Below are 57,038 nucleotides of genomic sequence, written 5' to 3'. Positions count from 1 at the left end.
CCATCCATCTCTCTGCCTGCGGGCCCGGATGCGCACATGCTCGTCGACAGCGGAATTGCCAAACCAATGGTCGAAGATGCAGGTTTCCACAATGTGCAGCTTATCGATGTTGCAAGCGAATTGTGCCTTTCAGATCCTAAAATGCTATTTGATATTTTGATGGGGGTTCAGTGCGTGCGGCATCGCTCCTCAAGCGCCAGCCGAAAGAACGGCGTGATGCAATACGTGCGGATTTGGCAACGCGCGTTCTGGCGGAAGCAAACAAAGACATTCGAGGTTACTTTGTGCCTGCCCCTTCAGTTGTTATCACTGCTTCGTCCCAAGCCTGAGCTGCTTCGCTGTAGATCGATTTCGCAGGATGATACTTGGAGGGGTCGTCCATTGATGCCGCATGGACGTAGATGCAGTCACTCATCCGTTCACTTCTACGGATCAGCGGTGAGCCACAGTTCGGACAAAACCCGCTAAAGGTCGACAGCCCTGATCTTCCTGCCATTTCAAATGTTTTGAGCGCATCACCAATCGAAACAGATTTGGCCACAAGTGGCACCATCTCTGAATGTCCCGAGCCGGTGAGCTGCTGGCAATCTCGGCAGTGACATCGAAACATCGGAAGGTCAGAGCGAATTCCAGAATATCGCACCAGCCCACATTTGCAGCCGCCTTCGATCTTATCACTCATGTCTTCTCCTCCACCTAGAAAGGATAGAACGGCCGGTCCTTTGTGTCAGCTTGAACCTGCCGCTGCGAGGTAACGAGGACCGGCTATCGGTTAGAACGGTACAGCCACGCTTGTTCAGAATCTCTGGCGGTTCGCGCCTAGATATGCCTAGCCGATACAGCAAATGCAGAAAGCGTCCGAACGGACAAGTAAACGCCTCAGTTTTGCAGAAGATCTGATCATTGTTATTGTGGATGCGGAGTAATGCCGGTGTTCGAGGGGTGCAAAATGGCGCGGAGACTTCCAGGCGAGGGTGACAAGAAATTTTTGGTTTATGCAGGTACAGGTACGGACCTGATCTTTAATCACGGTATCGAGCTTCCGGGTTTTGCGTCGTTTCCCTTGCTGGAGAAGCCTGACACCCGGGCTGTTCTGGCCGGACAAATGCAAGCGCTCGTGCAATTGGCCGACGATATGGGTGTTGGGTGCATTCTCGACGCACCGACATGGATGGCCAATACCGACCGTGCTGCACCTTTGGGCTACGATGCTGAACGTCTTCGTGAGGTAAACAAGGATGGTGTCGCACTGATGGAGGAGGTGCGCAAGACTTCTGGTCGGGATGACGTTTTGGTTTCCGCCTGCGTTGGTCCAAGATACGATCCTTACGCTGACATCCCGTCCATGACAGTTGAACAGGCGCGTAGTTACCACGGTGCGCAACTTGCTGTTCTGAAAGAAACCAGTGTTGATCTGGTGACCGCGTACACGTTCAACCGCCTAAGCGAGGCTGCTGGCTGTGTTCTGGCTGCAAGAGATATTGGTTTACCCATCATTTTGTCATTGGTCGTCGAAACCGATGGCTGTTTGGCTGACGGCACTAAGCTTGTTGATGCCATAGATCAGATCGAAGCAGAAACTGACGGCGCGGCTCAGTTCTACATGGTCAACTGCGCACACCCGACGCACTTTGCCGACGCGCTCAACGCGCATCCAAGGCTCAAAGGTGTTGTTGCCAATGCATCAAGTTGTTCGCACGCAGAACTGGATGAGGCCGGTACCTTGGATGAAGGAGATCCCGTGCAGCTCGGCAAAGAAATTGCGGATGTCATGCGGGAAAACCCGTCGATCCGGGTGTTTGGCGGTTGCTGCGGTACGGATATGCGACACCTAAGGGAAATGGCTTTGGAGGTAGATCGCGGATAGCGCTGCTGTTTTATTTACGGCGGCGTATCACCGTATGGTTGAAGCTTGATGATAGGCTTTAACGGGAAAAACAGTGATCCGAGAAGTAATTCCGATGAAATGCTGGCGAAGCGTCATGACAGGTGCTTGACTTTGCTTTTATAGACCGTGGACCAAACGTGTTCTACCGTCTCGATCACGCAACTCAATTTGAGAAGCTCAACTGACACCTTCAGGATGGAGACTGACGATGTTTGCTGGGAGGATGACAAGCTTTCGCACTCACATGAAAGAAGCCGGAATCGACGTTGCTCTCATCACCGATGACGACAACGTTTATTATCTGACGGGCTATTATGACTACCTGCATATGGAGTTCGGGCGTCCAACCATCCTGATTGTGCACCGATCAGGCGAAAGCCTGCTGATCACGCCGACAATAGACCTGAACGCGGCACGTTCGGCGGCTCATGTTGATCGTATCGCGGCCTGGAATGACGGTATGGGCGAAGAGTGGAGATCGGAACTGCCTAAAGCGGTCAAAATGGCAAAGCGCGTCGGGATCGAGCCTGATCACATGCCGCCTGCTGTGCGGACATATCTGGAAACGTTGGTCCCGGTGGAAAACCTGGTCAGCGCCACACCGATATTGGCTGATATGCGAATGATAAAATCCGCCCAGGAACTCCAATTGGCGCGGCATGCCGGGCAGGTGGCAAGCGCTATGATGGACGCCGGGCGCGACGCCATAGCAGATGGAGTGCCGGAGTTCGAAGTTGCGCTTGCCACATCCCAGGCCGGAACACGAAAGGCCGCCGAGCTTTTAGTGGCGCATTACGATGACGCGGACATGTCGCCCAACACTCATTTTCTGCAAATAATGGCGTCGGGCGACACCATCACCAAAACCCATCATCGCGCCTCAACCCGGATCATGAAACGAGGCGAGCCGGTGTTTTTGTGCTTTTGCGGCATGACCAATTTTCACCGCTTCAAACTGGGTTTTGACCGCACCTTTTGGATTGGTGAGGTGGCGGACAAACAACAAGAGAATATCTATGAGGTTGCCGTGGCAAGTCAGGCCGCCGCACTGGCAGAGCTGCGCCCAGGTGTGACCGCCGAAAGTGTGCATACCGCCTATGCCGAGGTTATCCAGGGGGCGGGTTTTGAATACCCGTTCCGGTGTGGTCGCGCGACCGGCTATAGCTTTTTGGAGAAACCACAGCTCGTCACCGGCGACACGACAGTGTTGCAGCCAGGGATGGTTTTCGCTGTTGATGGTTCAGTGTCAGTCGATACATTTCGTGCGCAGGTTGGCGACAGTTTCATAATCACCGAAGATGGTTGGGAGGCAATAACGGAACATCCAAAGTCCTTGGATGCCGTTATCCTTTGACCTTCTGACCAACGCAGTCTTTTGAATGCATTGGCGTGGCGAGCGCCTGAAATGGCGAGCCGGGTCTTAGGATTTTGTAAGTTTTGCTCCACGAGCTCGCGATTGCGTTGCATCTTTAGGCATCCGCAACGCGATAAGGTGCGCGAAGTTGGAAGCACCTCCGGCACCTTCGATAGCGCAGATTCAGAGGTAAATAAGCCACTTTGGGACCCGGCAATTGGAATGTATAACTGGCAGTGCATTGGAGAAGAAGGCGTGGCGGAAAACTTGCGTTAACAGCCATTGTTCGATTGGGGGTAGATGGAAAATGAGTGATGATTCTGAAACCTACCAAGGAATCTGCTATTGCGGCGCATGTAGTGTTTCTACTGTCGGTGAGCCGATGGTCATGGCATATTGTCATTGCCACTCTTGCAGAAAATGGCATTCGGCGCCGGTCAATGCCTGGTGTCTCTGGTCGGCTGACAATGTCTCGTTGTCAGGACCGACGGTTCAATCGGACAAGAATGATGAAAGCCATCGAGTTTCCTGCGGCAAATGCGGGGGTGCATTGGTGAATATCAAACCCGGAAAGGAAATCGTCGCGGTCTACGCAATGTCGCTGGCCGAATCCGGTTTGAGCTTTGAGCCGACCTTTCACATGTTCTACGGAGAGCGTGTTTTCGACATGGCCGATGGCCTGCCGAAATGGCAGACGGTCCCGACATCATTCGGTGGGGATGGGGTTGCTGTGGCTGAACCGGCTAAAACCGGTTGGATTTCCTTGAACACACGAGCCGAAGGGTGAAACGCAAACTCACTTCGATCTTGGCGGCTGACATTGTCGGCTTCTCGCGGCTTGTGGAAGCCGCCGAGGAAGCGACGCTGGCCCGTCAGAAAGAACTGCGCGTGTCCGTGTTTGATCCCGGTGTTGCGCAGGCAGGTGGTAAGATCATCAAGTCAACGGGCGACGGATTTCTGGCCGAATTTTCAAGCGTTGTGGAAGCGGTACGGTTCGCGATAGCGGCGCAAGAAGCGGTTCGCGCAGACGAAGAATCCGTGCCTCAAGATCAGCAGATCAGTTACCGCATGGGCCTTCACATAGGCGATGTGGTTGTTGACGACGGTGATATCTATGGCGACGGTGTGAATCTCGCGGCTCGTTTAGAAGGCGCTGCCCCAACGGGCGGGATCTGCATCTCCGGGGCCGTCCGTGACCAGATCGTTGGCGTAATGGACGAGCTGTTCGCTGATGTCGGTGAGTTGACACTGAAAAACATCTCGCGCCCGATCCGCGCCTTTGTCTGGCCTCCCGACCAAGGTGGTGCACTGAACAGTGCCACCACACCGTCCATCGGGGTTACGTCCAAAAAACCAACGATAGCCCTCGCTGCGTTCGAAGCCCTCGGCACCAATGACGATGCTAAGATGCTGGCAGAGGCCTGCAATCACACCGTTGAGGCGGCGCTTGCCAATCTGACGGGATTGGATCTGATCGCTTTCGACGCGGACCCGGACCATATCGCTACGGCGGTGTTTCAGGCCTCTGGGAACCAGGTCCGCGCGACACTCAAGCTGCGTGAGTCGAGTACATCGGCAACCTACCTGACCCAGCGGATGAACGGTGATCTTTCCGATCCTTTCGTGGCAGAAGATCTGTTGTCAGGTGAAATCGCGACAACGATCCGATACGGAATTCTGCAGCGAATTGCTGAGCGCGCAGCGGAAACGGAGACAAACGACCCCGAGGCAATGCTGAACCTTGCGGCGCATTACATGATGGGATCGCAGCCCGAAGAATGGGAGGCGGCGGGCCGTCTGTTGGATAGGATCCTGACGGTCCAGCCCCGCAATTTCATGGCCGTTGGGATGAAGGCGAACACGTTGATTGGCGAATTGGTTTGGGGCTACCGTCCGATAAGCCCGGAGGATATCGAAGCCGCCGACGCTGGGTTGAGCAAGGCTGTATCGTTGAATGATCAAAGCGACTACCTGCACCTGATCCGGGGGATTTTTCACTACGGTATTACCGGCGATTTGGATGCGGCGGTGCGGTGTGTCGAACGTGGGTTCGAAATCAGTCCGCAGTTTGCCCAGGGACATATGGTACTGGGCTGGATTCAGAACCTGATGGGCCAACCAGAGTTAGCGCTGAACTCCATCAAAAAGGGCTCGTTTTCTCTGGCCAAGAACCGGATTTATCACCGCGTTCCACAAGCGTTGGCCCAGACTTATCTGGTTATGGGCGACTTCGAGAATGCCATCGCCAACGCCAACCGAGCGCTGCAGAATTCGCCGGGACTACCGGTCGCACAATTGTATCTTGCCAGCGCGGCTGGTCAGGCTGGTCTACCTGATCAAGGAGAACGGGCGCGGGATGCCCTATTGGCGTCCGATCCTAACTTCCGGATTAGCGGCGTGCGCAGGTTCCATTTTCAGGACCCCACACGTTGGGACGCAATCCTGGATGGGCTTCGTTTGGTGGGGCTGCCCGAATAGCTGCTCAACCGAGTAAGTGCTATGTGCTTTTTTTGCTGGATGCGATGATCGATTTCCAACTGCACGTGAAGTGCACATGATCCGGAAGGTTTAGGCCTATGGATGATCGAAACGGAGGCGAAAGTTATCGTAGGTATCGTTGGCCTGATGCCGGTGTCCGGCCCGCTTGTCGACACTCCGGGGATGGCGGGTGGAATTGAACCAACTATTGCAGTCGATCCAAGCTTCTGGGGACAAGGACTGGCGCGATTGGCTTTGTCCGCTGTGATTGAGCATGCTCGTGAAACTCTGGGTCTTTTCAAACTGGTTGCCGCAGTTGATGCGCCAAACGAAGCGTCTCACCATTTGCTGCGATCCTGTGGCTTCCAGGAGCGTGGCAGGTCCTCCGGCGTCGCGCATGAGTTAATACTCGACGTTCTCCCGTTGAAGCTCCCGGTAATGGGCTAGGCTCGGGATGACACCTGCAAGACCTTTTGTTTTCTTCGCCCTAACTAGCGTGGTGAGCATTCCTTTTTGAGGAATTGTCTGAGCGATACGCACGCCAGATTGACCTATGAAAAAAATATGAAATCTGGCCACTACATGATGTTTGACGATGTATTTGAGGCTCTGATCCGCATTTAACTTGGAAAAGCTTGGGTGTAGGCTTGGCGCAGCATTGGACTGCGCCGGCCGAAAAGCGAAGCAGACACCGCCGAACCAGGTAATTCCCATACTCCATAATCCGGTCCAAGTCGGTAGTCGCCAAGACGGGTCATTCCTAGGTCCTGACACACCTGAGCCCCGCCAGGCGAACAGCTAATTGAGCCCAGTCCATGCAAAACAATATCGCGACGAGCCAATTGCTCTAGGTATGTTACAAAGGACGACAACAACAAAGGCACTGCACTTTCGTGACCGCGGCTAACAATTAAGGCTGGGCAATAGCCGAAGTAAGTACCCGGCAGGATAGGTTGTCGTACGCGCTCGACGGATAGATTTGATTCACGCAGCCTACATGCGCGAAATTCGGCTTCATCTTCAGGGAAAAGCAATAACAGAGCCCATTTTGCGACCATCCGACCATCCCTGATAACCATTTGCCAATGATCGCCGTAGATTTGATAGATCGGCAGGAAAACTCTCTTATCAGCGGCCAACTCATCGGGTAATCGACCCAATTCCGTGTCCGCGGTTGAGATCATGTGGCAGATAGCCTCCCGGTAAGACCCGTTATAATGCCTGTCCACCAGCGCATCGTCCAGCAATTGGTACTTTGTATCGACAAATTTTTCCTTTCGCGCCTCCCAATCCAGCCGACAAGCTAGTATCTCGTCAATGCTCCACCCCAGCCTTTCCGACAATCTGTTCTCCAAGTCGCCTCGAATGAACGACAGCGAGCGTTCATATTTGCCGATTGCATCTACACTTACATCTAACAACGCTGCCAATGCCTCTTGTGTGATGCGACCGTGGGTGCCGTTGTCGAAACGCCAGCGTCGCAGCTTTTTAGCAAACAGAGAAGTTTGAACTGGCATACAGACCCACAAATGTTAGAGGACTTCGCGATTTAGCATGCCTGTTGAAGTCTATTGTGCCAAGGGACTTACGGATGACTTACGGGTAGTCCGGATCATGTCAGTGGTTGGTTAGTGATGAGTTGAGCAGGGTCGATCCATATCTTTAAAAAATGGAACCCTGCCAATGTCTCGACGTATCTCCTCGATTCCAGGTGCAACAGAACTTCTGTTTCCCTGGTTCTGGCCAAGAAAAGATATTCGTAAACCCGAACCGCGTTTCGACGAAGGCCATCCCGATCGTCGCAGCGGTGAACCTGGTCCTGCAGACAGGCCCGTCCGATGGTTTTCGTTCAACCGTTCAAATCGGTACTGAACCAGTCGCGATCTCAAACTCAATTGCACAATCTATGAGTTCGACGAGTCCTTGGCTTTGCGCCGGCGACGAATGTCTTGTATGGATGTCTCCTGCATAGCAGTGATAGACAACTGCATTATAGCGCATTGCGACGCCGGTGGAGCAGGAGCCATCAACCCCATCCTGAATGACGGGCCGCAACGCGGCATCGCGATGAAGGAACCAAGGGCCGGAAAGGGCCGGAGCCTTTTTGCATCAGGCATCCGTCATATGCCGGACCAGTGAGGTCAGCTGTCTGTCGCCGTAGCCATCGTCCCAAGCCGTTTTGGTGCGGTCATGCATCAACTGGATGAAATCAGCGGGTGCATTAAGTGAGAGATAGGTCTTCAACGCATCCTCTTGCGCCATCGCGTAAACCTTCAGGGAGGCTTCCGCACTGTCGTAATCCTCAAACGGAACAGTTCTGGCAAAGAGATCATGGTAGTCATTGACCAGTTTGATCGTGGTAGGGAGTTGGTCGGCATAAACCTGCATCGGGATGCCCGCTTTTTGGCAAACAAGTGCACCATAGATCATTCCGAACATGAACCCCTATCGAACCGTGAAGAGGCCGGCAAAGAGCGCGGCAAGTGCCGTTGGTTTCTCTCCAACATTGGCGGACTTTCTACCCAATTCTCTGATGATACTGCCATAGCGGTCCCAGGTTCCGGCACTGCCCACCGTAAGGATTGTGGTTTCGTCACCACCAATGCCGGAAGGGTAGGCATTGATCATGCCCAGCATGTAGCCAGCCCCCTATCCCTCAAGGATGGCGACCAGTTTATCGGCATCCAAGGTATCGCCCGTGCTCATGTCACAGATGGTCTTACCCTTTAGCGAGACGCTCAGCCCGTTGACCAGTTCAACAGTTTCCCTGTGGCTCTTGATACAGATGATGACAAAATCAGACGCCGCAATAGCATCATTCGGTGAAGAGCAGATCGTGGCTCCAGCCCCAGCAAAAACCTCTGCCTTTTCCGATGTGCGGTTCCAAACGCTGACTTCGTGGCCTGCCTTGAGCAAGCAATGCGCCAGTGCTGAGCCCATATTGCCCAGTCCCAAAACAGCAATTTTCATGATGTTTGCCTCCGGTGGTCGCCGATGAATTACTGCACCAGCATGCGCCGGCTTCGGGGGTTCACATAGTTGTAAATTTACCTATATTGTTAGATGATCTTACTTATGGATTGGCGCACGCTTCCCTCTTTGACATCTCTCAGAGCCTTCGCCGCCGCTGCCGAGTTTCGAAATCTGACCCGGGCGGCAGAGGCACTGAACGTGACGCATTCCGCAGTCAGCCAACAGATCCGAGTGCTCGAACAGCGTATCGGCACCCGGCTTATCACCCGTACCCGGCACGGTATTTCTCTGACATCGCAAGGCGATTTCCTGTCGGCTGGCCTGCTTGAAGCCTTCGCGCAAATGGCCTCCGTGACTGAGAGCGTGTCGAATGCAGAATCGGTTCGGCCGTTGGTAGTCAGCGCAACTCCGATGTTTTCAAGCGCGTTCCTCATGCCGCGTCTGTCGACGTTTATTGACGAATTTCCCAATATCGAATTGAGGATCGATTCAACGATCCAGGCTGTCGACCTCAAGCCGGGCGGAATCGATATGGCCATCCGATACGGAACGGGTCACTGGCAAGGGCTTGTCTCGCAGATGCTGCTGCCAGGCTGTCTGACGGTCGTCGCGTCCCGCGAACTAGTCGGAAACCGGGTGCTCACGAATCCTACAGAATTGCTTGATTTCACGCTTCTTCAGGAACAAGCGTCAGTCGAGTTTGACCTGTGGTTAGAAAAGGTCGGAGTTCCGACCGACGCCGACCGGAGAGTTGTCCGCGTACCGGGCAATATGCTGCTGGATGGCATCCGTCGCGGTGATGGTATCGGGGCGACGGTACCGGCTTTTGTTTCTGACGAGTTGAAGTCGGGACAACTCGTGGCGCTGTTCGACGATCCGATACCTCAGATCGGCTACTACCTTGTCACTTTGCCGGGCCCGGTTCGACCAGCGGCAAATCTGTTCATGCAGTGGCTCTCGAAATCAATTACCGAATACGAGAAAAGCCTTTTCCGATGGACGCCCTCTCACTTGCTGTAGGCAGAAAAGAGCACCGACTAGAGTCAAATTAGGTCTGACTTGCCGTATATGACTGTGCGTACAGTGCGCGAATTGGCGCCGGATATGGTCATGTTCCCGCAACTTGGCGTTCATAATCCACACCATCATACCAACCGAGCGATTTGGTGACGTTCAGGTTGTCGTCTAAGTCCCATTCTTCCCAGCCCGAGAAACGAACATGGTTACCAGTCTCTTTATGATGGCCTTCGAAAGTCCACGCATAGACCATGTGGTGATCGGCGACGAGAACCGTGTCGAGGTTAAGAACGAGGTCAGGGAAGTCAGCCATAAATCCCGCCGCCATGTCGCCAATCTCCGTCCGGCTCTCCATTGGGTCGCCACCGTTCATTATCATGATTGTATGTTCAGCATATCTTCCTGCGACATCGTCAGGTGCCCGGTTTGTCCAAGCAGCGCAATGATCTTGAGCTATGCGACGGGCGGTTTGTACATCAGGTGTCATCTATATCTACATGTCCTAAAAATCGCGAAAATACATGGTTGCAGAAACGTTAGTCGGGTCTCTGAAAGCAATCAAGTTTGCTTAACAGCGCTTCTCAACGATGGCAGGTTTGTTCGTCTCACGGCCATCCGCTCATTGAAATTACTGCGTTTTGAACGAACGGCAGTTCTCGGAAGGTCGATGGGTGGACTCTGAGAGAAATCTAATGCCGGCTGTGGGCCGTCCACACCTAAGCAAGGTGGGGCCATCGAAAATATGACGCGATCGCTCCGACGTCAGCAAGGAAGCCATAATGACAGGTGCTGCGAGAGGCATGAATGGCGGAAACACGTGCATAGTAACACTTGCAAAGTTCAGACGTATTCCCGATTGTGGACATCTGCGTCGATTGCGGCAAGCGGAATGCCGGATGCTCTGAGTTAAAGTAGTCTGTAGTACTGTCACAGCCTGCCTTGCGCAGCCTTTGTCGCGACAGTCATTCCAATTCAGCCATTCAAATCTTGGTTTCCGGGACCCCTAGTCTGCGTAAGTCATCCAGCCATCGGTTGAGGTAATCGTCACTCTCGAACGGCGCATTCCTTGCCTCTTCGATGCTGTAGCTAGGGTTGTCTTCCAAAAATTGGTCGATCATCGTTTTCGCTTCCTCTTCTCGCCCCAACCGCAAGAGTATCGGCGCAAGTGTGCGCCTTAGGCGATCGGGGACCTCGTTCATCTTTTCGATCGAAGCAAGTGCGCCTGCGTAATCCTCCGCAAAATACTGTGCCCATCCCAGATTCCACAGATACCAATCGGGATGATGCGGGTTGATGCGAATGGCCGAAAGCATCCGTTCAACGGCTTCATCGGCGCGTCCGCTATAGACCAGCGGGTCAGTTGAGTTCACGAGGGTTCCTGCAGAGTTCGGATTTAGAGAGATAGCCTTGTCATACAGCGTCAACGCCCGGTCGAGATCGCCGCTATACATCGTCACATAAGCCAGAACGGCGTAGCCGGCGAAATCGAGTGGTTCCAGATCAATTGCCTTTCTGGCCATTTCAAAGGCAAGATCGAGCGATTCTTCGCGTGAAAGGTCTTCGCTCCAGCCAAAGCGGTAACCAAAGGAATGAGCCCAGGCAAGTTCGGCATATGCGCCCGCGAAGTTTGGATCTAGCGCAATTGCTTGCTCACTCAGTCGCTGGGCTTGAATATTGTCCATCTTGCTGAATCTAAGCGAGTGTTTTTCAGCGCGTCTGGAGAGTTCATAGGCCCCGAGGCTGTCAGTGGGCTGGTGCTTTAACCGGTCATACTCCGCGAGATCGATACTGGTACTCAAAGTCGAAGCGACGGTACGGGTAATCTCATCTTGAACGTCAAATATGTCTTGCAGATCGCGGTCATATTGATCGGCCCAGAGATGCTTGCCTGTAGTGGCATCGACTAGTTGTGCGTTTGCGCGCAAGCGTTCCCCTGCGATCTGAACACTGCCTTCGACGATGTATCTCACGCCAAGTTCCTGCGCGATCTGCTGCACCTCTGCGGGCTTGTCCTTGTATGAAAAGGTCGAATTGCGCGCGATGACAAAAAAGTCGGAGAACCGGGACAGCGCCGTCAGGATGCTCTCACTCAGGCCATCGCTCAGGTAATCCTGGCTCGGATCGTTGTTGAGATTGTCGAAAGCCATAACCGCGATGGACGGCTTGCCAGACACAGGCAAATACTGGTCGCCGTTGACGGAAGATATCGCATCCGGGCTCCAAGGCTGCCACCATGCCATGACGCCCAAGAACAGGGCGAGCCCGACGCCGATGGCAACTACCAACCGACGTTGTGAAGGCTTTTCTGCAGTCCTCACGATGGGTGATACTAAAGTCGTGGCCTTTTCATCAAGCGCCAGCCTGAACACGTGCAGTGGGTCTGCCATGTTCTTGACCTGATGCATCCCCGTATCTTCAATGGTGAGGTCAAGTTTGTCCTTAACCTGATCGAAGACGTTGAACGACATGCAGATGCCGCACGGTTCGGCCAAGCTTTCCAGTCGAGCGGCGATGTTGACGCCGTCGCCTTGAATGTCGTCCTGATCAACCACGATGTCGCCGACATTGAGCCCTATCCGGTATCGAACCTGAGCGTCGTCCGGTAGGCCTATGTTCTCGATCCCGACATAATGCTGCATTTCGACTGCACATCGAACGGCCTCGACGGCGCTTGCGAATTCGATCAGCAACCCGTCACCCATCAACTTCACAATGCGTCCGCTACGCGCCGATACAATTGGCTCGAATAGACGTTCGCGATGCGTTTTGACGATCTCCAGAGTACCGGCTTCATTATTGCGGATGAGACGGCTGTAGCCAACAACGTCGGCGGCAAGTATCGCGGCGAGGCGGCGTTCCAATTTCCTACCTCCAAAGGTTGAAGACAGGCTAGGCAGAAAGCTACAACTAATCCAGAAACTTTATGACCGTTGATACGTGCCCCTAAAGCAACCTTTGTCAGAGCCACTGCTGGTGAGCCTCCCTCACTGAAGTGGTCCTCCGCTATGTTTAGGAAAATGGAGGAAACCGATGGCAAACAAGCGACCGAAGCCGGAAGAGATTGTCACGAAGTTACGGCAGGTTGAGGTTCTGACGGGGCAAGGTATGCCGCGTCTTGATGCGATCCGGCAGATTGGGGTGACTGAACAAACGTTCTACCGCTGGAAAAAGAAGTACGGTGGAATGGGCACGGACCAATTGAAGGAACTGAAGCGTCTGCAGAAAGAGAACGAGCGGCTGCGCAAGGCTGTTTCTGATCTGACGCTGGACAAGCTTATCTTGGCGGAAGCAGCAAAGGGAAACTTCTAAGCCCCGCTCGTCGCCGTGCCTGCATTGATCGTGTCCGGAGTGAGCTGAATATCTCAGAACGTCGTGCTTGCCGCGTTCTGAGGCAACACCGATCCACACAGCGCAAGGTACCGGTTGGTCGTGCTGATGAAGAACGATTGGTGGCCGACATGATCGAACTGACCCGACAATTTGGCCGATACGGCTATCGTTGGATCGCGGCGCTGCTGAGAGATGCTGGTTGGCATGTGAATGACAAACGGATCGAAAGGCTGTGGCGGCGAGAGGGGCTGAAAGTGCCTATGAAACAACCCAAGAAAGGGCGGCTCTGGCTCAATGACGGATCGTGCGTTCGGTTGCGGCCTGAACACGGGAAACACGTTTGGTCATATGACTTCGTGCATTGCCGCACTGATGACGGAAAGGCGTTCCGCACGCTCAACATCATCGATGAGTACAGCCGAGAATGCTTGGCGATCCGCGTCGACAGGAAGCTGAACTCGGGCAACGTCATCGATGCCTTGAGCGACCTGTTCATCCTGCGCGGCATCCCGTCGTTCATTCGGTCTGACAATGGCCCGGAGTTCGTCGCACAAGCCGTGCAGGATTGGATCAAAGCCGTCGGTGCAAAGACGGCTTACATCGAACCAGGGTCGCCTTGGGAGAACGGATATTGCGAAAGCTTCAATGCCAGGCTCCGTGACGAGTTCCTGAACGGTGAAACCTTCTATAGCCTGCGAGAAGCCTAAATCCTGATCGAAGAATGGAGGAAACACTACAACACCAAACGACCCCATAGTGCTCTGGGATATCGCCCTCCGGCTCCTGAAACCATCGTCCAGATGGACCAGAGACCGGTCATGCACTAACTTTCAAATTGGACCACTCAAGTGGGGCTGATCAGGACCAATCATGCACTAACAATCAACCCGGACCAGTCAAATCGGGCCAACCAGAGGAGTGGACAGCGTTGCCGTTCGCCGCAACACGCGAATGACGGCTATCGTTTCTTCACACTTCTCAGATCAGATTCTGTTTCATCCGGTCTTCGTCAATTCTCAATTCAGAAAGCATCCGCTTTGCCCATGAAAACGCACCGGAGGTCAGCATGAACACTTCGGGTACCACGACCCACTCGCCTACCCAAACGCCGCCAGAGCGCTCATGTTGGTGCAAGGTAAGTTCCCCGATTTGCTCCGACCGTTGCCGCCCAAGCCTTGCAACGGCTTCGGCAAATTCACTGGCCCGCTGGTTGCGCTTATGATGCATCGAGGACGACGCACCCTTGCCGTTTTCATGGCATTCGCGAACCTCACCAATATCACTGGATGAAAGCAGGTTGATATTGTGGGCTATTTTGCAGATCGTCGCACACAGCGCACCGAGGGCGGTGACAATATCGGCCACGCCGTCACGCGCGTTTTGCCAATGAGGTTCCGCAACGCCCAGACCAAGCGCCTCTGCCATTCGCGCCTTTATCTCTGCCCCCTTTTCATCATCATAAATTGACAAATCCCCTAACGGCCCGCCGATCTGAACCAGCGTCCCGCGCCTTTCAGCTTCGGTGATCACCTCGCGGCGACGTAGAAGCTCCGTGCGCCATACTTCAAACTTGGTCCGGAGCAGCATCGGGATCGCGTGTTGCCCGTTGGTGCGCCCCATCATTCGCGTGTTGAGGTGCGCCTCGATCAGACCCGTCAGGGAGGAAACGAGCTGATCGAGGTCACTCAACACGGTCGCCAGACCGAGCTTCATTTGCATCGCAAGCGCAGTATCCATGATGTCTTGTGTCGTGCTTTTGAAATGGACGAACTTGGCGAGATCCTTACCGACATGTTCGCGCAGTTGCCCGACCAGCCCTACAATGGGTCGTCCGACAAGCCCCATGTCCTCTCGCAAGCGCTCCTGATCTAGCTTTCCAATGCAAAACCCGTCCAGCGCAACGACGACTTCACTCGGCAGGAGACCCACATTACTTTGCACGCGCGCCAGGGTTTGTTCGACTTTGATCCATGCGGAGATTGTGGAAGATTCCGACCAGATACGGCGCATTTCTGTGCTGGAGAAGCTGCCTTGCATGAGCTGCCATTCAAGCATCACCCAACCCTCCCTGCGCCAGTTTACGTTCTTTCATGATGCCGCGAATGCGGAAGGCAATCGCCCCGGCACCAAGGATCAGGAAGGCAAGCGCTATGGGGCGTTCGACGAAGATCAGTGCACCGGCTTCGGACATCAGCAAGGATTGCCGGAACGTCTCTTCTGCGCCTTTTGCCAGAACGAAGGAGATCACGAAGGCCGCAATGTTGAAGTCATATTTGCGCATCAGCCAGCCGACGAAACCAGCACAGGTCATCACCGTCACATCGAACATGGAACCACGTGCCGAATAGGCCGCCACAAAGGCCGTCATGAAGATCAGCGGATAGAGCACATTGGTGGGGATTTTCAGGATCAGTCGGGCGACTTGCGTGGCACCAAAATAGCCGATCAGGCCATAAGCGAGGATGCCGAGCATCCCGCAAGCAAAGAGCTTGTAGACCAGTTCCTTGTCTGTCAGGAACAACGTCGGGCCAACCTGTATGCCGTGGATCAGGAATACGCCCAACAGGATCGCCCCAATCGTCGAGCCTGGAATACCCAATGTCAGCAGCGGAGCCATGGAAGGACCGGATACCGCGTTGTTGGCGGCTTCGGGTGCTGCAACGCCTTCCAATGCGCCCTTGCCCCATTGTTCAGGGTTTTTCGCGCGGCGCTTGCCTTCCCCATAGGAGATGAATGCGGCAATCGCAGATCCCAGACCCGGTAAAACACCAATGCCAGCCCCGATGAACCCACCCCGCACGGCATGGGGCAGGCAAGGTTTGTATTCCTCCCATGTCAGGTCATTGCCGTCAGCTGAGCTTTCGTTTTCCTTGGTCTCGCCAGTTGCTTTGCGGCGTTCTTCAAGCTGCGCAAAGACTTCGCCCAAGACAAAAACGCCAATCATCAACGGCACCAGGCCGATGCCATTGGATAAGTCGAACGAGCCGAACGTGTAGCGCTCTTCGCTGGAAATCGGATCGAGTCCTACCATTGCCACCAAAATACCCAGGAGCGCAGAGGCAAGACCTTTGACAATGGATTTTCCGATTACCGAGCCGATCACCACAAAGGCGGCAAAGTAGATGGCAAAGGTCTCTGGTGGTCCCAGTTTCAGCGCAATTGCGGCGATGAACCCCACGCCAACAACCAACAGAATGTCGCCCATGAGATCGCCGATCACGGAGGAGATCGTGGCAACCTTCATTGCTTTGCCCGCTTTACCAGCGCGGGCCAGTGGATAGCCGTCAATCTGCGTCGCGGCGCTCGCGGCAGTGCCAGGCGTATTGAACAGGATCGCCGCAATAGAGCCGCCATAGCGCCCGGATTTTCCGATCACATAAAGAAAGGCCAGCGCAAAGAGCGGCGACATATAGAAGGTGATGGGCAACAGCATTGCGATTGCAGCCGAGGCTGTCAGACCGGGCGTTGCGCCCACGATCATGCCCACGGCAGCGGCAAGGACGATGGCAAAGAGCAGCATTGGGTCGGTGATGACCGAAAGAAGGGCGGGAAAAATTTCCATGAGACTTACCCCTGTATCCAGTTGAGCAGGTCAAACACTTCGCCATAGGGCGGGAAGACACCAAGCAGCACAAAAAAGATGAGGTGGAACACCAACGGGCAGATGACCACGGAAACCGCAAGACCAATCCAGCTCCGCACACCGAACAAATAAAGCACGATGGGAGCCACTATGGCCGTGGGCATCAAGTAGCCAAACCAGCGGAATGACTGTTGGTAGATCAGCGCAATGATGAACAGCGCGATGATCTGCATAGTGGCACCGCTGTCTCCGCTTGCTGTAGTGACATCTCCGGTCTGACGGGATGCACCCAGCAACAAGAGGCCCGACAAGCCCAGAAGAGCTACGGAGGCAGCAAAGGGCACGATCCCGGCCCAAGTGTCGCCGGGCGATGCAGCGGGCACCTGCCACGCGCCCCAGATGGCCACAAGTGAAACGATGGCCAGCACAAGACCTTCGGCATAAGCGCGCATGTCATCCTCCCTGAATAATGCGTGGACAGAAAGAAGCCGGGAGATCATCGATCCCCCGGCCATGAGGACTTAGTTGGTCAAGCTATCAACCAAAGGAGTGGCGTCCTCTTTCATAGAGCTCAGCGTTGCTTTGGCGTCCGCGCCGCTCTGATAGACAGGGCCGGTCCCACGAGATGCCAGCAGCTCGGCGAACTCAGGCTTGGCCGCAATCTGTTCCAGCGCGGTTTCCATCGCTGTGACAACCTCGGCAGGCGTGCCCTTCGGAGCAAACACGATCACCGGCGAGGAGACTGCGGCAAATGGAATGCCCAACTCTCCAAAAGCAGGCACATCTTTCATGATACCATCGCGTTCTTGACTGTTGACGGCCAGAGCGCGCAGTTGATCTTCGAACCCGGCAAGCTGTTGTACGCCCAGGAAGCCGAAGTCGGCTTGTTCCCCGATCAGAGCAGCGCGGGTTGGCCCGCCACCTTTGAATGGCACATCCTGCGCTTCGATACCGTTATTGGCCAGAAAGCCCAGACCGCCAACATGGTGGAAACCACCGCGGCCTGAATGCGCCCAACGAAGTGAGCCAGGATCGGCCTTGGCCGCGTCGATCACGTCCTGAACAGACTGGAACGGGCTGTCTTTCGGGACCATCAGCGAGGTTCGCAATTGGCCGACCTGCGCAACGAACTCAAAGCTGTCCAGTGCATCAATGTCTGTGTCGCGGGTCATGGTGGACAGCAAGAATGAGCCACCAGAGGTCATCATCATCGTGTAGCCATCAGGCCGTGCGCCAACGACAGAATTGGCTCCATTCAAGCCACCCGAGCCGGGTTTGTTCACGACAACAACCGGCACATCCAAAATGCCTTCGGCTGCCGCTGAGATAGCGCGGGCATAGGCATCAGTGCCGCCGCCTGCCTTGTAGGGTACAACCAGGTTGATCGGGCGTTTGGGCCAGTCAGCCGCAAAGCTGGCTGTGGCTGATGCCACAAGAGCGATGCCTGCCAGTGCGGCAGAAATGAGTGTTCTGCGTTTCATAGAGTCCTCCCAAATTTCTCTCCTTTTCTCACCTAACAGATCACGGAGATTGCGAAAAATGCAAATATGTTTAGTTTACTTGCAAATTTTGTAAGTGACGGTGGCGAACATGAACATCAAAGCGCTTCGTGCATTCAGAGCAACGCTGTCTGAGGGATCACTCGCAGCAGCAGCAAATATACTGCACCTTTCGCAACCAGCGGTCAGCCGGTTGATTTCCGGTCTTGAGGGAGAATTGCGGCTTGATCTCTTTGATCGCAGCGGTCGGAACCTAACCCCAACGCCCGAGGGGCTGGCCTTCTATCGCGAAGCGGGCCGCATCCTCGATAACCTGGATGAGATCCCTGGCATCGCCGCTGAGATTCGTGCAGGCCGCACCCAGAACCTTCGGATCGTCGCAATGCCGCGCATCGCTCGCGCTCTGGCTTCCCCTGCTGTCGGTCAATTTGTTAGGGCAAACCCTGATACCAATGTCAGCCTCGATGTGCGCGCTCGCAGAGAAGCTGGGAAATGGCTGGCGGGTCGGGAATATGACGTAGGCATTGGTGCGCTTCCCGTCGAACACCCCGACATCCAAACCGAGCTGCTGTTGCGCGTGAAAGCACAAGCCGTCGTACCAATTCATCATCCGCTTGCCGATCTGAAGGAAGTTTCCATTGACAATCTGGCTGACGTTCCCGTTGTCCGCCTCATGCACGGATTGCTATTGCGCGATCAATTGGATGATATGTTTCGATCCGCAGGGATACTACCAAAACAGACTTGTGAAGTCGCATCTTCTTCGCTGGCATGTGCTCTCGTAGCAGATGGCGGTGGTGTCACAATAGCAGATGAACTTGTTGCGGCGGATGTAGATAAGACCCGCGTTCAGACGGTCCCAATCACACCTGAACGTTGGATGTCGTTTGGGCTTCTCTTTCCACTGCATTCAGAACCAAACGAAGCGCGCGACCAGTTCGTTGACGTTCTAAAATCTCATGTTGCAACACTCGCGGCATCGAGCCAGTCGATGGAGGTAGTTAGTTAGCAATTTAACTAGTCCCACTGAGCATTCACTTGGAAATTCGACTTTCAGAGAGCCCAGCATCCAGGAAGCTGTCATTGGTGGACAATGCAGCATCGGGCTCGAACTGAACCACTGCCGCGTTGCGACCGTAGGTCTGGTCTGGATTGGCGAACGGCAAGTGCCGCCCGCCAACATGGTTTATATGTCGATTTGCTCGGCGATGCTCAACGCATCTTCAAGTGGTGCGCTATTCTTTCTTTTTAACGCATCACTCTGGACACGGAACGATTGTTAAGAGCAAGGGCAGCTTCTTGCCCTTGCTGGGTCGGTTCCTCAAAAAGGGAACCGATGGTGTGAAGGAGGCGGGTGCTCAACCTCCGGTGGAAGGCCGACGTCCTTTCTCAGGTGAGCTGGCAACTCGGTTCTTCTGCGCAAAACAGGCCGTTCCACGCTTGATCGCCGGGCGAAGGTAGCCGTTAGCCGCAGTAAGTGGCCACGCGACCGGTTGATTGGATTGTAAAGTGATAAGCTTGGCATTGTTCTCTCCATGAAATGATGGAAAGCCGCCACATGAGAAAAACACAAAAAAGGCCGCTCACGAGGCGGCCTTCAGATTGGAAATCTGTCAGACCGCTTTAACGGGCTACTGCGCCTGCCGCGCGAAGCATTGAGGTCTGACAATTCAGCATTTCTGAACTCTCCTGTATCAGGGTGTCCGGTTGGCTAGTTACCAGAGGAGTGGTCTTAATTCAACACCCCATACATGTATTGGTCAAATTCCGCCGGATAACCAGCTCGCAAGCGTTGGGAATAAACCAACGTATTGTTCTATTTGCAACCAGTGGCGACGGCGGCGGCATTTGACATTTCTCAAACGCTGCGTTCGCAGCGAATAGCGGCTCTGCCTGGCCGCATCGCAGCATTGTGTTAGCGTTTCGGAGATCCACTTTGGGCCGTTTGTGATGGCGTGGCGGCTACTCACGTGCGGTTGCGGAAAGCCATTGACCAGAACTCCCTTGCGCTAACATAACGCAAAAGCGGCCTCAGTCGTTCCTGGTAATGTGCTAGACTGCCGTGAAACAGAATGGGCCCTGACATGATTTCGCACGAGAACACGCGCAGGCTCTTTGAAGTTGTTGGTGAAAATCCAAAAGCCCATTTGAGCCCGTACTGCTGGCGCAGTCGCATAGCGCTGGCACATAAACAACTGAGTTTTGAATCAGAGCCATGGCACATAACCGAAAAGCAACGGATCGCAAGATCCGGGGGTGTGACGGCGCCGGTTCTGGTGGATGGTAATCAGTGGGTCCGGGACAGTTGGTGCATTGCGTCTTATTTGGATGACACCTATCCGGGCCATCCACTTTTTGCCAGCCCATCCGACAAGGCAAAGTCGCTATTCGTCAATCACTGGGCAGACAACACGCTGCACCCTCTGATCTTTCGCGCTGTCATAGCGGAGCAATTTCCCCTGACGGCGAATTGCGACAAGGATTACTATCGGGAACGAACCCTGCGCAAATTCGGCCAGACCGTCAAAGAGATCGGAGCTGACCCTGAATTCTCACGTCACGCGATCAAACAAGCACTGAGCCCGCTTGAGGCAACGCTCGCCGAAATCCCGTTCCTGGGCGGCGTAATGCCAGATTATTCGGACTATATACTGTTCGGTACATTCCAGTGGACCCGGGTTGTCAGTCTGACGGCATTCTGGCCGCCAGAGAACGCTCTGCACCGCTGGTTCGAAGAGCTGCTCGACGCATTCGATGGAATGGGGCGGGCACAACCGCCGCGCAGCGCTCTTTAATGCAGTAACTCCGATCGGTGAGTGCGAATATAATCTGCCGTGCGAAACACCAACGCAGCCAGCGTAGCCGTCGGGTTGATGGCGCCGGGCGTTGGAAACAGGCTTGCGCCGGCGACAAACAGATTGTCGATTTCATGCACCTGCCCATATGAATTCGTCACCGATGCCGATGCATCGTCGCCCATGATTGTTCCGCCCATCATGTGCATAGGATTTCGCGGGCCCGCCCAGGCATCAGTAGCCCCCGCCGCATTGAAGATACGAAGACCCTCAGCCCTGGCCAGCTCTGATCTGGAGGCATTTGCCTGTGGAAGAGAGTTTTGCACATGGGCTTGCGGTAACCCATATCGATCTTTTTTTGATCCATCGAGCGTGACACGGTTTTCCGCAATACTATCTTCCTCGCACAACACTGTCATATTACCATAGTGCAAACTGGCTTGACGCAAATATGCGTCCAGAGCCTCGCCGTACAATTCGGGTTTGGCCAGAGCAGTTCCCAACAGATCGTTGGGTTTTGCAGCCTGCCCGACAAGCCAGGCGCGGCTGCCAAAGGAACCCTTTGCCGGTTGCTTGTCCTCATAGCCATCCAGGCAGAGCGTATTTGCACCGGACACACCCGAATGCGGTTCCGTTTCCTGCGAGAAAAGCCCGTGGATGGTCGTGAGGGCATGGGACGTGAAATAGCGCCCCAATGCCCCGCTGCCATTGCCCAGCCCATCGGGATGTTTGTCGCTGGACGACAACAGCAGCAGCCGTGCATTCCAGATCGTGTGACACGCCGAGATGATAATGCCTGCGGGTTGCAGGTTTTCTCGGCCCTGTTCATCAAGATACACAACCTCGGTTGCCTTAGACCCCGAAGGGTCTGTTTCAACCCGCGCTACATAGGCGTTGTGGCGAAGTTCGACCCCAGCTTTTCTGGCCCGCGGCCATTGTAGTACCAGTGGGTTGGCCAATGCCCCGATTGGGCAGCCCGCGTCGCACCAGCCGTCAAGTAAGCATCCTGACCGGCCATCATAGGGAACGGAGTTTACTGCCAATGTGTTTGTCGTGAGTTTCAGCCCTTCGGCTTCAAACCCGGGCTTGATGGCCTGTGACTGTTTGGAGATTGAAATGGCAGGCATGGGATAGGGCTCGCCGGGCGGCGCATTAGTATCTTCATCGCCAGAAACGCCAAAATAAGACTGCGCGTGGTCATACCATGGCCGCATGTCATCATATCCGATGGGCCAGTCCAGACTACGCCCGAACAAAGACCTGACTCGAAAATCGTCAGGATGCAGCCGATACCAGTTCGCATACCAATGCAGGCCCGCACCACCGGTCCCCCAACCCATGGCAAAGTTTGCGGCCCCCACCAGATCGCCTGTTTCCCGGACCTCCGGCCCTGCCCATCTGAGACGTCGAGACCAGATCTGCGAGCTGATCATATCCGAAAGCTGGCGCTCCGGCCCGGCCTCCAGAACTAGAACATTGAACCCCGCCTCACCTAGCTCGGCCGCCATCGTGCTGCCGGCGATGCCAGAGCCGATGATCACGACTTCGACCTTATCGTGTAAGATTTTGGTCATTGGTCCTCTGTGTTTCGGGTTTCTCCTGGGTTAGCAGAGTTGCTACCAAGGCCGGGGTGGCGGAATATGCGCAAGATAGGGAATATTCAAATTCGCAAATCCCGCCTGCGTGCCATAAACAACATCCACCGCGTCGCTGCGTGAAATGAAGTAAAAGAAAATCGGATCTGGATCGGTCCAGACCTGCGTTTCCGACGCAATTGCCGCCTCAATCAGTTTCATCCGCTGACCAACCGTTGACCGTGCAAAGGACAAGCCAAACCGGTGCAGGCATTCTATTTCAATGCCCAAAATCCCTTTGCGGTAAAATCCTGCCATGTCGCTGGCATCGAGGTATCTGAGAAGTAACAGGGACGCGGCCTGATCTCCTGCGAGGTTTTCGTCGACAAACCTGGCGACCCCGGCCTTGTCTGCGCCAGAAACGATGGACGCACACCATGCAGCCAGGGTCTCAGCTTCGGTTGTTGTGAGTATCTTGTAGCTGTCGTTTTCGACGGTCTTTGCCTCCGCGTTTCTGGAAAGGCTGCGCATTACGATGTTTGCCCAGAACGTCGTCGGGATCACACGAGTCAAAAAGCGTCGTCTTCCCATCATTCGATCTGTCTCCACCTATCGCAAACAGAAACTCTGATCACCGGGCTGTGCCCACCTTATCAGTTTCCGGTCAAACCGTCATATACGCCTGACTACCGACGGAATCCAAACTCGGTGTCAAAGATTGCGGGAGACATTCCTTTGAACAGATCGCCCAGCTTTTCAAGCTCAGCCTGAGGGCCATGTAACTCGACCCCGGTGATCTCGACCAGCTGTTGCGTGGACTCAAAGATATGATTGCCCAATTCCATATGACGGATCACTGCATCGGCGTTGTCATAGTCTTCGCGGGATACAACTTTTCCACCGGCACCGAAACTGTAGGCTGACGCCAAATGGCCGGGTTCTTGCCTACGCAGTTCAATGATTTTGGAACAATTTTCTCTGAATGCCGCTGCATGTGATTCTAGAATCGTCATATAGCCAACGACTGTTACAATCTGCGGGACGGACACAATAGTTTCTCCTACAATTCGAATTTGAATACACCACAAGACTAAGTGTATTCCACCCGCAGGTAAAATGGTGGTGGGTACCCGAGTTCGGACACCAAGGAACACAGATGTATTCGTCCATGAGTAAAATCGTACATGCATAACAAGAACATTCAGCACTGGTTACCACCGTACTCCCAATCTCTGGGCCTCGAACTGGTGTCCGTTTCAATGGAGGAAGTGGTGGCGAAACTGCTGGTCCGAGAAGACATGGGCAACCGAAACGGGGTGATGCATGGTGGTGCGATCATGGGGGCAGCAGACTCCATAGGAGGAGTAGCAGCAGCAGTGAACCTTGACAAAGACGCCAGTACAACAACCCTGGAGAGTAAGACGAACTTCATCCGATCGGTGCGGATTGGCGACCAGATCACTTTGACCTGTATTCCCCTGCACCGCGGTCGAAAAACAATGATTTGGCAGACCACGATTGCCCGGCCCGATAGTCGTACTGCGGCGATTGTGACCCAAACGCAACTCACTCTGGATTGGAACGGTTAAACCACCAGGTTCATAGCTGGCTGAGCTTGCAATCAGAAGCCATAATCAGGATTTGCCCGTGATCTGTGAGTTCGGCGCTTTCATAATTCGCACGTGCAGTGAAAGGCAGCAAAGCGGGCTGCGCGCGCAGCAACTATGCACCTCACTGAGTGACCGCATTGGGCCGTCCGCGTGGTCAATTATTTGCGGGGCAGGGGGGCTCTGCTGCAGCCGCACCAAGGTTCAGAAGAGCCCATTGTTGACGTTCGCAGGGTAAGTTTCCTCAGTCATGCAGGGCGATGAGAGCGCATTCACTGCGTGAACCCACACGTCACAAGTGGGGTCAGAATCGGAAGCTAGCTTTCAACATTCGCTGCAAAATCTGTATTACCGCTAGACAATCTGATTGCCCAGAACACATTCGCCAATTGGCGCAAGTATCAAGCTCCGCGCATTCGAAGGCTATGGATGAGCTTGCGATCTTCCTTTGAATAATGTTTGCAAAGGTGCTCCGTTTGGATCGCACTGATTTTGTCGCTCTGCAAAAATCCTTGCGAAACAAGCGTTAGAGTGGTCAGACTTACATAGTCACAAAGAGGAAAAGCCGTACCGAGACTGGTGAAATCAGAAGATGCCACACTTAAGCGTGGCCGCCCTCACAGGTGACATGACGGTTCCCGGCTCAAAGCTGGCAGCTGGATAATTATGGGAGGAAAGATTTTGAAAGAACTTACAAACACACTTGCTGGCTCACTGATCGCATTCGCCGCTTCCATGGGTGCTGCGCAAGCCGACAAGCTGACATTCTACTGTTCGGCGCAGGAAGACTGGTGCCAGCTGATGGCGCGCAGCTTCGAGGACGCCACCGGCATTGACGTGAACATGACTCGCAAATCCTCTGGCGAGACCTTTGCGCAAATCCGTGCGGAAAGCTCAAACCCAAAAGGAGATGTCTGGTGGGGCGGCACGGGTGACCCGCACCTTCAAGCGGCCGAAGAAGGTTTAACTATGGAATATGTCTCGCCCATGCGTGACCAGTTGCATGACTGGGCAATTTCACAGGCTGAAAGTGCTGGCAACAAGACCATCGGTATCTATTCGGGTGCGTTGGGCTATGGCTACAACTCTGACCTCCTGGCAGCCAACAACCTGCCTGAACCCGCCTGCTGGAAGGACCTGCTCAAGCCGGAATATAAAGGGCACGTTCAGATGGCGAACCCGAATTCGTCCGGAACTGCCTACACGACGCTGGCGTCGATGGTGCAGATCTTTGGCGAGGACGAGGGGTTTGAGTTCATGAAAGGCCTTCACGCCAACATAAATCAGTACACGAAATCCGGTTCAGCACCCATCAAGGCCGCGGGTCGTGGCGAGAACACGATCGGCATTGTCTTCATGCATGACGCGGTCAAGCAAGCGGTGTCAGGCTTCCCTGTAAAGGTCGTAGCCCCCTGCGAAGGCACTGGTTACGAGATCGGTTCGATGTCGATCATTGAAGGCGCTCGCAACGAAGAAGAAGCCAAGAAGTTCTACGACTGGGCGCTGAGTGCCGAAGCGCAGAACCTCGCGCTTGAAGTCAATGCCTTCCAGGTCCCATCCAACAAGGGTGCGCAAACATCTGAAAGCGCCCCGGATATGAGCCAGATCAAGCTGATCGACTATGACTTCAAAAAGTACGGCTCCTCTGATGAGCGCAAGCGTCTGCTGCAAAAGTGGGACGAAGACGTTTCGGTGCTGCCGCAGTAAGTGACTAACACTGCGAAAACCAGGACCCACCCGGTATTGATCTTCTGGATCATTGTCGGGTGGGTCGGCTACGTCCTGCTGCCATGGTACATGGTTGAGGATGGCCTTTGGTCATTTCAATGGCTCTTTAGTGGCTATCCGTTTGATGAAGATTTTGCGCCCGCTCTGTTTCTGATCGGGCAGGGTGAAAAGCTCTGGCTTGCACCCTTGCTGATCCCGCTGGCATTGCCGATTCTGGTGTTGGGGAAACCTAAATCTGATCCGATCTACGCTAAGATCCTGATACTTGCGGGTGCACTGGGCTTTGGCTGGCTGATTGCGCAAGGCTTCGGGATCGGCATTCGCGGCTTCAACTTCGACTGGCTCAAGGTCCTGTTTGGCGAGCCAAAAATTCGACAGTTCGGTATGGGGTATGGCGCGATGCTCTGTGCGTCTGCCTTCCTGTTCCTGCTCACGCAGGGCATCGCGGCGCGCGGTGCAGTCAACGGCGATGTGTTTGTCGTCAGCGCGATCGGCGGCGTCATTACAATCGTCACGGCCTTCGTGTTCTTTCCAATTGCCAACATGCTATTTTCGGCCTTTGTGACCGAAGACGGCGCCTATTCGGTATCTGTATTTGCCTCGAAATTCTTTGATGACCGTCTCTGGGGATTGGGTTGTTTTTGGGGTGCGAAATGCGGCGCCGCGTGGAACTCCCTCTTTTTGGCCATTCTCGTCGGCCTGATCACCACGGTTCTGGGACTTTGTTTTGCACTTGTGGTCACCAGGTCAGGGTTTCGGTTCAAGCGCGGGATGCGCGCGCTGACGGTTTTGCCAATCATCACGCCCCCCTTCGTAATCGGGCTGGCCTTGATCCTACTCTTCGGTTTATCCGGGTCGGTCACAGTCTTTTTCGCCGATCTTTTTGGCGTGCAACCGTCGCGGTGGCTCTATGGAATGCCGGGTGTCCTGATCGCCCAGACGTTGGCCTTCACCCCCATCGCATTTCTGGTGCTGATCGGTGTTGTCGAAGGCGTATCGCCGTCGATGGAGGAAGCCGCCCAAACGTTGCGCGCCAATAGGTGGCAAACCTTCCGAACGGTGTCGCTGCCCCTGATGAGACCCGGTCTGGCGAATGCCTTTCTGCTCGGCTTCATCGAAAGCATGGCCGACTTCGGCAACCCGCTTGTTCTAGGCGGTAATTTTGACGTTCTGTCGACCGAGATTTTCTTTGCCATCGTCGGCGCGCAATATGATCAGGGTCGGGCCGCCGTGCTGGCCATGGTGCTGCTCTTCTTCACGCTGTCTGCCTTTTACGCGCAGCGCGCCTGGCTCGGTAAGAAAAGCTACACCACCGTTTCCGGCAAGGGGGACGCCGGCGTGCATCCGCTGATGCCCAATGGGCTGGCAATACCCGTGCTCGCCATCGCGACCATCTGGGCGCTGTTTACAGCGGTTGTGTACGGCATGATCATTTACGGCAGCGTCGTTGAGCTTTGGGGCGTCAACAACACGCTCACCTTCAAACACTATGTCACCGCCTTCTCAGTGCGCATTGAAGAGGAAGGCATCCGCTGGACGGGTGCTGCATGGGACAGTTTCTGGACCACCATCAGCATTGCGGCAATAGCGGCTCCGCTGACGGCAGCTGTAGGATTGGTGACCGCCTACTTGCTCACTCGCCAAAATTTCGCCGGAAAGAACGCCTTCGAATTCGGAACGATGCTGTCCTTTGCCATTCCCGGTACCGTCATCGGGGTCAGCTACATCCTGGCTTTCAACGTTCCCCCGATCGAAATTACAGGTACTGGTGTGATCCTCGTGATCAGCTTCATTTTCCGCAACATGCCCGTTGGCGTGCGTGCGGGTATCGCATCCATGTCGCAACTGGACAGGTCGCTTGATGAATCCTCGCTGACGCTGGGTGCAAACTCGTGGCAGACGTTCCGACGCGTGATCCTGCCCCTGCTCAAGCCCGCCATCCTAGCGGCACTCGTCTACAGTTTTGTCCGCGCGATGACCGCGATCTCTGCAGTCATTTTTCTGGTATCGGCCGAATACGACATGGCAACCAGCTACATCATCGGGCGCGTCGAGAACAATGATTACGGCCTTGCCATCGCCTATTCCACCACGCTGATCTTCGTGATGCTGGCATCTGTAGGGCTTTTGCAATTCCTCGTGGGCCGCGTGCAGATCGGTCGGCGCACCCAGATCGGAGCGGAAAGAACGACATGACGGATACCAACATTGCTAGTAAAGCCGCGCCGGTTCGGTTTGAAGGAGTGTCAAAAGTATTTGGCAAAGATGTCGTGGCCGTCGACAACATCGACCTGCATGTGGAAGCAGGTAAACTGGTGACGCTCCTGGGACCATCGGGCTGCGGCAAAACAACGACGCTGCGCATGATTGCCGGTCTGGAGATGGCCAGCTCGGGCAGGATCGTGATTGGCGATCGCGACGTGACCAAGCTGCCCGCGACTGATCGCGATGTGTCTATGGTGTTTCAGTCTTATGCTCTGTTCCCACATATGAGCGTGCTGGAAAACGTGATGTACGGTTTGACATTCTCTGGTTTTGACAAGAGCGAGGCCAGATCGCGCGCGCTCAACGGGTTGGAACTGGTGGGCCTCAAAGGCTTCGACAACCGTTTGCCTAGCGAGCTATCAGGAGGCCAGCAACAACGTGTCGCAGTCGCCCGCGCGCTGGTGCTGGAACCGCAGGTGCTGCTCTTCGACGAACCCCTGTCGAACCTCGATGCCAAACTGCGCCGACAGGTGCGCGAAGACATTCGCTCCATTCAGCGGGACCTCGGACTGACGGTTGTCTATGTAACCCACGATCAGGAAGAAGCGCTTGCCGTGTCTGACGAAATCGTCGTCATGCGTAACGCCGCCATCGCCCAGATCGGCACACCACGGCAACTCTATGACGCACCAATCGACCGCTTCGTGGCTGACTTCATCGGTGAAGCGAACCTGATCGAGTGCAAAATCGTCGAAGTCGATGGCGATCAGGCGACAATCGACATCGAAGGACACCGCCACAGCTTGCCCTCTCGCGATTTGCCCGTGGGGCCGGCAACGCTGGCGGTGCGTCCGTCCCGCATCCTAATCGGATACGAAACCGGCATCCCGGCACAAGTCTCCAAGGCTACCTATGTCGGCGTGCGCATGGAATACACGCTGACCGGCGCATTCGGACAGGTGTTTGCCGTGCAGGACGACGTGGATGACCCGTTGCAACCGGGCACTGACATCAAAATGGCTTTTGCAGACCGGGGACCGGTTTTGCTGCCAAAGGGCTGACATTGCCGAAACTCGTTATCATTTCGCACCCGGAAGTGGTCGTGAACCCAGAGATCGCAATCACCAACTGGGAACTGAGTGAGGTGGGCCGCACCCGGGCCGAAGCATTTGCAAATGCGCCGATCATGGCCTCGGTCAGCGCCATCTGGTCCAGCACCGAACGCAAGGCAGAACAGACAGCTGCGATCCTGGCCAAACCGCACGGCCTTGAGGTGAAGGTAAACCCGGCGCTGGGCGAAAACGACCGCAATGCCACCGGTTTCCTGCCACCGCACCAGTTCGAAGCCGCCGCCGATGCATTCTTCGCTGCACCCGACGTGAGCTTTCGCGGCTGGGAAACCGCGACAGGTGCTCAGGCCCGGATTGTCGGGGCAGTCACGTCAATCATGGACGCGCACGATGGTGGTGATCTTGCCATCGTAACCCATGGCGCGGTTGGGACGCTGCTTTGGTGTCATCTCTCCGGAGTGCGGATTGATCGCCAGCACGACCAGCCTGGGCAGGGGCATTTCTGGAGCGCTGACTTGGACACGCTGCGCTGTGACACCGGCTGGCGGGCTATCGCCTGAAGCAAATCAGACGTGCCATGCCTTCTCGCAAATTGCTTTGAGATCATCAAAGATCTTTGGCGTACCGGCAATGACGCGGCCACCATTGCGGATCATTTCATTGGCGTCCTGTTCTTCGACGACACCACCGGCCTCTGCGATCAACAGTTGACCGGCAAGACAGTCCCACGCGTTCATATGCTCTTCGACGTACCCCAACAGCCGGCCTGCCGCGACATAGGCAAGCGACAGCGCGCCGCTTGCATTGCGATGATACATGGCCCCGCGTTCGATGATGGCTGAAATGATTGGGATCACCTTTGCCGCTTCGATGCGGTTCGAATATCCGACCGAGACGGTCCCGCTTGCCATATCGACGCCTGATGCGACCTGCATTGGCTGCCCGTTGAGCGTTGCTCCCGCCCCCCGCATGGCGACATAGGTCTCAGCCACGTTCGGCTCGTGAATGACACCGATTTGTGTTTGTCCCTCTGCAACAACCGCCAGGACGATCGTCCACGCCGGAATGCCGTTTACGAAGTTCGTGGTGCCGTCAATTGGGTCGATCACCCAGTCAAACCCGCTGGACCCTGATTTCGCATCATGCTCCTCTCCGAAGATTCCGTCATCGGGATAGGCCTCGGTTATTTTTTCTCGAACATACGTCTCGACATTCCGGTCGGCTTCGCTGACCCAATCCTGAGCACCCTTTGCGTCCACCACCAGAGTGTCTCTATTTCCAAAATATCTAATAGCCAACGCGCCTGCTTCTTCAGCCACTTTGGTGGCGAACATACTTCGATCAGAGATGCTATGCACTCGACCCTCCTGCCGTTAAATTCTGTTTCTGATTATGAACAATAGGCGGTGCCGGGCGTCAGCACCACCAAGCAACATCGAAACCCTTTCGTCGATTTCTTCAGATACATATTACGACAACGAAATGAAGCCCCAAACTAATGGTGGACAGCGGACCTATGCAATTGATGTCTCTTACGTGAAGGCCCGCTTTGAGCGCGTTGTAGCCCAAAGCTGACTAATTTCCGACGGTACAGCATAAGCCCAAAAAACCCTTGACTGACCATAAATGTAGCGACTGCTTTGTCCGCGATCTGTGAGTTCGACGAGGCCCAGAGTTCGCGGTTGCAGCGAATGACCGCAAAGCGAGCTGCGTCCGCAGCATTTGGAGTCCATGCTCAAGGTTGGCTTAGGGCCGGTCTTCATATCTGTCAGGTTTGAGGCAGACGGTATTCTGCACCGCCTCGAAGCTTAGCTTAGAAAGCTGTTACACGTTCAGGCTATGCGGGTCTCTCTTCTTTTTGTGACTACAATTGCGGCCAGTATAAAAGCGCAAGCAATGGCTTGGGGCGTTGTTATTGCCTCGCCAAAGGCAAAAAAACCTACTGCAAACATTGTGGGCAATTCTATGCTGCCAGCAATCGCAGTCTGGGAGGCGCCGATCATTGGTGAGCAGACAGTGTAAATAAGCTGAGGGACAAGCGCAGTGACTAGACCTATTCCAACAATCAATAGCCAGTCGGACGGGTTCCGGGGAAGTAACTCCGTCATTTCAGCAGTCAAAACAAGCGGTGCAAGACCGATTATGGAGCCAAGTGAAACAGACGCGATACGTGCCAGTGGCGCGATCCGAGACAGCCGATGCACCAGTACGCAAATGCCAAACCCAAATCCAAACGGAGCCGCAAGTGCGATCAGCAGCGTTGGTATATGCTCTTTGGATGCGGATGCGGGTGATCCTGCGATGATTGCTGCCATCACAATCAGACCAGAGGCCAACAAAGCGCGACGCGTGGGTGCATCAGCGAATAAAACCCAAGCGATCACAAGAGTGAACACAGGATAAGTCATATAGAGAACGCCCACGGTCGATGCGGGTAGCGTCTCTAGCGCCGTCACGTACCCGATCCATCCAAGTCCCATCACCGCACCTGCTGACAGACCCCAGACAATTACGCGCCATGCTTTTCGGTGTGAGATTAGAACTGGAAGGAGCAGAATTGCCGCAACAATATAACGATAGAATGCAACTGCATAAGGTGCGATGCCCTGCTCAGTCAGCGCGCGGCTAAAGTACGGAACCAGCCCAAAGCAAACGCATGCAAAAAGAACACCCAGCATTGCCAGGCCATAAGGAATGGCTGGCTTTTCTTGCGTCGAAGTATTTGTCATGTACCGGGGCTACCATGCGATTGCGGATGTGTCTTTAGAGGGTTTTTGAAAGGTCGAATGGGCTCTTGATCAGGGTTTGCCCACGCAGGGACTACGGTATTCTGCAATGCGGGTTGCCGTCGCTATATCGAAGACAGCCGCTGGCTGGTCAATCTGGGTCAGGGTCGAATTTAGCAAATACCAATTCATATTGCGTTAAGTCACTCAGGTATTGCCAAAGTAGTCTATCGACACTCAAGACTTCTTCTGGAGAATCTCTATCATCAGATGCTGGAGCAGGATGATCGTCTTCGCGTCACGAATGTCACCGCTTTCAATCATTTTCATCGTTTCAGAAAGGGGAACCTCCAAGACCTCAATGTCCTCTCCTTCATCAGACTTTCCACCGCCGTTGGCGACTTTATCCGATGCTGAATAGACACCTTTGAAAAAGGAAAGATACTCGGTGACGGAACCAGGGCTCATGTAGACGTCGAACAAATGCGTCAGAGTTGACGTTTGAAATCCCGTTTCTTCGAGCAGTTCAGCGCGCATCCGACCATCGGCGTCCGATCCTTCCAGGAGTCCCGCAGGTGCCTCGATCAGGGCTTCTATCCCACGATTCAGAAACACCGGCAGTCTGAATTGACGGGTCAACAGTACACAAATCGTTTCGGGATTAAACAAACGGCAAGTTGCGCCATTGCCCCGGTCGTAGGTTTCACGCGTCTGACGCTGCCATTCGCCGTTTCGGCGACGCAGTTCGAATTCGTATTTTGTCAGAATCCCCCAGTGGTCCGCTAGAATTTCACTTGAAATCAGCCGAAACATTCGTTTTCACCTTTCGATTGCGTCGGTGATGCGCATGTTCAATTCGAACTGCGATACCGTAGGTTCAGCGCCTATTGCTTGAAGAAACGCGTGGAATTCATCCGACCTGCCATCAACATTTAGCAAACGCAATTTGTCACCTGGGTGGCAGGCTGCAATCAGTGACTGGGCAATTCCCTCGCGACGGCGGTCTTTTCGGACCCCAATCTGGGCAACTGTTCGCATTTCGGGGCTTGCAACGACATAACCCGCCAAACCGCGGGTGTCTGATACAGTCCAACACTTCACATCACTGGCAACCGCCGCAATCGCATCGGAACTGTTTTGCCAGGATGGCAGCACCTCTGCCAACGCTTGCGCCTTTCCTTCGATTTCCGCCCAGGACGTCTGCTGCACATCATGTTCGGGTGATCCCGGCAAAGGCGGCAGTTCATAGCACTCCAGTCGTCGCGCAATTACCATTCCTAAGGCAGTGTAAAGATCGAGTGCTTTTTGGTTGCCTGTCAGAACTTCGGTTTGGAAGTTGGTAATGCGTTCGTTTCTTAAGCCGACCAAACAGTCTTCGGCAAGTTGACGAGCCAGCCCCTGACGCCTGAACTCGGGGCGTGTTCCACTTGAGATCAGGTAAGCATGGTTGTCGCGCACGGCCATCAACCAGATTGCTGCAATATCTCCTCCGACGAACGCAATGCGTGAGGCCTTATGGCTCAAGCCGCGTTGCCGCATCATAAGGCTAAACTCCCGGTCCGATAGTTCCATCGGCACCGCGTAGTCCGAAAATGCCCTGTTCATCGCATCGCGCAGGACATCACCTGAAACATGCTCGGCTGTTTTGATTTTCGCGTTCATCATCACCAACTTTGGCTATATTAGTATAACGGGCGCTGCGGGGGATCAGCGAAGTCCATCCCGATGTCTTTCTTCATATGACTTGACCAGTATTGAATGTCTTCTGGCTGGGGTCTCCGTCTTGGCGAGAGTAGGAAGTTAACATGGAACAAAGCCAGAAATCGTTTAAACAACGGCGGAGTGGGCATATCACTCTCCCATTTGTTGAATTGATGGTTTATGCTGATCAGCGCAGAAAAATATGAGATGAACCAATTTGCATTGGTGCGTAGGCATAAGGACTGTTTATGGTTGATCGAACCACCTTGCCTCCGCTGGCTGCGATCCGGGTCTTTGAAGAGGCCGCGCGGTGCAAAAATTTCACGCTAGCGGCAGACAAGCTTGGAATGACCCAAGCGGCCGTCAGCTATCAGATCAAGATTCTTGAGGAACGGGTTGGCGCGCCGCTGTTCATACGTGAAGCCCGCGGTGTGTCACTGTCAGAAATCGGAGATGTATTTGCTGAGAAAGCCACTGAGGCCCTCAACATCCTGAGCGATGCCTTTGCCGAAGCTAAGGGTATTTCGCAACAGACATTGGCGATCAGTGTCATCCCGACTTTCGCCACCAACTTTCTGGCGCGAAAGCTGGGCGGGTTTCAGATGGAAAACCCGAACATTGCGGTTCGAGTCGAAGTCAGCGAAAGCCTGGTTGATTTTTCAGCCAGCGGTTTTGACGTGGCTGTACGCGGCGGTCAGGGAAACTGGCGCGGGCTGGCAAGCCACCTTCTGATCCCAACTCGTTTTACCCCGATGCTCAGCCCGGACTTGGCCGCCACGATCGGGGGCGTCCACACGCCTGAGGATCTTTTGCGGCTGCATATCCTTTCGCCCGCAGACCCTTGGTGGAACCGTTGGACAGCAGCCGCAGGATTAGAGGGCACTGATCGGACCGGCGAAGTCCGGCAACATTTTGGTCCCCAGGTTTTGGAAGCCAGCGCCGCGATTGCTGGGCAGGGTGTCGCGATGCTGACCCCCGCTTTTTTCCAGGATGAGTTGAAAAGCGGGCGGTTGATACAGCCCTTCGGTCTGACATGTGAGGATGGATCAGGCTACTGGCTGGTTTTTCCCGAAAGTCATCGGCATTCGCAAAAGATCAGGACTTTCAGGAAATGGTTGGACATAGAAACGCAGGACTGGCGTACCTGATCAGGTCACCCGTCTAGTCCAAGGGCGGCAGCCTGGGTTCGAAGACGAATGATTTCACGATCGAAGTGTTCGTTTCCGCCCGGTCATGAAAAGGCAGAAGAATCTCGTCCAACTCTGCCACATCTTTCAGCAGCAGCCGGGCAACGTAACAATCGTCACCGGTAACCCGGTCGCAGGACGAAAAACGGGGCTGTTCCTCGATCATCTTCTCAACGATGTGCAATTGCCCGCTGCGTGGCTTGATCCGGACAAGAGCCTGAATTGTATAACCAAAGCGGCGTAGGTCTATCTGTGCACCAAACCCGGCAATGAACCCGTGGTGTTGTAGGTTGCGCAGCCGTTCGCCGACCGCCGGGCCAGTGAGGCCGACTGCCTTACCAATATCGGATAGGCGGGTACGGCCATCAGATTCGAGGATCTCTACAATCTGGCGGTCCGTTTGATCCAGTTCTTTCGACATGAAGGAAGACTACCCAAAAGGGCATCGATGCAAAAGAAGTTTCAGAAAACTGCCTTCGACAGGGTTGGGACAATCGAACGCCATTCCCCTTAGGATTCTGACAACGATAGACAGGAGTTTCCCATGAACATTCAAAGAACCGCGGCGTTCAGCCAAGGATCAGAGGGCGGCAACCCGGCAGGGGTTGTGCTTCTGGAGAACGCGGTCAGTGAAGACGAGATGGCGCGCGTCGCGTCCGACGTCGGGTATTCAGAGACTGCTTTTGCCGTGGCGCAAGATGATGGGGGCAAAAATTGGAGGGTGCGGTACTTCTCACCGGAATCTGAGGTGTCGTTTTGCGGCCATGCCACAATCGCCCTTGGCGCCGCATTGGGTGAACAAAACGGTGAAGGCACATATACACTCGTTCTGAACGAAGCCACAATTACTGTGGATGTCGCTGCCACTCCAGAAGGCATGTTCGCCACTCTTTCATCGCCGCCTACGAAAAGTCGTTCTATGACAGAGGGCGAGGCTGAGGATGTGCTGGCGCTTTTTGACCTGACGTCAGAGGATCTCGATCCTCGACTGCCGCCGGCGCATATTCACGGTGGTGCCAGCCACATCGTGCTGCCTCTGAAAGGCCGCGCGCGGCTTGCTGCGATGGACTATGATCTGGACGAGGGCCGCTCGGTGATGCGCAAACATGATCTGGTGACAGTGATGTTGGTGTATATCGAAGATTATCAGTCCTTTGTGGTGCGCAACGCGTTCGCCTCGGGCGGTGTGTTAGAGGATTCAGCGACTGGTGCTGCCGCCGCCGCTTTTGCCGGTTACCTGCGCGACAGCCAGTGGCCTCATGGCGGCAGCTTCACTATTCGCCAGGGCGAAGACATGGGTAGCCCGTCTTTGATCAAAGTCACATTGGACAATACGAAAGGCGCATCTGTACAGGTCTCGGGCAGGACGCGGGATATCCTATGAACAGCCTGCCCGGCATCATCCAATCTTATGTCTATGCCTACAATCGGATGGACGTGGCTGCCATGTTGGCTTGCCTTTCGGATGACGTCACATTTTGCAATGTCTCGGGTGGGGAAGTCACGGCTGTAACCTCTGGCAAACAGGCATTTGCAGAACTGGCAAGTCTCGGTGTTCAGGCATTTGCGAGCCGCCACCAAAAGGTCGTGAATGTCATATCCGTCGTAGATACCACGTTGATGGAAGTCGACTATTCTGCCGTGGTTGCCCTCGATCTGCCCAACGGATGGAAAACCGGACATAATTTGCAGTTTCGTGGTGCGTCGGCATTTCGCATCGCGGACGGATTGGTGGTCAGTATCGTCGACCAAAGCGGACACAGCGAAAAAACGGGCTGATGTCGAGCAATCTCATTTTGTTGGTCCTCACAGCAAACCCAGTCTAACCGACTGTGGCCTTAACGGCGACTTGGAAACGGAGCAAAAAATGATCACACGATTGGCCCCAAACACATTGCGTGCTGTGCCGGAGCAGTATCAGGGCATTTATGTACATGGCACTCAGATTTCGGCACCAAAGACACTGATTTGTCTGTCCGGACAGATTGGTGTTTCACCCGATGGCGAGACCCGTGAAGGGTTCGAACAACAGTGTTATCAGGCGATGAATAATGTCGAAGCTCTGCTTGCCGATGCTGGGCTGGGCACCGCAGACATTTTGCGTGTCATCTACTATGTGACCGAAGCTAAATACCTGCCGGCGCTGTCCAAAGCTCGTCAAGCTCGTTGGAACCAAGGGCAAGCCCCTGCGGTCACCACGTTGGTTGTGGCAGGTTTAGCGGCACCTGATCTTCTTGTTGAGATCGAAGTAACAGCCGCACGGTAATTGCGATGCCCGATCAGATATGGGCACTTGTTATGTTTGCTTTGGTGGCCACTGGCTCTCCTGGTGGTGCGACCACGCTCGCCACCGCATCTGGTGCGTGGTTTGGATATGGACGCAGTGTTCCACTGATCCTTGGTATGGCGCTTGCGCTTGCCGGGTTGGTGGGTGTGTCCGGGGCCGGTCTGGCCAAGACACTTCAAACAGCACCTGTTCTGGAAATGAGCGTAAAGGTCATCGGTTCCATATATCTGATTTGGCTTGCCGCGAGAATTAGTTTGGCCGGTCCTCCTTCGCCAACGCAAACTGATGAGGAAACTCCAATCAGTCTTGTGAGTGGCGTCATACTTCTCATGGTAAACCCAAAAGCCTGGGCTATGGCTTTGGGCGTTGCCTCGTCGTTTTCCAAGCTGGCCAGCAGCCCCTTGGTGTTGGGTGGCATACTGGCCCTGGTATTCGCTCTTTCGGCTTGTCTTTCCCTGACGATCTGGGCGCTGGCTGGCGGCCTCGTTGCCCGTTGGCTGAGCGCCGAATGGCACTGGCATTTGTTCAACGGCACCATGGCACTGCTGTTAACAGTTTCAATCGTACAGTTGTGGGTTTGAGGAGGCTGCCCCTTAGGCCAAGCCACAAATCATCATTGACATCAATGATGTCATTATGACATTTTTGATGACATTATGAACGACTCGACAGAACTTTATGACTTCATTCGGCTTGTGCGCCCGCTCTACAAGGTTTTGGAAAGCGCTGTTGCACGTGAATTGGGTGGCACCGGACTGACCGTTACAGAGCGGGCGGTGCTAGAGCAACTCCATGACCATGGAACACTTCCTGTGCCGCGGATTGCTGACCGACTAATCGCGCCCCGGCAGTTTGTTCAAAAGACCGCGAATGCGCTGATTGAAAAAGGTTTGGTCGAGCGCCGCCAAAACACCGCGCATCGCCGTTCAAAGCTCCTGGCGCTGTCACCAATCGGGGCCGAATTGATCGAAACTGTTTTGGCACGCGAGGCGGTCAACATCGCGCGCGTTTCAGAACGCTTGTCACCCGAAGAGATCGCGACCGCTGTGCGCGTCGCAGAAGCGATGATTGAGGGATTTGAAGAAAAGGAGACGAAAGATGATTGATGTCTTTGAGGGAGAGTGCCTTTGCGGTGCCGTTAAATACCGCGTAAATGCTGCCCCAATCATATCGGGCGCTTGCTACTGCCGTGACTGCCAGAAGACCTCTGGCGGTGCGGAAGCTCATGGAATGATGTTTTCTGCATCAGCGGTAATCGTTGTACGGGGAACACCAACGACATTCAGGCGCAAGGTCGAAAGCGGAAACGATGTGTTTCGGCAGTTTTGTCCGGATTGCGGAGTGCACGTCATATCCTGGAATAGTGCCGCGCCAGAATACAAAGCAATCAAAGTCGGAACGTTGAAGGATCCGTCGGTTTATCAAAGTCAGGGCAGTTTATGGGTTTCTTCCGCTCAATCTTGGCATCGTCCTGACCCGAAGTTGCCTCAACATGCAAAGATGCCATGCGTTGCGGAGCTGTCGACGGCTCAGTAAGAACCTGGCACCCTCTTTGTTGTTATGGCCGCGGAATGAATTCGAAGGATTCTGTAGAGCCGTGAGCCGTTAACCAGCGCCGAAGAAACGACGCATGAGTTTGAATACCCACTGATTTTGCGCTCGCAGCGAATGTCGGGAAAGCGGGCTGCGCACGCAGCATTGGCACGACAGGCTGAATGTCGGCTCTGGGCCGTTCGGTATTAAGGAGTGGTGATAGGCGGAGTCTCTTGTCGCTTAGCTGACAGCGCATTTCCGGCGATAGCGGCTAGCAGAACAGCACCACCGATCAACGTGTACAGGCTCGCGGTTTCCCCAAGAAACAGCCAGACCCATAGCGGGCCGAGTAGGACTTCGGCCAGAGACAGAAGAGCGAGCTCTGCTGCCGGGAGGCTGCGGGAGCCCAGCGTGTATAGGATCAGCCCTGCGCCAACTTGGAACACACCCATGCCCACCGCGATGCCGCCGTCATTGGGGCTCGGTACGATGGAGAGCCCAAGGCTAAGGCATATCGCCAAAGTAATGACGATCGCGAAAAGGCCCGACAGGAAAACTGCGGGCAGCATTTCCCCTGTGCGGCCCCAGCGTAAGGACACGGTGAAGACAGCAAAGCCGAGGGCCGACCCGAGCGCGGCAAGGCTGCCCTTCAGAGCCACACTGCCGGATTTGTCGGCAAACATGATTCCAACTCCTCCGATCGCCACCGCGATCGCCACCCATGTTACGATGCGAACGGGTTCCCGCAAAACGATCCATCCGAGCACTGCAGCCATGAAAGGCGCTGTCGCAAATAGAAGCATGGCATTCGCAACCGAGGTATTCTGGATCGCGTAGATCCCACCGGAATAGGCTGCAACCAGTGAAAGCCCCGCCGTCATGACCGGGGTGCCGATGCGGCGGATCTGAACAAAGGGGCTTTCGCCGGACCGCACCCTGATGAACACGTACAAGAACAGCGACATGCTAATCGACCGGTAAAGTAGTATCTGCCACACTGCGGCGTCTTCGATCAGGCGAATTCCAAGCCCGACTGTTGACCACAGAACCCCTGCCGCGAAGACGAAGAGCACGCCGTATTTGTGGGCGTCTGTGTCTAAAGATGATGGCGCTAAGGGAGTCATGTTGGGTCGATCAATGAAGTGGTTCCGTTAAGGCTAACGCTTTGGTGAGTGCTTCGACCACTTATTTGCGACATTTATGCGATTGGCCCCCTGCGGCGATGGACATCGAAGCTGCCGCGTGAATTACGAATGGCTGCAACGGTGACACTGCGCCGCCCCATCTAGTTACAGCGGCAAAGTCAGGAAAAGGGCCGACCCTTTAGGTGCGGATGGCATTCCACGAGTCAGGTATTGCGGTGCATCCGAAGTCTTCTGTGAGCCTGTAGTCAACCTTGGAGTAGAGGGATGAAACTTGTTTTGTAGTGCACCAAGTTGGCAGGCGATAATAGTGCGCCCAACGCGAAAAGCCGTAGCGCGCGTCGCGAAAAGCAGTAAGCTTTCTACATGAACAAAACCCTTGACCAAGACCCTCACGGCACGTCGCTTTTTCTTGAACGTGAATTGGAAGTCGCGATTGGGCGGCAGGTCCGAAACCTGCGGCTCAAAAAGGGCCGCAAGATCGCGCAGTTTGCCGCCGAGATGAACATAAGCGAGGGGATGGTCTCGAAGATCGAAAATGGACAGGTGTCGCCGTCGCTGTCCATGTTGCGACGGCTGGCGAGCAATCTGTCGGTGCCGCTCACGACCCTGTTTCAAGGTTATGATGAAGACAGACCCGCCATGCACGTGCGAGCGGGAGAAGGCGTTGAAGCCGATCGTGCGGGTACCCGGGCCGGTCACCAATACAATTTGTTGGGTTTGCTCAGTGCACAATCCAGTTCAGTCGTTGTCGAGCCCTACTTGATCTTGCTGACAGAAGCCTCCGACACTTTCGAGACATTTCAACATGACGGTATGGAGTTCCTCTACATGTTGGAAGGCGAAGTTACCTACCGTCACGGCAACACTGTTTATCCGTTGAAACAAGGCGACAGCCTCTTCTTTGACGCCGATGCTCCTCACGGGCCGGAGACACTGGATGCTCTGCCCGCAAAGTACTTGTCGATCATCTGTTATTCTCAGGAATGAAAAGAGGGATTTTTTTCCGGATAGGAAATAAATCTTCATTTCGATAAACCTGTTCTGGACATGGATCCCAGCTTCCCTAGTCTTTCGCGAGACATTCATGAGGATGCTATGTGTGGAATTGTAGGGCTGTTTCTGAAGGACAAGTCGTTAAAGCCGCAGCTTGGGGCCATGCTCACCGATATGCTGGTGACCATGTCAGATCGCGGCCCAGATAGTGCGGGTATTGCCGTCTATCGTGAGGGTGCCACAGGAGAGGTGAAGATTACGCTGCAATCGGCGGATCCGGATCGGTACTTTGCGGGGCTGGGTGAGGCGCTGGAAGCGCAGATCGCAGTGATCGAAACCCATGCGATCGTGACGGTTCCAAGCTATCGCGTTGAAGACACGCTCGCGACGATCGCACGGGATCATCCGCGTTTGCGCGTGATGTCGCACGGGGATGCGATTGAGATTTACAAAGAAGTCGGTCTGCCAAAGTCAGTCGCAGAGCGCTTCGATATCCAGTCCTTGTCGGGCAGCCACGGGATCGGCCACACGCGCATGGCAACTGAAAGCGCCGTCACGACTCTCGGCGCGCATCCATTCTCCACCGGGGCGGATCAGTGCCTTGTGCACAATGGGTCCTTGTCCAACCACAATCGGCTGAGACGTCAACTGGCACGCCAGAACATCACGGTGCAGACCGAGAACGACACCGAAGTGGCCGCAGCCTATCTGACATACCGGATGCAGCAGGGAGATGATCTAGGACAAGCGCTAGAGGCTGGCCTCGATGATCTCGACGGTTTCTACACATTTGTCGTCGGCACCAAAGACGGCTTTGGCGTTCTGCGGGATCCCATCGCTTGCAAGCCGGCGGTGCTGGCCGAAACTGATCAATACGTGGCGTTCGGGTCCGAGTACCGCGCCTTGGTCAACCTCCCGGACATTGCGCACGCGAAGGTCTGGGAACCCGAGCCTGCAACGGCCTACTTCTGGAAGAACTGATGCACGAACTTGACCTGGAACAGCAAAGCTTGCGCGATGTGAACGCCATCCTGCAGGCGCAGTCCGAAGGGACAAACGAAACGCAATGGACCATCGCTAATCCACGCGGGAGCCATGCCATTGCCTGCGGCCTCGACGCAGAGATTAACGTCACGGTTGAGGGTTCGACAGGCTACTACTGCGGCGGGATGAATAAGCGGGCCACAATCCACGTCGAAGGATCAGTCGGGCCAGGCTGTTGCGAAAACATGATGTCTGGCACGGTGATCGTTGACGGAGACGCCAGCCAATATGCAGGGGCGACCGGGCACGGCGGGCTACTTGTCATCAAGGGGAACGCCTCGAGCCGCTGCGGTATTTCGATGAAGGGCATCGACATCGTTGTGCACGGCAACATCGGCCACATGAGCGCATTTATGGCGCAATCCGGGCGGTTGGTTGTCTGTGGTGACGCGGGTGCAGCGTTTGGCGACAGCATCTACGAAGCGCAGCTTTTTGTGCGCGGGTCAGTTGCCTCGCTTGGGGCGGATTGCATCGAGAAAGAGATGCGACCCGAGCATATAGAGGCGCTCGCCGCGCTGTTGAAAGAAGCCGAAAGCGATGCTGAACCGAAGGATTTCAAGCGCTATGGTTCAGCGCGCAAGCTATACAATTTCGATATCGACAATGCAGGAGCCTACTGATGGATCAGACACTTAAGACCCATCCAGTGAAACCCTGGACCTTCGACGACTATACTAACTCTTACATCCGGCGTGCGGCGGCAACCGGCATCTACGACATTCGTGGCGGCGGCTCGAAGCGTCGGCTGCCGCATTTCGATGATCTGTTGTTCTTGGGTGCCTCAATGTCGCGCTATCCACTGGAGGGCTACCGCGAGGCTTGCGGTACAGGCGTGGCGCTGGGCACGCGCTTTGCCGAGCAACCCATCGAACTTGACATCCCGATCACAATTGCGGGTATGAGCTTTGGCGCATTGTCCGGCCCAGCGAAAGAGGCGTTGGGGCGCGGTGCGTCGGCGGCAGGTACGTCAACCACCACTGGCGACGGCGGCATGACACCTGAGGAGCGCGGGCACTCGACCAAGCTTGTCTACCAATACCTCCCCTCGCGCTATGGCATGAACCCCAACGATCTGCGGAAGGCGGACGCCGTGGAAATCGTCGTGGGGCAGGGAGCAAAGCCGGGCGGAGGGGGCATGTTGCTCGGGCAGAAAATTAGTGACCGCGTGGCCGAAATGCGGAATCTGCCTAAAGGTATCGACCAACGATCTGCCTGCCGACATCCGGATTGGACCGGGCCTGATGACCTCGAAATAAAGATCCTTGAACTCCGCGAAATCACCGGTTGGCGCGTGCCGATCTTCGTCAAGATCGGCGGTGCCCGCCCATACTTCGACACGACACTCGCCATCAAAGCGGGTGCCGATGTTGTCGTTCTGGACGGAATGCAGGGCGGCACTGCGGCCACGCAAGACGTGTTCATCGAACATGTCGGACAGCCGACCCTCGCCTGCATCCGCCCCGCCGTTCAGGCTCTGCAGGACCTTGATATGCATCGTAAAGTTCAACTTGTGATCTCGGGTGGTGTGCGCACTGGCGCCGATGTCGCAAAGGCGCTGGCCTTGGGCGCAGATGCGGTTTCTATCGGCTCGGCGGCCCTAATAGCTATTGGCGACAACGATCCCTCATTGGAAGAAGAGTACCAGAAAATTGGCACGACCGCCGGGGCCTATGACGATTGGCACGAAGGCAACGACCCCGCGGGCATCTCCACGCAAGACCCCGAACTCGCCGCCCGGTTGGATCCGGTCAAGGCCGGTCGCCGTCTGGCCAACTACCTAAAAGTCATGACACTCGAAGCGCAAACAATTGCACGAGCCAACGGGAAAAGTCATGTTCTGAATCTGGAGCCTGAAGACCTCTGTGCTCTGACGATCGAGGCCGCTGCAATGGCGGGCGTCCCGCTGGCAGGAACCGATTGGATACCGGGAAGACAAGGGAGCTTTTGATGACAGACCTCGCAGCATGGGCCGCCGACAAAGGCGTTAAGTTCTTTCTGTGCAACTTCACTGACTTGTTCGGAGTGCAACGGGCCAAGCTTGTCCCGACCGAGGCCATTGCAAGCGCGCAGGAAGGCGGTGCTGGCTTCGCCGGTTTTGCCGCGTGGCTGGACATGACCCCGGCGCATCCGGACATGCTGGTGATGCCTGATGCGGACAGTGTGATTCAACTCCCCTGGAAGCCTGAACTCGCCTGGGTCGCGGGTGATCCCTGGATGGATGGCAAGCCGGTGGAGCAAGCGCCACGTCTCGTCTTGAAGCGGATCAACGAGAAAGCCGAGGCCATGGGCTACATGATGAAATCCGGCGTCGAGCCCGAGTTTCATCTAATCAACGCCGACGGCTCCGGCATTTCCGATGATCGCGATCAGCAGGAGAAGCCGTGCTACGACCAATCCGCCCTAATGCGTCGTTATGATGTGATCTCCGAGATCTGTTCGACGATGATCGCCCTCGGCTGGGGCCCGTACCAAAATGACCACGAAGACGCGAATGGTCAGTTCGAGATCAACTGGGACTTCGGCCCCTGCCTGCAGACAGCCGACCAGCACGCGTTCTTCAAGTTCATGGTCAAAGAAATTGCAGAGAAGCATGGGCTGCGGGCGACGTTCATGCCCAAACCGTTCTCCAACCTGACAGGCAACGGTTGCCACGTGCACCATTCGCTTTGGACGACCGACGGCAACACTTGCGTCTTCGAGGGCGATGAAGAGATGGGGCTGTCGAAGCTGGCCTACCACTTCCTCGGCGGCCTCATGGCCCACGGCCAGGCGCTGTGCGCCATCACTAACCCTACCGTTAACAGTTACAAGCGCATCAACGCCCCAGCAACGCTATCAGGTGCGACGTGGGCGCCGCAGTCGGTGACCTACGGTGGTAACAACCGCACTCACATGGTCCGTATTCCAGATGCCGGGCGGATGGAGTTCCGCCTTGCCGACGGTGCTGCCAATCCATACCTATTGCAAGCCGCCTTGCTTGCTGCAGGCTTGGACGGCATCGAGCGCGAACTTGACCCCGGCAAGCGGCTCGACATTGACATGTACACTGAAGGCCACAAGGTGCGCGGCGCGAAGAAGCTGCCGCTCAACATGCTGGATGCCCTGCGCGATTTTCAAAAGGACAAAACGCTCAAAGGCGCAATGGGTGACCAGTTCACAGACGCGTTCTTGAACCTGCGGATGCGGGAATGGAACAAGTATTGTCACCACCTCACCCAATGGGAACGCGACACGACGCTTGATTGCTAAAGGTAAGTCCGCGATCGGCTACTACGTGCTCAACGGTTCCTCAGGTCTTATCACAAGAACTTGTCCGCAATGCGGGCTGCGAGCGCAGCATCTTGATCGGTCGGTGAACGGCAGGATTGGGCCGTCCTCGTCTGAATGCGACGCACCGGGCGATAAGATGCTACACTTATTCCGAAGCCCGCATGGTTCCCACTTGGGCGACTGATACTTAAGCCGTGAATGGTAGCGACGGCCACGAGCTGCCTTTTCCAGCCCGAAGCGGACTTCGCGAACCCGCTTCTGCGTGAAAACGGAAAATTGGAAGCCGACCCGCAGCCGATTTGTCAGCACTATGCTTCAACAAGGAAAATCCCCAATCTGATGGCAGGCTGAGGCACGGCCTGGGATCTGGACAAAATGGCACGTGCGACGGATCGCAAGGCGATATAGTGATCCGTAGATGGACAGTGTATTCACGAAGTGTTCAAACGCGTTCGCGCCTATTTGGTCACGTAGCCTTCGGGCCTACTGGATCTTTGCTACGGTCTGGCCCGTACTCTACATCGTGGTCGCTTCGATAGGTCGGTAGCAGTAGGAAGCAGGCGACTGTCTATAGCGGTGACGCTTGCTTGGAAGCAACTTGAATGGAATTTCCAGTAATCGCCACCTTGCATGCCTAGATCCGCAACCATTTTAACTTGGAGCGATCCTTCTCTAGCCAGGACACTTTCGTGCAGACACGTTCCGCCGCTGCTGCCGAATGATGCGAACTCGGTGCTGGACACAAGGCAGCTTTGCTAGGCTCGCTGAGACCGGTTCGAATTCCTCTGCGCGTGCTGCTGCAGTCCGGTCAGAGTAGATTGTGCCCTGAATTTCAGTTTGCTAACGTCGGACACGCGCTGGGGAGGGCGGGTACACCTATATGCTGGACTATTCGCACAACGCCTGGCTTGTGGCGGCCTCTTTGGCCGTGGCGCTGATGGCCGGATTTACCGGCCTATATCTGACGCATGGCGCGTCCCGGCTGGATAGCCAACGCCGCAAGCTTGTCGTTGCTCTGGCTGCGGTCATTCTGGGAGGCGGTATATGGTCGATGCATTTCGTTGCCATGTTGGGCCTGCAGCTGCCGATACTGTTTTACTACGACGCTCTGATCACGCTGATCTCTGCGCTTGTAGCGATCCTGATGGTTGGGCTGGCGTTGCTGTTGCTGCATTTCCGTCCGCGTACGCCTCAGACAATGATCGGATCAGGGGTGATCGTAGGGCTGGGCATCGTGGTGATGCACTACATTGGCATGGCCGGAATGCAGTTATGCCGCCCTGTTTACAATGTTCTGGACGTAACTCTGGCGACGTTGGCCTCGGTAATCCTGTCGGTCGCGGCTATTTGGGTTGCTTATGGCAACCGCACGCAACGAAATATTCTGCTGGGCACAGTTTGTTTTGGGCTGGCCGTTTTTACAATGCACTTTGTGGCGACCAGTCTGACCGATTTTGTGGCAAGTGACACAGCCGGCGGTGCGGGGCCTGCGCTGGACAATCAGGTTCTGGCGATGGGCGTCACCGTTTCGGTTTTCCTGATCTGCGGAGCTTTTTTACTGACCGGGATCTCGTTCATTGAACCGAAGGAAAAGTTGGTGCCCGAACGCACGCCGGAACCCGCAACCCTGCGCGCTGGTGTTCCGTTCGAGCGTGAAGGCCAGACATATTTCACGGAGCCCGCCAGCATCGCCGCCATTCGGGCCGAGGGGCACTATACCGTTCTCTATATGGGTGCTGAAAAACTTTTCTGCCCTTGGTCGATCACCGAGGCCGAGAGCCGCCTGAAACCAGACGGGTTTTTGCGTGCCCATCGCAGCTATCTAGTGAACCCCAAACACGTCTCTAGCTTTGAACGTCACAAGGACAACGGCACCTGTTTTTTTGACGGTGTCGACGCGTTGACCAAAGTGCCGGTCAGCCGCTCCCGCCTGACGGATATTCGCGAGGCTCTCGGCCTCTGATCGCAGTTCGTGCAATCTATTCGCATTTCGTGAAACAAGCAGCGCGACCTGTTCCCGATCGCTGGAAGCCTTAAGTCACACGTTCTTTCCTACCTCGTAGGATCCCCAAGGCACACCGCTTGGACCCAGGGAGGAAAAACATGATACCAGCCGGTTTTGAGTATCACCGGCCAGGCGATATCGCCTCGGCCATTGGCATTCTACAGGAACACGGAGATGAAGCGCGCGTGATCGCGGGCGGGCACAGCCTGATCCCGATGATGAAGCTGCGCATGGCCGAGATGGGCCATCTGGTTGATCTGCAGGCCATTGAGGAATTGAAAGGCATCCAGATTGGTTCGGACACCGTCTCGCTTGGTGCGATGGTTACACAGCATGAGTTGATCACCCATGATGGTCTGGCTACAGCCATTCCGCTGATCCGCGAGGCTGCTCTGCAGATTGCGGACCCTCAGGTGCGTTACATGGGGACTGTCGGCGGCAATGTCGCCAATGGTGATCCTGGCAACGACATGCCCGGGCTGATGCAATGCCTGGACGCGACATTCGAGCTTTCCGGCCCTGACGGCACCCGCAGTATGGCGGCACGAGAATTCTACGAGGCGGCGTACTTTACCGCTCGTGAGGATGAGGAAATCCTCACCCGGATTTCAATCCCCGTGCCGGGTGCAGGCGTTGGTCAGGCCTATGAAAAACAGAAACGCAAGATCGGCGACTATGCGACCGCTGCGGCTGCTGTGACGGTAGGCAACGGTCAGGCCTCGGTGGCGATGACCAATCTGGCAGACACCCCCATCTGGTCCGAGAGCGCAAGCAATGCGCTGGCCGACGGAGACGTCAGCGGCTGTGTCGCCGCGATGCTCGACGCGATCGACCCAGTGGCCGACAACCGCGGCCCCGTCGAATTCAAGAAACACGTGGCCGCCGTAATGCTGCGCCGCGCCATCGACCGTGCGCAAAGCCGCGCGGGTTGAGGGGAGGAAATCATGTCGAAAATGCACGTCAAACTCACCGTGAACGGCAAGCAGGTCGAAGGTCTGGCCGAGCCGCGCACGCTGTTGATCCACTTCCTGCGGGAAGATCTGAAAATCACCGGTCCTCATATTGGGTGCGAGACCAGCCATTGCGGGGCTTGCACGGTGGATATCGACGGTAAATCCGTCAAATCCTGCACAACTTTCGTAGCGCAAGTGAACGGTGCTGATATCACCACCGTCGAGGGGCTGACCAATGACAATGGCAGCCTTGGTGTTCTGCAAGAGATGTTCCGTGAACATCACGGGCTACAGTGCGGCTTCTGCACGCCGGGCATGATCACCCGCGCACATCGCCTGCTGCAGGAAAACCCGAACCCGACCGAGGAAGAAATCCGCTTTGGTATGGCCGGAAACCTCTGCCGCTGCACCGGGTATCAGAACATTGTTAAGGCGATCTCGGCCTCGGCTGACATGCTGAACGCTCAGAAGGAGGCCGCGGAATGAACGATCAAACCATGACCCCCGAAGAACGCGCCGCCAACCTCAAAGGGATGGGAAGCTCGCGTAAACGCGTCGAGGATGTGCGCTTTACCCAAGGCAAGGGCAATTATGTCGATGACATCAAGCTGGACGGGATGCTGTTCGGCGCGTTTGTCCGCTCGCCTTACGCACATGCCCGTGTCGTCAGTGTGAACAAGGACGCCGCGCTGGCCATTCCCGGTGTGGTTGCTGTGCTGACAGCCGCAGATCTGGCTCCGCTGGGTCTGCATTGGATGCCGACGCTGGCCGGTGACAAGCAAATGGTGCTGGCTGATGGCAAAGTTCTGTTTCAGGGCCAGGAAGTCGCTTATGTCGTCGCCGAAGATCGCTACATCGCAGCGGATGCGGCAGAGCTGGTCGAAGTTGACTATGAAGAGCTTCCCGTCCTGACCGACCCGTTTGAGGCTTTGAAGTCAGACGTCGTCCTGCGTGAAGACCTTGCGGGTCAGACAGAGGGCGCACACGGGCCGCGCAAGCATCACAACCACATATTCACCTGGGAACAGGGCGATAAGGATGCAGCCGCGGCCGTTCTGGGTGAGGCCGATGTCGTCGCCGAAGAGATGGTTTATTACCATCGGACCCATCCCTGCCCGCTGGAGACCTGTGGCTGTGTTGCCTCGATGGATAAGGTGACCGGCAAGCTGACGCTGTATGGCACCTTCCAGGCCCCCCACGCGATCCGGACTGTTGTGTCGTTGATCTCAGGTCTCGCCGAGCACAATATCCGGGTGATCAGCCCTGATATCGGTGGCGGCTTTGGTAACAAAGTTGGCGCCTATGCGGGCTATGTCTGCTCGGTTGTCGCCTCGATTGTCACCGGCCAACCGGTGAAATGGGTCGAGAACCGGATGGAAAACCTGATGTCGACCGCCTTTGCCCGCGATTACTGGATGCAGGGCAAGATCGCTGCGACCAAGGATGGCAAGATCACGGGTCTCTGGTGCCATACCACAGCAGATCATGGTGGATTTGACGCCTGTGCCGACCCGACGAAGTTCCCGGCCGGGTTCATGAACATCTGCACGGGGTCGTATGACATCCCCACCGCCTATCTGGCTGTGGATGGCGTCTACACCAACAAGGCACCGGGCGGGGTGGCCTATCGCTGTTCCTTCCGCGTGACCGAGGCTGCGTATTTCATCGAGCGGATGATCGAGGTTCTGGCAATCAAGCTGAACATGGACGCGGCCGAGCTACGCCGGATCAACTTTATCCGCAAGGATCAGTTTCCATATCAGTCCGCGCTGGGGTGGGAATATGACTCGGGTGACTATCACACCGCTTGGGACAAAGCGCTGAAGGCCGTGGACTATGACGGTCTGCGGGCGGAACAGGCGCAGCGGATCGAGGACTTTAAAGCCGGAAAGACCCGTAAACTGCTGGGCATCGGCCTGACGCATTTCACCGAAATCGTCGGGGCTGGACCGGTCAAGAACTGCGATATCCTTGGGTTGGGAATGTTCGACTCATGCGAAATCCGGATTCATCCAACCGGTTCCGCCATCGCACGGCTGGGGACGATCAGCCAAGGTCAGGGCCACGCTACGACTTTTGCCCAAATCATCGCCAGCGAGATCGGCCTGCCTGCCGATGACATCACGCTGGAAGAAGGCGACACTGATACCGCGCCTTATGGTCTTGGCACCTATGGGTCTCGGTCGACACCTGTGGCCGGCGCGGCAACGGCGATGGCCGCCCGCAAAATCCGTGCCAAGGCGCAGATGATTGCCGCCTACCTGCTTGAAGTCCACGACGACGACGTCGAATGGGACGTGGATCGGTTCTCGGTCAAAGGTGCGCCTGAGCGGTTCAAGACGATGAAAGAAATCGCCTTTGCCGCATATAATCAGGCCATTCCGGGGCTGGAACCCGGTCTGGAGGCCGTAAGCTACTATGACCCGCCGAACATGACCTACCCGTTCGGGGCCTATATCTGCGTCATGGAGATCGACGTCGATACCGGCGAATGGGAGGTCCGGCAGTTCTATGCGCTGGACGATTGCGGGACCCGGATCAACCCCATGATCATCGAAGGTCAGGTCCATGGCGGCGTGACCGAGGCTCTGGCAATCGCTATGGGTCAGGAAATCGCGTATGATGAGATGGGTAACGTCAAGACCGGTACGTTGATGGACTTCTTCTTGCCCACCGCGTGGGAGACGCCCAACTACACCACCGATCACACGGTGACGCCGTCTCCGCACCACCCGATCGGTGCAAAAGGCGTTGGCGAAAGCCCGAATGTCGGTGGTGTTCCTGCGTTCTCGAACGCGGTGCATGATGCCTTCCGTCCGTTTGGTCTTGTCCAAAGCCACATGCCGCATGACCACTGGCGTATCTGGAAGATCGCCAACGGTCTGGGAATGCACGGCTAACAGGAAAAGCTGCCGCGCTGGAATACGGCGCGGCGGCAATCCGGGAGAATTGCATGAGCTTGCAGCACATTCAGCAAGGCTTGGCCGAGGTGGGCTACGTTGCCGATGACCGATTGGCGATGGCGCTTCATTTGGCGCAGTTGCTTGGGCGTCCGCTGCTGTTGGAAGGGCCAGCAGGGGTCGGAAAAACCGAGGTCGCAAAGGCGTTGGCGGCACAGCGCGCGGCACGGTTGATCCGGTTACAATGCTACGAAGGGCTGGATGCCAGCCACGCGATATATGAATGGAATTACCAGCGCCAGTTGCTGGCTATTCGTGCAAGCGAGGCACAGGGTGGCACCAGCGAAGCTCAGCTATTCACGGATGACTATTTACTGAAGCGACCTTTACTAGAAGCGATCAGCGAAGAAGAACCACCTGTTCTTCTGATCGATGAAATCGACCGCGCGGATGAGGAGTTTGAGGCCTATCTGCTTGAGGTTTTGTCGGACTTTCAGATCACCATCCCCGAGCTTGGCACCATCAAGGCGCGTTCGCGGCCCATCGTGATCCTGACGGCGAATGGGACGCGGGACCTTTCGGACGCGCTGCGGCGTCGTTGCCTGTATAGTTTCCTTGATTACCCATCGCGTGAAACGGAAATGGCGATCCTGAAAGCCCGCATGCCCCGAAGTTGAAGGGCTGTTGGCGCGCCAGATTGTTGGCGTTGTGCAGGCGCTGCGCAAAGAAGACTTGGAGAAAACCCCTGGCATTGCCGAAATGTTGGACTGGGCGGCGGCCCTTTCTGGGCTGGGTGTAAACGACATGGCGCAGTCCCGCGAAGAGGTTCAGGCGACCCTTGTTTGCCTTCTGAAAACTGCAGCCGATTACGACGCTGCCCCGCCAGAGGTAACGGATCGTCTGATCGGAAAGGTGGCGTGATGCAGGTCACCCGGTTCCCCACTCGCGCATCTGGTTTGTCGGAACGAATGTCCGGTTTCATCGCGCATTTGCGTATGAACGGACTGCGTGTCGGGCCGGCTGAAACGGGCGACGCATTGGCCGCGCTGGCGGCCGTTGACGCGATGGATGTCAGACAGGCCCAGCAGGCGCTTTGCGTCTTGCTGGCCGGTGACGCCGACGATTGGCGGAGGTTTGATGACCTGTTCGAAGCCTATTGGTTCAACACCGGCAAGCAACGCACGGGAACCGCCCAAACCGCGCACGTGCGAGTTCAATCCGCCAAGCCGATGATCTGGCAGCAAGAGAGCCAGGATAGTCAGGAATCCGAGACCGGCACTGATCAGGCCGCCGCACCTGATACCGGCGACGGGGAGGCCGTGGGGAGAGACGGGAAGCTGATTGCGACCCGTACAGCCAACCTGTCGCGCCGGGATTTGCGCGAGTTGATGGATGAAGACGCGCTGCGGCAGGCCGAACAAGCCGCAACCACCATCGCGCGTGCGATCCGCGACCGGCGCTCGCGTCGGCAGAAACAAGCGTTACGTGGACCGGCTCTGGATATGCGTCGGATACAACGCGCCAGCCTCGCAAGAGGAGGAGAGCCGATGGATCTGTATCGCCGCGCTCGGCCATCACGCCCAATGCGGATCGTGGCCTTGTGTGACGTCAGTGGATCGATGACGGTCTATTCGCGGGTTTTTCTGGCCTTCCTCAAGGGTCTGATCGGCAGTGGAACAGAGGCGGACGCCTATCTCTTCCACACCCGCCTGATGCGCGTCACGGATGCGCTGCGCGACCACGACTCGTTACGCGCGGCAGGGCGGTTATCGCTGATGGCCGAAGGGTTCGGCGGTGGGACCGACATCTCGGGAAGCCTTGAGAGGTTTCTGAACGGATACGGTGCCCGCGCATTGAACGGGCGGACGATCGTATTGATCCTCTCGGACGGTTATTGCAGCGCGTCACCTGAGGCCCTGGGAGATGCTTTGGCTCGGATTCGGCGCACGGCGCGGCGGATTGTTTGGCTGAATCCTCTTAAAGGATGGAAAGACTATCAGCCTATTGCTGCGGCTATGCAGGCCGCAGAACCTTATCTGGATGCGCACCTACCGGCCAACACGCTCGACGCGCTGGCGGCGTTGGAACCCGAATTCCGAAAACTGTGAAAGGACACGTCGATGGCAGGTTTCGACATTTTCGACACGATTGAGGAGTTGCGCCAAAAGGGCGACGCCTTTTGCGTGGCAACTGTCCTTCGCACTGCCGACGCAACCTCGGCCAAGGCAGGTTGCAAGGCCGTGATCATGCGGGACGGGTGTATTTTGGGGCATCTGGGCGGAGCGTGCGTGCAGCGCGTCGTACGCGCATCGGCGCAGGAGGCACTTGCGGGTGGAACTCCGAAAATGATCCGCGTGAAACCTTCAGACAAGGTAGTGGCGATGACAGACCCGGATGGTGTTGAGACCTTCAAAAGCGGTTGTCCTTCGGGCGGATCGGTCGATTTGCTGATCGAACCCTATCAGCACGCCCCGCGCCTGATCATTTTTGGAGACTCTCCGATTGCACACGCGCTCGCCGCGCACGCGGCGCTGATCGGGTTGCGTGTTTGCTTGCCTGAAGGTTCCGAAAGCTCGGTGGAATTCATTGGTTTTGATCCAGATAACCTAAGCGCATTGGGGGTTGAACCACGCGATTTCGCGGTGGTCGCCTCACAAGGAAAGGGCGATGGCGCAGCGCTGAAATCTGCGCTTGAATCACCAGCACGACGCGTTTCGATGGTCGCGAGCCACCGCAAGGCCAAGGTGTTATGCGAGAGGTTGGAAGCGCAGGGATTGACCGCTGAGCAAACCAGTCGGCTCAAGTCACCGGCCGGTCTGGATATCCATGGAATCGACCCACACGAAATCGCCCTGTCGATCCTCGCCGAGATCATCCTCTGGCGGAATTCAGACAATTCCGAGGAGACGTCGCATGATGAAAAAATGGCGTAGATGGTTGCAAACCCTTCGGACTGTGAAACCGGAACCGACCCCGGAAGAGGCGACCGAGACCGCACTTCGCGTTTTCCCAAGATGCTGTTGAGGAAAGGACTCTCAAATGGAACTAAATGACGAAATCCGTATCTCTGCTCCGCGTGACGTCGTGTACCGAGCGCTGAATGATCCGGATGTGTTGAGAGAGTGCATACCTGGGTGTGAGGAACTGATCCAACATTCTCCCGAGCACTTGGAGGCCAAAGTCGTGCTCAAAATCGGCCCCGTCAAAGCTCGGTTCAGCGGCGAAGTGACGTTGGACAACTCCAAAGCCCCGGATGAGTTTTCCCTGACTGGTGAAGGAAAGGGAGGCGCCGCGGGCTTTGCCAAAGGGGGAGCGGATGTCCGTCTAAACACTGAGGGCGAGGAAACGGTTCTATCCTATACTGCCAAGGTCACAATCGGTGGGAAAATAGCGCAATTGGGCAGCCGGTTGATTGCAGGGACTGCAAAAAAACTTTCAGCCAAGTTCTTCGACAGGTTTGGGGAAATCGTCGCCGAGCAACACGTCGGCTAGGGTCAGGACTTCGGTAACGGGGCCTTCCCAATCAAATGGTTTTGCGCGAATTTATTGATTCGCCGAAGCGGCGTTGTCAGGTCTGTACTTGTCCGCCCAGCTATGGAAGTCGATTATGGATACATTGAACGAAAGCGGAGCTGTTCCTCACAACCTGTAAATGATCGACAGCACCGTGATCCTCGCCCATCTTCCAATGCCCGGCAGGACATTGAGGCGGCAATGTTCCGAGGGGGAGGAACCGGGCGTCAAACCATGGCCGCGATGAGAAGTTACACCTTGGCACACACTTGTTGCTGATCAGACGCTGGCTGCAGTGATCGCGCTGCGTGAACGTACACAATTACGAAAAATGCAGTCGCGGCGAATGTCAGCAATACGGGTTGCAGACGCAGCATCGCCACTATCGATTCAAGGGCCGGTTTGGGCCGCTTAAGTGGCGGAAAGAAATCACGGTATCACCTTAGATATCAGCGCTATCGCTCAGATTAAACTAAGTTGGCTATGCCAATTCGATGGCCATCGATTTCAGGTGGCGCATGTCAGTACCGCAGCACCCTCCAAATACTTGGATCGACGGATTCTGCCTCGCAATCGAGGCAATCTGTTTACCAAGTTCAGCCGGATCGCCTTCGTCCAGCTCATCTGCTTCGTCAAGTTCCGCATGCGAGCAACTCGAAGCGTTTGCCACCATGCCTTTAAGTCGGGGGTGGTTGCCAAGCGCTCCGGCGAAATGGGTCGGATGAGCGCAGTTGACCATAAAAAAACAGCGCCGCCGAGTCGGTTGCCTCGTCGATCTGATCAATTCCGTCCACAAGTTTGGTCCCGTCCGCCAGACACCCGTCCGTTTCGACAACCAGAGACATGATGATCGGCAGATCTGCGTCTCCGGCGGCGAGGATACATCCCGCAGCCTCACTTGGACGGTTGAACGTATAAGCGGTGACCAGGTCGACGCTTGTATCTTTCAGGCTGTGCATTTGAGCGGCGTGGTATTGGCGTGCATCTTCGACCGTCACCGGAGGGATGTCGGCGTAAGGGTCATAGCGCGGGCCGATACAGGCCGACACCCGTACATCATCGCGAGCGGCAGCCTGGCGCACCTCCTCCATTAGACTGACCGCATCTTTGTTCACCTCAACGAGCCGGTCTGTATCGTACCCCAACGGCGCTGCCCGATCGGCGTTCGCCATCCATGTGGGTGCATCAAGGATGCATCCGACACTCATTTCATGGGCGAGATCGACAAGTGCCTCCATTTGACCGGCCAGTATTGCCCTGGTGCCAGGTTCTTCCAGCAATGGAAACGATGCGAAACCGGGTAAATCAACGCCATGATTGAATATCAGGTCGGTGCCAGTGCCGGCATAAACCAGAAAGGTTTTGTCACCTTCGAGCGGGAACTGTCGCGCCATTCTGATCCACACCTATTGACGTCAAGTCTTCATAGATACCTACGTTATCTCGGGTCTCCTGTGAACCTTAGTGCGGCGACAGAGTGTATTCCGTGAGCATGACCTCATCTTCCCGGGCATCTCTCAACCGCAGCGAAATTCTCCTTCGGCGGGCCACACTGCAGCGTCATCAAGCCTTAGCCAATGGCAGGTTTGGACCGGAGCCTTTTTGCATCAAGCATCCGTCATATGCTGGACCAATGAGGTCAGCTGTCTGTCGCCGTGGCCATCTTCCCAAGCCGTTTTGGTGCGGTCATGCATCAACTGGATGAATTCAGCGGGCGCATTAAGTGAGAGATAGGTCTTCAACGCGTCCTCTTGCGCCATCGCGTAAACCTTCAGGGAGGCTTCCGCACTGTCGTAATCCTCAAACGGAACAGTTCTGGCAAAGAGATCATGGTAGTCATTGACCAGTTTGATCGTGGCAGGGAGTTGGTCGGCATAAACCTGCATCGGGATGCCCGCTTTTTGGCAAACAAGTGCACCATAGATCATTCCGAACATGAACCCCTGTCGAACCGTGAAGAGGCCGGCAAAGAGCGCGGCAAGTGCCGTTGGTTTCTCTCCAACATTGGCGGACTTTCTACCCAATTCTCTGATGATACTGCCATAGCGGTCCCAGGTTCCGGCACTGCCCACCGTAAGGATTGTGGTTTCGTCACCACCAATGCCGGAAGGGTAGGCATTGATCATGCCCAGCATGTAGCCAGCTCCCTGTCCCTCTAGGATGGCGACCAGTCTATCGGCATCCAAGGTATCGCCCGTGCTCATGTCACAGATGGTCTTACCCTTTAGCGAGACGCTCAGTCCGTTGACCAGTTCAACAGTTTCCTTGTGGCTCTTGATACAGATGATGACAAAATCAGACGCCGCAATAGCATCATTCGGTGAAGAGCAGATCGTGGCTCCAGCCTCAGCAAAAACCTCTGCCTTTTCCGATGTGCGGTTCCAAACGCCGACTTCGTGGCCTGCCTTGAGCAAGCAATGCGCCAGCGCAGAGCCCATATTGCCCAGTCCTAAAACAGCAATTTTCATGATGTTTGTCTCCGGTGGTCGCCAATGAATTACTGCACCAGCATGCGCCGGCATCGGGGGATCGCATAGTTGTAAATTTTTCTATATTGTTAGATGATCTTACTTATGGATTGGCGCACACGGTCTTGTCAGAAGAACTTTGGTTGAGCGAGTTAGGGTTGTTGCGTAGCTTTTGCCCATGACCAATCCGGCCTCTTTCAAGTACTTCAAAA

54 protein-coding genes and 3 pseudogenes are annotated in these 57,038 nt (G+C 55.5%); 34 read left to right on the top strand and 23 right to left on the bottom strand.

The window, feature by feature from the left end; genetic code table 11:
- Positions 1-277: 277 nt before the first annotated feature.
- The gene (locus ACR0JA_RS22480; RefSeq protein ID WP_480579858.1) at positions 278-610 is read right to left on the bottom strand and encodes a GFA family protein; all 333 of its coding nucleotides are present in this window, start codon (positions 608-610) and stop codon (positions 278-280) included.
- 339 nt (positions 611-949) lie between these two features.
- Between ACR0JA_RS22480 and ACR0JA_RS22475 the strand changes: the two genes are divergently transcribed.
- The 5 genes and pseudogenes from ACR0JA_RS22475 to ACR0JA_RS22455 all read left to right on the top strand — a co-directional run.
- On the top strand, positions 950-1,867 hold the full coding sequence (locus ACR0JA_RS22475; RefSeq protein ID WP_480579850.1) for a homocysteine S-methyltransferase family protein: 918 nt from the start codon (positions 950-952) through the stop codon (positions 1,865-1,867).
- 229 nt (positions 1,868-2,096) lie between these two features.
- The gene (locus ACR0JA_RS22470; protein ID WP_480579848.1) at positions 2,097-3,242 is read left to right on the top strand and encodes a M24 family metallopeptidase; all 1,146 of its coding nucleotides are present in this window, start codon (positions 2,097-2,099) and stop codon (positions 3,240-3,242) included.
- A gap of 307 nt (positions 3,243-3,549) precedes the next feature.
- Complete coding sequence (locus tag ACR0JA_RS22465; RefSeq protein WP_480579846.1) at positions 3,550-4,029, top strand: GFA family protein; 480 nt, start codon at positions 3,550-3,552, stop codon at positions 4,027-4,029.
- On the top strand, positions 4,026-5,720 hold the full coding sequence (locus ACR0JA_RS22460; protein WP_480579844.1) for an adenylate/guanylate cyclase domain-containing protein: 1,695 nt from the start codon (positions 4,026-4,028) through the stop codon (positions 5,718-5,720). Before ACR0JA_RS22465 ends, ACR0JA_RS22460 begins: the two co-directional genes overlap by 4 nt.
- Before the next feature lie 90 nt (positions 5,721-5,810).
- A pseudogene (locus ACR0JA_RS22455) lies at positions 5,811-6,167 on the top strand (GNAT family N-acetyltransferase); the annotation flags it as partial.
- A gap of 173 nt (positions 6,168-6,340) precedes the next feature.
- Here the strand turns inward: ACR0JA_RS22455 and ACR0JA_RS22450 are convergent.
- The 4 genes from ACR0JA_RS22450 to ACR0JA_RS22435 form a co-directional block, all read right to left on the bottom strand.
- The gene (locus ACR0JA_RS22450) at positions 6,341-7,237 is read right to left on the bottom strand and encodes a helix-turn-helix domain-containing protein (protein WP_480579842.1); all 897 of its coding nucleotides are present in this window, start codon (positions 7,235-7,237) and stop codon (positions 6,341-6,343) included.
- 592 nt (positions 7,238-7,829) lie between these two features.
- Positions 7,830-8,159, bottom strand: a complete 330-nt coding sequence (locus ACR0JA_RS22445) for a hypothetical protein (RefSeq protein ID WP_480579840.1) — start codon at positions 8,157-8,159, stop codon at positions 7,830-7,832.
- A 6-nt stretch (positions 8,160-8,165) separates the two neighbouring features.
- Positions 8,166-8,357 (bottom strand): hypothetical protein, encoded by a 192-nt coding sequence (locus ACR0JA_RS22440; RefSeq protein ID WP_480579838.1) that lies wholly within the window; start codon positions 8,355-8,357, stop codon positions 8,166-8,168.
- A 12-nt stretch (positions 8,358-8,369) separates the two neighbouring features.
- Complete coding sequence (locus ACR0JA_RS22435; RefSeq protein WP_480579836.1) at positions 8,370-8,690, bottom strand: NAD(P)-binding domain-containing protein; 321 nt, start codon at positions 8,688-8,690, stop codon at positions 8,370-8,372.
- Between the two features lie 93 nt (positions 8,691-8,783).
- On the opposite strand from ACR0JA_RS22435, the gene ACR0JA_RS22430 reads away from it, so the two are divergent.
- A complete protein-coding gene (locus tag ACR0JA_RS22430; protein WP_480579834.1) occupies positions 8,784-9,713 on the top strand; it encodes a LysR family transcriptional regulator in 930 nt (309 codons plus the stop codon).
- A gap of 88 nt (positions 9,714-9,801) precedes the next feature.
- Here ACR0JA_RS22430 and ACR0JA_RS22425 read toward each other — a convergent pair whose 3' ends face one another.
- Positions 9,802-10,197: a nuclear transport factor 2 family protein gene (locus ACR0JA_RS22425; protein ID WP_480579832.1), complete on the bottom strand. Its 396-nt coding sequence runs from the start codon at positions 10,195-10,197 to the stop codon at positions 9,802-9,804.
- A gap of 493 nt (positions 10,198-10,690) precedes the next feature.
- The gene (locus ACR0JA_RS22420; RefSeq protein ID WP_480579830.1) at positions 10,691-12,571 is read right to left on the bottom strand and encodes an adenylate/guanylate cyclase domain-containing protein; all 1,881 of its coding nucleotides are present in this window, start codon (positions 12,569-12,571) and stop codon (positions 10,691-10,693) included.
- Positions 12,572-12,740: 169 nt separating this feature from the next.
- On the opposite strand from ACR0JA_RS22420, the pseudogene ACR0JA_RS22415 reads away from it, so the two are divergent.
- Positions 12,741-13,867, top strand: a pseudogene (locus tag ACR0JA_RS22415) (IS3 family transposase).
- 151 nt (positions 13,868-14,018) lie between these two features.
- Here ACR0JA_RS22415 and ACR0JA_RS22410 read toward each other — a convergent pair.
- From ACR0JA_RS22410 to ACR0JA_RS22395, 4 genes are all read right to left on the bottom strand, one after another.
- Entirely contained in the window at positions 14,019-15,095 is a 1,077-nt protein-coding gene (locus ACR0JA_RS22410) for a lyase family protein (RefSeq protein ID WP_480579828.1), read from the bottom strand.
- Positions 15,088-16,602 (bottom strand): tripartite tricarboxylate transporter permease, encoded by a 1,515-nt coding sequence (locus ACR0JA_RS22405; RefSeq protein ID WP_480579826.1) that lies wholly within the window; start codon positions 16,600-16,602, stop codon positions 15,088-15,090. The genes ACR0JA_RS22410 and ACR0JA_RS22405 overlap by 8 nt, the downstream gene beginning before the upstream one ends.
- Positions 16,603-16,607: 5 nt before the next feature.
- On the bottom strand, positions 16,608-17,075 hold the full coding sequence (locus tag ACR0JA_RS22400; protein ID WP_480579824.1) for a tripartite tricarboxylate transporter TctB family protein: 468 nt from the start codon (positions 17,073-17,075) through the stop codon (positions 16,608-16,610).
- A 69-nt stretch (positions 17,076-17,144) separates the two neighbouring features.
- Entirely contained in the window at positions 17,145-18,104 is a 960-nt protein-coding gene (locus ACR0JA_RS22395; protein WP_480579822.1) for a Bug family tripartite tricarboxylate transporter substrate binding protein, read from the bottom strand.
- Between the two features lie 109 nt (positions 18,105-18,213).
- Between ACR0JA_RS22395 and ACR0JA_RS22390 the strand changes: the two genes are divergently transcribed.
- Together ACR0JA_RS22390 and ACR0JA_RS22385 are read left to right on the top strand one after the other, a co-directional pair.
- Positions 18,214-19,131, top strand: coding sequence for a LysR family transcriptional regulator (locus ACR0JA_RS22390; protein ID WP_480579820.1), 918 nt, complete (start codon positions 18,214-18,216; stop codon positions 19,129-19,131).
- Between the two features lie 1,063 nt (positions 19,132-20,194).
- Positions 20,195-20,917 (top strand): glutathione S-transferase N-terminal domain-containing protein, encoded by a 723-nt coding sequence (locus ACR0JA_RS22385; protein ID WP_480579818.1) that lies wholly within the window; start codon positions 20,195-20,197, stop codon positions 20,915-20,917.
- Here the strand turns inward: ACR0JA_RS22385 and ACR0JA_RS22380 are convergent.
- The 3 genes from ACR0JA_RS22380 to ACR0JA_RS22370 form a co-directional block, all read right to left on the bottom strand.
- Positions 20,914-22,491, bottom strand: a complete 1,578-nt coding sequence (locus ACR0JA_RS22380; protein WP_480579816.1) for a GMC oxidoreductase — start codon at positions 22,489-22,491, stop codon at positions 20,914-20,916. The genes ACR0JA_RS22385 and ACR0JA_RS22380 overlap by 4 nt on opposite strands.
- Positions 22,492-22,533: 42 nt before the next feature.
- Positions 22,534-23,085: a gluconate 2-dehydrogenase subunit 3 family protein gene (locus tag ACR0JA_RS22375; protein WP_480579814.1), complete on the bottom strand. Its 552-nt coding sequence runs from the start codon at positions 23,083-23,085 to the stop codon at positions 22,534-22,536.
- A gap of 92 nt (positions 23,086-23,177) precedes the next feature.
- Positions 23,178-23,681, bottom strand: coding sequence for an antibiotic biosynthesis monooxygenase (locus tag ACR0JA_RS22370; RefSeq protein ID WP_480579856.1), 504 nt, complete (start codon positions 23,679-23,681; stop codon positions 23,178-23,180).
- On the opposite strand from ACR0JA_RS22370, the gene ACR0JA_RS22365 reads away from it, so the two are divergent.
- From ACR0JA_RS22365 to ACR0JA_RS22345, 5 genes are all read left to right on the top strand, one after another.
- A complete protein-coding gene (locus ACR0JA_RS22365) occupies positions 23,676-24,080 on the top strand; it encodes a PaaI family thioesterase (RefSeq protein ID WP_480579812.1) in 405 nt (134 codons plus the stop codon). The genes ACR0JA_RS22370 and ACR0JA_RS22365 overlap by 6 nt on opposite strands.
- A gap of 699 nt (positions 24,081-24,779) precedes the next feature.
- Positions 24,780-25,805 carry an ABC transporter substrate-binding protein gene (locus ACR0JA_RS22360; RefSeq protein WP_480579810.1) on the top strand — a complete coding sequence of 342 codons (1,026 nt, stop codon included), beginning with the start codon at positions 24,780-24,782 and terminating at the stop codon, positions 25,803-25,805.
- Positions 25,806-25,895: 90 nt separating this feature from the next.
- Positions 25,896-28,022, top strand: coding sequence for an ABC transporter permease (locus ACR0JA_RS22355; RefSeq protein WP_480579854.1), 2,127 nt, complete (start codon positions 25,896-25,898; stop codon positions 28,020-28,022).
- The gene (locus ACR0JA_RS22350) at positions 28,019-29,092 is read left to right on the top strand and encodes an ABC transporter ATP-binding protein (protein WP_480579808.1); all 1,074 of its coding nucleotides are present in this window, start codon (positions 28,019-28,021) and stop codon (positions 29,090-29,092) included. Before ACR0JA_RS22355 ends, ACR0JA_RS22350 begins: the two co-directional genes overlap by 4 nt.
- Positions 29,093-29,094: 2 nt before the next feature.
- Positions 29,095-29,661: a histidine phosphatase family protein gene (locus ACR0JA_RS22345; RefSeq protein ID WP_480579806.1), complete on the top strand. Its 567-nt coding sequence runs from the start codon at positions 29,095-29,097 to the stop codon at positions 29,659-29,661.
- Between the two features lie 6 nt (positions 29,662-29,667).
- On the opposite strand, the gene ACR0JA_RS22340 is transcribed toward ACR0JA_RS22345, so the two are convergent.
- From ACR0JA_RS22340 to ACR0JA_RS22325, 4 genes are all read right to left on the bottom strand, one after another.
- The gene (locus tag ACR0JA_RS22340) at positions 29,668-30,459 is read right to left on the bottom strand and encodes an inositol monophosphatase family protein (protein ID WP_480579804.1); all 792 of its coding nucleotides are present in this window, start codon (positions 30,457-30,459) and stop codon (positions 29,668-29,670) included.
- 474 nt (positions 30,460-30,933) lie between these two features.
- Positions 30,934-31,830 (bottom strand): DMT family transporter, encoded by an 897-nt coding sequence (locus ACR0JA_RS22335; protein ID WP_480579802.1) that lies wholly within the window; start codon positions 31,828-31,830, stop codon positions 30,934-30,936.
- A gap of 234 nt (positions 31,831-32,064) precedes the next feature.
- The gene (locus ACR0JA_RS22330) at positions 32,065-32,640 is read right to left on the bottom strand and encodes a GDP-mannose pyrophosphatase (RefSeq protein ID WP_480579800.1); all 576 of its coding nucleotides are present in this window, start codon (positions 32,638-32,640) and stop codon (positions 32,065-32,067) included.
- Between the two features lie 6 nt (positions 32,641-32,646).
- Positions 32,647-33,489, bottom strand: a complete 843-nt coding sequence (locus ACR0JA_RS22325) for a GNAT family N-acetyltransferase (RefSeq protein ID WP_480579798.1) — start codon at positions 33,487-33,489, stop codon at positions 32,647-32,649.
- A 287-nt stretch (positions 33,490-33,776) separates the two neighbouring features.
- On the opposite strand from ACR0JA_RS22325, the gene ACR0JA_RS22320 reads away from it, so the two are divergent.
- Entirely contained in the window at positions 33,777-34,676 is a 900-nt protein-coding gene (locus ACR0JA_RS22320; RefSeq protein ID WP_480579796.1) for a LysR substrate-binding domain-containing protein, read from the top strand.
- Positions 34,677-34,689: 13 nt separating this feature from the next.
- On the opposite strand, the gene ACR0JA_RS22315 is transcribed toward ACR0JA_RS22320, so the two are convergent.
- Entirely contained in the window at positions 34,690-35,136 is a 447-nt protein-coding gene (locus tag ACR0JA_RS22315) for an Lrp/AsnC family transcriptional regulator (RefSeq protein ID WP_480579794.1), read from the bottom strand.
- A gap of 123 nt (positions 35,137-35,259) precedes the next feature.
- Here ACR0JA_RS22315 and ACR0JA_RS22310 point away from each other — a divergent pair, with 123 nt between their 5' ends.
- The 6 genes from ACR0JA_RS22310 to ACR0JA_RS22285 all read left to right on the top strand — a co-directional run bounded on the left by ACR0JA_RS22310 (position 35,260) and on the right by ACR0JA_RS22285 (position 38,538).
- A complete protein-coding gene (locus ACR0JA_RS22310) occupies positions 35,260-36,099 on the top strand; it encodes a PhzF family phenazine biosynthesis protein (protein ID WP_480579792.1) in 840 nt (279 codons plus the stop codon).
- Positions 36,096-36,494, top strand: coding sequence for a nuclear transport factor 2 family protein (locus ACR0JA_RS22305; protein ID WP_480579790.1), 399 nt, complete (start codon positions 36,096-36,098; stop codon positions 36,492-36,494). Before ACR0JA_RS22310 ends, ACR0JA_RS22305 begins: the two co-directional genes overlap by 4 nt.
- Before the next feature lie 88 nt (positions 36,495-36,582).
- Entirely contained in the window at positions 36,583-36,981 is a 399-nt protein-coding gene (locus tag ACR0JA_RS22300) for a RidA family protein (RefSeq protein ID WP_480579788.1), read from the top strand.
- A 5-nt stretch (positions 36,982-36,986) separates the two neighbouring features.
- A complete protein-coding gene (locus tag ACR0JA_RS22295; protein WP_480579786.1) occupies positions 36,987-37,583 on the top strand; it encodes a LysE family translocator in 597 nt (198 codons plus the stop codon).
- A gap of 114 nt (positions 37,584-37,697) precedes the next feature.
- The gene (locus ACR0JA_RS22290; protein WP_480579784.1) at positions 37,698-38,108 is read left to right on the top strand and encodes a MarR family winged helix-turn-helix transcriptional regulator; all 411 of its coding nucleotides are present in this window, start codon (positions 37,698-37,700) and stop codon (positions 38,106-38,108) included.
- Positions 38,101-38,538, top strand: a complete 438-nt coding sequence (locus ACR0JA_RS22285; RefSeq protein ID WP_480579782.1) for a GFA family protein — start codon at positions 38,101-38,103, stop codon at positions 38,536-38,538. The genes ACR0JA_RS22290 and ACR0JA_RS22285 overlap by 8 nt, the downstream gene beginning before the upstream one ends.
- Positions 38,539-38,741: 203 nt before the next feature.
- Here the strand turns inward: ACR0JA_RS22285 and ACR0JA_RS22280 are convergent, their stop codons facing one another.
- On the bottom strand, positions 38,742-39,659 hold the full coding sequence (locus ACR0JA_RS22280) for a DMT family transporter (protein WP_480579780.1): 918 nt from the start codon (positions 39,657-39,659) through the stop codon (positions 38,742-38,744).
- 384 nt (positions 39,660-40,043) lie between these two features.
- Here ACR0JA_RS22280 and ACR0JA_RS22275 point away from each other — a divergent pair, with 384 nt between their 5' ends.
- From ACR0JA_RS22275 to ACR0JA_RS22215, 13 genes and pseudogenes are all read left to right on the top strand, one after another.
- Positions 40,044-40,667, top strand: coding sequence for a helix-turn-helix domain-containing protein (locus tag ACR0JA_RS22275; protein ID WP_480579778.1), 624 nt, complete (start codon positions 40,044-40,046; stop codon positions 40,665-40,667).
- A 108-nt stretch (positions 40,668-40,775) separates the two neighbouring features.
- Positions 40,776-41,654: a class II glutamine amidotransferase gene (locus ACR0JA_RS22270; protein ID WP_480579776.1), complete on the top strand. Its 879-nt coding sequence runs from the start codon at positions 40,776-40,778 to the stop codon at positions 41,652-41,654.
- Positions 41,654-42,337, top strand: a complete 684-nt coding sequence (locus ACR0JA_RS22265) for a protein GlxC (RefSeq protein WP_480579774.1) — start codon at positions 41,654-41,656, stop codon at positions 42,335-42,337. Before ACR0JA_RS22270 ends, ACR0JA_RS22265 begins: the two co-directional genes overlap by 1 nt.
- Positions 42,337-43,665 (top strand): FMN-binding glutamate synthase family protein, encoded by a 1,329-nt coding sequence (locus tag ACR0JA_RS22260; RefSeq protein WP_480579772.1) that lies wholly within the window; start codon positions 42,337-42,339, stop codon positions 43,663-43,665. The genes ACR0JA_RS22265 and ACR0JA_RS22260 overlap by 1 nt, the downstream gene beginning before the upstream one ends.
- The gene (gene glnT, locus ACR0JA_RS22255; RefSeq protein ID WP_480579852.1) at positions 43,662-44,966 is read left to right on the top strand and encodes a type III glutamate--ammonia ligase; all 1,305 of its coding nucleotides are present in this window, start codon (positions 43,662-43,664) and stop codon (positions 44,964-44,966) included. The genes ACR0JA_RS22260 and glnT overlap by 4 nt, the downstream gene beginning before the upstream one ends.
- Positions 44,967-45,867: 901 nt before the next feature.
- Positions 45,868-46,950, top strand: coding sequence for an MHYT domain-containing protein (locus ACR0JA_RS22250; RefSeq protein WP_480579770.1), 1,083 nt, complete (start codon positions 45,868-45,870; stop codon positions 46,948-46,950).
- Between the two features lie 140 nt (positions 46,951-47,090).
- Positions 47,091-47,924, top strand: coding sequence for an FAD binding domain-containing protein (locus ACR0JA_RS22245; protein ID WP_480579768.1), 834 nt, complete (start codon positions 47,091-47,093; stop codon positions 47,922-47,924).
- Positions 47,925-47,936: 12 nt separating this feature from the next.
- Entirely contained in the window at positions 47,937-48,431 is a 495-nt protein-coding gene (locus tag ACR0JA_RS22240) for a (2Fe-2S)-binding protein (protein WP_480579766.1), read from the top strand.
- A complete protein-coding gene (locus ACR0JA_RS22235) occupies positions 48,428-50,845 on the top strand; it encodes an aerobic carbon-monoxide dehydrogenase large subunit (RefSeq protein WP_480579764.1) in 2,418 nt (805 codons plus the stop codon). The genes ACR0JA_RS22240 and ACR0JA_RS22235 overlap by 4 nt, the downstream gene beginning before the upstream one ends.
- A gap of 53 nt (positions 50,846-50,898) precedes the next feature.
- Positions 50,899-51,766: pseudogene (locus tag ACR0JA_RS22230) on the top strand (AAA family ATPase).
- On the top strand, positions 51,766-52,953 hold the full coding sequence (locus ACR0JA_RS22225; protein WP_480579762.1) for a vWA domain-containing protein: 1,188 nt from the start codon (positions 51,766-51,768) through the stop codon (positions 52,951-52,953). The pseudogene ACR0JA_RS22230 and the gene ACR0JA_RS22225 overlap by 1 nt, the downstream one beginning before the upstream one ends.
- A gap of 12 nt (positions 52,954-52,965) precedes the next feature.
- Positions 52,966-53,778, top strand: a complete 813-nt coding sequence (locus ACR0JA_RS22220; RefSeq protein ID WP_480579760.1) for an XdhC family protein — start codon at positions 52,966-52,968, stop codon at positions 53,776-53,778.
- A gap of 106 nt (positions 53,779-53,884) precedes the next feature.
- Entirely contained in the window at positions 53,885-54,337 is a 453-nt protein-coding gene (locus ACR0JA_RS22215; RefSeq protein ID WP_480579758.1) for an SRPBCC family protein, read from the top strand.
- Positions 54,338-54,839: 502 nt separating this feature from the next.
- Here the strand turns inward: ACR0JA_RS22215 and ACR0JA_RS22210 are convergent.
- From ACR0JA_RS22210 to ACR0JA_RS22200, 3 genes are all read right to left on the bottom strand, one after another.
- A complete protein-coding gene (locus ACR0JA_RS22210) occupies positions 54,840-55,097 on the bottom strand; it encodes a homocysteine S-methyltransferase family protein (RefSeq protein WP_480579756.1) in 258 nt (85 codons plus the stop codon).
- Positions 55,036-55,752, bottom strand: a complete 717-nt coding sequence (locus ACR0JA_RS22205; protein ID WP_480579754.1) for a homocysteine S-methyltransferase family protein — start codon at positions 55,750-55,752, stop codon at positions 55,036-55,038. Before ACR0JA_RS22205 ends, ACR0JA_RS22210 begins: the two co-directional genes overlap by 62 nt.
- Before the next feature lie 213 nt (positions 55,753-55,965).
- The gene (locus ACR0JA_RS22200) at positions 55,966-56,826 is read right to left on the bottom strand and encodes an NAD(P)-dependent oxidoreductase (RefSeq protein ID WP_480579752.1); all 861 of its coding nucleotides are present in this window, start codon (positions 56,824-56,826) and stop codon (positions 55,966-55,968) included.
- Between the last annotated feature and the right edge of the window lie 212 nt (positions 56,827-57,038).

The sequence above is a fragment of the Ruegeria sp. AM4 genome (assembly GCF_056540665.1).
The sequence above is the reverse complement of the archived record's forward strand: the minus strand, read 5'-3'. Positions and strand labels throughout refer to the sequence as shown.

Bases quoted from the DNA above. Each gene is read 5' to 3' on its own strand.
- ACR0JA_RS22480 (WP_480579858.1), bottom strand. From the start codon at position 610: ATGTTTCGATGTCACTGCCGAGATTGCCAGCAGCTCACCGGCTCGGGA.
- ACR0JA_RS22475 (WP_480579850.1), top strand. From the start codon at position 950: ATGGCGCGGAGACTTCCAGGCGAGGGTGACAAGAAATTTTTGGTTTAT.
- ACR0JA_RS22470 (WP_480579848.1), top strand. From the start codon at position 2,097: ATGTTTGCTGGGAGGATGACAAGCTTTCGCACTCACATGAAAGAAGCC.
- ACR0JA_RS22465 (WP_480579846.1), top strand. From the start codon at position 3,550: ATGAGTGATGATTCTGAAACCTACCAAGGAATCTGCTATTGCGGCGCA.
- ACR0JA_RS22450 (WP_480579842.1), bottom strand. From the start codon at position 7,237: ATGCCAGTTCAAACTTCTCTGTTTGCTAAAAAGCTGCGACGCTGGCGT.
- ACR0JA_RS22445 (WP_480579840.1), bottom strand. From the start codon at position 8,159: ATGTTCGGAATGATCTATGGTGCACTTGTTTGCCAAAAAGCGGGCATC.
- ACR0JA_RS22440 (WP_480579838.1), bottom strand. From the start codon at position 8,357: ATGCTGGGCATGATCAATGCCTACCCTTCCGGCATTGGTGGTGACGAA.
- ACR0JA_RS22435 (WP_480579836.1), bottom strand. From the start codon at position 8,690: ATGAAAATTGCTGTTTTGGGACTGGGCAATATGGGCTCAGCACTGGCG.
- ACR0JA_RS22430 (WP_480579834.1), top strand. From the start codon at position 8,784: ATGATCTTACTTATGGATTGGCGCACGCTTCCCTCTTTGACATCTCTC.
- ACR0JA_RS22425 (WP_480579832.1), bottom strand. From the start codon at position 10,197: ATGACACCTGATGTACAAACCGCCCGTCGCATAGCTCAAGATCATTGC.
- ACR0JA_RS22410 (WP_480579828.1), bottom strand. From the start codon at position 15,095: ATGCTTGAATGGCAGCTCATGCAAGGCAGCTTCTCCAGCACAGAAATG.
- ACR0JA_RS22405 (WP_480579826.1), bottom strand. From the start codon at position 16,602: ATGGAAATTTTTCCCGCCCTTCTTTCGGTCATCACCGACCCAATGCTG.
- ACR0JA_RS22400 (WP_480579824.1), bottom strand. From the start codon at position 17,075: ATGCGCGCTTATGCCGAAGGTCTTGTGCTGGCCATCGTTTCACTTGTG.
- ACR0JA_RS22395 (WP_480579822.1), bottom strand. From the start codon at position 18,104: ATGAAACGCAGAACACTCATTTCTGCCGCACTGGCAGGCATCGCTCTT.
- ACR0JA_RS22390 (WP_480579820.1), top strand. From the start codon at position 18,214: ATGAACATCAAAGCGCTTCGTGCATTCAGAGCAACGCTGTCTGAGGGA.
- ACR0JA_RS22385 (WP_480579818.1), top strand. From the start codon at position 20,195: ATGGGCCCTGACATGATTTCGCACGAGAACACGCGCAGGCTCTTTGAA.
- ACR0JA_RS22380 (WP_480579816.1), bottom strand. From the start codon at position 22,491: ATGACCAAAATCTTACACGATAAGGTCGAAGTCGTGATCATCGGCTCT.
- ACR0JA_RS22375 (WP_480579814.1), bottom strand. From the start codon at position 23,085: ATGATGGGAAGACGACGCTTTTTGACTCGTGTGATCCCGACGACGTTC.
- ACR0JA_RS22365 (WP_480579812.1), top strand. From the start codon at position 23,676: ATGCATAACAAGAACATTCAGCACTGGTTACCACCGTACTCCCAATCT.
- ACR0JA_RS22370 (WP_480579856.1), bottom strand. From the start codon at position 23,681: ATGCATGTACGATTTTACTCATGGACGAATACATCTGTGTTCCTTGGT.
- ACR0JA_RS22355 (WP_480579854.1), top strand. From the start codon at position 25,896: ATGGTTGAGGATGGCCTTTGGTCATTTCAATGGCTCTTTAGTGGCTAT.
- ACR0JA_RS22350 (WP_480579808.1), top strand. From the start codon at position 28,019: ATGACGGATACCAACATTGCTAGTAAAGCCGCGCCGGTTCGGTTTGAA.
- ACR0JA_RS22335 (WP_480579802.1), bottom strand. From the start codon at position 31,830: ATGACAAATACTTCGACGCAAGAAAAGCCAGCCATTCCTTATGGCCTG.
- ACR0JA_RS22330 (WP_480579800.1), bottom strand. From the start codon at position 32,640: ATGTTTCGGCTGATTTCAAGTGAAATTCTAGCGGACCACTGGGGGATT.
- ACR0JA_RS22325 (WP_480579798.1), bottom strand. From the start codon at position 33,489: ATGAACGCGAAAATCAAAACAGCCGAGCATGTTTCAGGTGATGTCCTG.
- ACR0JA_RS22320 (WP_480579796.1), top strand. From the start codon at position 33,777: ATGGTTGATCGAACCACCTTGCCTCCGCTGGCTGCGATCCGGGTCTTT.
- ACR0JA_RS22315 (WP_480579794.1), bottom strand. From the start codon at position 35,136: ATGTCGAAAGAACTGGATCAAACGGACCGCCAGATTGTAGAGATCCTC.
- ACR0JA_RS22310 (WP_480579792.1), top strand. From the start codon at position 35,260: ATGAACATTCAAAGAACCGCGGCGTTCAGCCAAGGATCAGAGGGCGGC.
- ACR0JA_RS22305 (WP_480579790.1), top strand. From the start codon at position 36,096: ATGAACAGCCTGCCCGGCATCATCCAATCTTATGTCTATGCCTACAAT.
- ACR0JA_RS22300 (WP_480579788.1), top strand. From the start codon at position 36,583: ATGATCACACGATTGGCCCCAAACACATTGCGTGCTGTGCCGGAGCAG.
- ACR0JA_RS22295 (WP_480579786.1), top strand. From the start codon at position 36,987: ATGCCCGATCAGATATGGGCACTTGTTATGTTTGCTTTGGTGGCCACT.
- ACR0JA_RS22285 (WP_480579782.1), top strand. From the start codon at position 38,101: ATGATTGATGTCTTTGAGGGAGAGTGCCTTTGCGGTGCCGTTAAATAC.
- ACR0JA_RS22280 (WP_480579780.1), bottom strand. From the start codon at position 39,659: ATGACTCCCTTAGCGCCATCATCTTTAGACACAGACGCCCACAAATAC.
- ACR0JA_RS22275 (WP_480579778.1), top strand. From the start codon at position 40,044: ATGAACAAAACCCTTGACCAAGACCCTCACGGCACGTCGCTTTTTCTT.
- ACR0JA_RS22270 (WP_480579776.1), top strand. From the start codon at position 40,776: ATGTGTGGAATTGTAGGGCTGTTTCTGAAGGACAAGTCGTTAAAGCCG.
- ACR0JA_RS22265 (WP_480579774.1), top strand. From the start codon at position 41,654: ATGCACGAACTTGACCTGGAACAGCAAAGCTTGCGCGATGTGAACGCC.
- ACR0JA_RS22260 (WP_480579772.1), top strand. From the start codon at position 42,337: ATGGATCAGACACTTAAGACCCATCCAGTGAAACCCTGGACCTTCGAC.
- ACR0JA_RS22250 (WP_480579770.1), top strand. From the start codon at position 45,868: ATGCTGGACTATTCGCACAACGCCTGGCTTGTGGCGGCCTCTTTGGCC.
- ACR0JA_RS22245 (WP_480579768.1), top strand. From the start codon at position 47,091: ATGATACCAGCCGGTTTTGAGTATCACCGGCCAGGCGATATCGCCTCG.
- ACR0JA_RS22240 (WP_480579766.1), top strand. From the start codon at position 47,937: ATGTCGAAAATGCACGTCAAACTCACCGTGAACGGCAAGCAGGTCGAA.
- ACR0JA_RS22235 (WP_480579764.1), top strand. From the start codon at position 48,428: ATGAACGATCAAACCATGACCCCCGAAGAACGCGCCGCCAACCTCAAA.
- ACR0JA_RS22225 (WP_480579762.1), top strand. From the start codon at position 51,766: ATGCAGGTCACCCGGTTCCCCACTCGCGCATCTGGTTTGTCGGAACGA.
- ACR0JA_RS22220 (WP_480579760.1), top strand. From the start codon at position 52,966: ATGGCAGGTTTCGACATTTTCGACACGATTGAGGAGTTGCGCCAAAAG.
- ACR0JA_RS22215 (WP_480579758.1), top strand. From the start codon at position 53,885: ATGGAACTAAATGACGAAATCCGTATCTCTGCTCCGCGTGACGTCGTG.
- ACR0JA_RS22210 (WP_480579756.1), bottom strand. From the start codon at position 55,097: ATGGTCAACTGCGCTCATCCGACCCATTTCGCCGGAGCGCTTGGCAAC.
- ACR0JA_RS22205 (WP_480579754.1), bottom strand. From the start codon at position 55,752: ATGGCGCGACAGTTCCCGCTCGAAGGTGACAAAACCTTTCTGGTTTAT.
- ACR0JA_RS22200 (WP_480579752.1), bottom strand. From the start codon at position 56,826: ATGAAAATTGCTGTTTTAGGACTGGGCAATATGGGCTCTGCGCTGGCG.